The organism is Microbacterium sp. A93 (assembly GCF_051842835.1).
Genome location: NZ_JBPXMT010000020.1, coordinates 55,418 through 96,923, shown reverse-complemented (window position 1 = coordinate 96,923; position 41,506 = coordinate 55,418). Strand labels below are relative to the sequence as shown.

The window sequence follows — 41,506 nt, the reverse complement described above, 5'->3', positions numbered from 1 at the left end:
GCACGACGTCGTCACGGAACTCCTTGGGAAACGCTTTGGGCATGATGCCATCCTTCCAGGCCAGCCTCCGGGCTAGCCAGCTCAGATGTCACCTATCCGTGCAGCAGTCCCAGGCGAAGGGCAAGACGATGATGCACGCCGTGATCGACAGCATCACCAGCGGCGTTCCCCGCGGCGCTCGTCGAGGTCCGCGAGATATCCGCACCCTCAACAATGCGCTTCGGATATCCTCGCGTTCTTCGACCGCCCCGGCACCAGCAACGGCCCCACCGAGGCGATCAACGGACGCCTCAAGCACTTCCGCGGCACCGCCCTCGGCTTCCGCAATCTCAGCCACGACATCGTGAGATCGTTACTCGAAGCTGGAGGGTTCAGACCCCACCTACACCCTGGTTCGTGAAGAGGCTGTCATCAGGCAAGTCCCTATGCCTCGCGTGATAGTGCACCCTCCTCCCTCATCGCCTAGCGGCGCTCGCGTGCGTTCCTATCCTGATGCCTACGGATGGCTTCGTGGTATGCGGCAACGTAGGCGCTTGCAAGTGGCAGCCGGGGTGCAGAGGGGCGCGGTGTCCGCACACACTCGCCAGTGATAGCAGCCGTCATCGCTTCAGCCCAGGCTGCTGGCGATTGGAAGGCTTCGACGGCTACGCTCTCACCTCCATAGAGATCGACTACTTCCGGCAGCCCTCCCGCCTTCGAATAGACGAGCTTGCGCCGCGCGAGGAGAGCCTCTGCCGCCACACGCCCAAAGGGCTCATTCCATTGGGTCGGCACTGCGACTATATCGACGGCAGCGAAGAACTCTGCCGCTGGCATAGGGCCGGTCAGCGTGACAATGGAGTCGGCAAGAAGGTCGGCGTAAGCGGACTCAATCGAGGAGCGGTCGTCGTCGGATATGGGCCCTGCCACCATGAGGCGAGCAGAACCAACGATGCGCTCGTCTCGCATTGACTCGAGAAGGACTCCAATCCCTTTATCGAGGGCGACGCGTCCGATGAAGCCAATCACCACAGAGCTGTCCCTGGTACGTCGCGGTGAGACGTCGATGTCTCCCTCGCCAGGAGCGTTATAAATAGTCTCCACACGACCAAAACGGTCGGCGACTCCTGCACCTTGATAACGACTAGCCGTGTAGCGGCTGACTGCGGTTGCAAGATCTGGCTGGATTGAGCGCAATTTGAATGGCCATTTGAGAATTCTGCATCGCCAAGAAGTCGAGTTGCAGACGCGATCGTCATGCTGTCCGGTCGCAGACGTGCACAGCAGAGCATAATCACGAAGAGTTTGAACAGTTGGAACGTTGCGTGAAACGGACCACGCCAACCAGCCGAATCCCGCGAGGTTATTAAGGTGGATAATATCCGGTTGGTTTTCTCGAATGACGCGTCGCAATTGCAATGCAGTGCCGAGTCGCAGGAATTCGGTAAAATGCCAGATGCTCTTTCGGACGATGCCACGACCGCCACGGAGTAGCTCTTCGTATGCTCGGCTGGGGATGCGAATAGCATGATTCTCTGATTGAGCTTGCCGGTCGGTTCTTCGGCCCAAAGCAACGGTGAGAACTGCGTGACCCTGTCTCCTGAGCGCAGTTGCTAACTCGTCGATAGAGCGCTCGGCACCGCCCATGATGTCGGGTGCAACCGATGTGTTCACGATTAGCACACGCAGTGGTTGTGAAGCAACTTTTGGCATGTACCCAGCTTATCGCGCTAGAAAAATGCAGCCTGTAATGGATGGAGCTCTAGACTCGGGCGATGAGCTCCCGATGGCATCTCGATCATGGTCTCGGGGCTGGACTAGGTCTGCTGCACGGTCAGGTGACGCTGATGATGGAAGTGTCTCCGTCGCCAGCGCGCGTGACTCTGTATGTGACTGACGGCCGTCGGGTTGTCCTTCAACTGATCCGTCCACGCACCGGCATCGGAGACACTGTCCGATAGATGCCGGACAGTGGCGAGCATGACTTCATATGAGCTTGGTTTGCCCCGTTAACGTCTTCTCTGCCCGTCCCTGCCCGACGCGCCCAATGGTGAAGGAGGCACGGTCCCATGATGACAAGATTTCCCTCGAACAACCATCGACCGTTCGACCTCGACGTGATCGCCAGAGTTGATACGCCTGCCGATCCCCCTCGCGTCGCGGTCCTTAGCAGACGGGTAAACGTCTGTGAGATCAACAGGTTCGTGCGACGGCTGCGGGATACGAAGAGCTGCTGACATTTCGTGCGATCCCTCGGTCCAACCATAATGCGGCACAATGGTGAGGTTCTCTTGAAAGGAACCTTATGTCTCACCAGTCGAAGCGTCATGTGTTGTTCCTCGACCTCGTTCGAGGCGTCGCAGCACAAGCGGTGCTGGTGGGGCACGCGGTCGTAATCGCGTTCCCGGCGCTGATAGGGCACAAGAACTTCTTCTACGTTCAGTCGTGGGCGGTAGTTGTTTTTTTGGCACTGTCGGGCTACCTCATCGCAGGCTCGGTCAAGCGCCGGCTTGCCGCGGGCACGTTCACGTTGGCTGGGTACACGAAGGACCGGTTCGCGCGGATCTTCGTGCCGCTGGTGCCGCTCGTCCCGATCGTGCTGATCGGCGACCGAGTGTTCCTGGGGAACCCGCCCAAGACACCGTTGATCAACAATCTCAACGACGGACCGCTCGCGATCGTCACAAATCTGCTCATGCTGCAAGACAACTGGGTGATCCAGGGCGTGGACCGCGTGCTCGGCACAGACCTGTCCCGACGCTCCCTCGGCTCCGCAGCGCCATGGTGGACCGTCGGGCTCGAGTGGTGGATCTACCTCGCGTTCGGCTGTCTGCTCGCGTTGATTCTCGCGAAGACTAAATACCGATTCGCGTCCGTCCTCGTCGGGCTATTTGCTCTCGCCTCCGTGATCGGAACCACGCTTTCCGGGAACATGCTCATCGGGGCGTGGATCGTCGGTGCGGCGCTGGCATGGTGGGCGCCGCAGCTCTCGTCCCGGGCGTGGACAGCGATAGCTGCCGTCTCGACCGCCGCGGTGATCGGATTCCTCGTCCTTGAACCGGGGAGCGTTTACCGATTCCCTGTTGTCGCCGGAACCAGCGTCGCGATCCTCGCCGCCTACCGTGCCTCCGACTGGAGCGTACTCACTCCCGCGGCGCGACCGATTAAGTTTGTCGCCAATTACTCATACTCGTTGTATCTCATCCACTTCCCTTTGCTGATCTGGACCGCCGCCGCGGCTCCGGGCCTTCTCGGGATCTGGTTCGTCTTAGTCAGCTTCATCGGCGCGAACATCGTGGCCGTGCTTTGCTGGGCGGCATTCGAACAGCAGTTCCCGAAGGTTCGAACATGGATGGACCGATTCCCCGCACCTCGCGGCACTAAGGCGATCGAGCTCCGGTAGACCCCACCCAGATCCAGAGTCCCTCACCAGTAGGTGCGGGTTTTTGAACATGAGCCATCCCGGGAATCATGCCGCTGTTTTTCAGCGGCGTTCTCGGTTGAGAGGCCGATTGTTTGAGCGTAGTGGGTCTGCTCGTATTCCTCGGGCGGGACATTCCCGAGCGCGCTGTGGAGGCGCTCGTTGTTATACCAGTGCACCCAGTCGAGGGTGAGTTCCTCGTCGTCGGTAATCGTCCTCAATGCTCCGGCACGGTAGCGTATCCCTTCTCGACGGCTTCGTTCTTGTAGAGGGCCTTCAGCGTCTCCGCCGCGGTGTTGATGCTTCTCCTAGGAAAAGGGTCAGGTCGTGCCTATGGGTAGCGGGGTCAGGACGGGGTGGAAGCCGAGGGGCTCCATCCGGTGTAGAAGCCGTCGTCTGGCGTGTTCGGGGTTTGTGCGGTCGTAGTGGTCGACGCCGAGTTCTTCGTATGCGATCACCTTTGGTGAGCCTGTTCCATGCTATGACGGGCAGGGTGTTCTCGATCGCGACGGCGGCGCGCATGGCACCGGCGCGGGATTGGATTCGCCGATATTTGACGGCGAGGTAGGTTGTCTTCGAGCGTGAGATCGATAGTGCAGCGATGCCGAGGATAGCTTTCAGGTAGTGGTTTCCGGGCGAGTGTGAGCGGAGGTGACGCGTCCGGCGGACTCGTTTCGTCCAGGACATACTCCTGCCCGGGACACCAGGTGACCAGCGGTGGGGACAGAAGGCGGTCATGTCCCGCCCGGCATCGGCGATGAGAGCGTTCGCGACGTGGTTAGATATCCCGGGAATCGTCATCAATAATTCCCGGGCCGGTGCCTCAAGCGCGGATCCGCTCGACGGTGCCGTCACCAGAATTCGCGATGGGAAGCGAGTCCGGTCCAGAGAGAGTCCGCTGGGCTGCTGCATATGCGTCAATCGGATCAGACTTCCCGTTTCGTCGCTGCGACCGTCGGGCCGCAGGATCTCACGGATCGGGATTTCATGGGTCCTCAGATATCGAGCTAGACCTGCGCCATACGAGGCGGTGCCTTCGATGCCTACGAGTCGAACCCGACCGAGGGATCGCACGAAATGTCAGCAGCTCTTCGTATCCCGCAGCCGTCGCACGAACCTGTTGATCTCACAGACGTTTACCCGTCTGCTAAGGACCGCGACGCGAGGGGGATCGGCATGCGTATCAACTCTGGCGATCACGTCGAGGTCGAACGGTCGATGGTTGTTCGAGGGAAATCTTGTCATCATGGGACCGTGCCTCCTTCCTGACGGAGTCGCAGGTCTGCCGGGGGACACATGGCGGATGCCCTGCGCATGGCCAGTTGCGTGGAGCAGCGAGGGGCACTACGCGCTGGTATTTGAAGTGTCCGCCGATTACGGCGGACGGACGCCGTGGTTGACGCTAGCGGCTGGACGCGTAACCGGTTTCGTGCGGGTAGAGTCGAGTTCATTCAAAAGGACGGAGAACTTGCCGCCGTGATCGTGGTCAACTGTCGATTTCTCTCTCAAGAAGTCACTGGCGTGCAACGCTTTGCAGAGGAGGTCCTTCGAGCGTTGCTGAAACAGCGTACCGATCTCATGTTGATTGCTCCTCCGGGCGTTCTCCGACACCTAGACATTGGAGGCGCACCGGTGCACCAGCTCGGACGCATGGGCGGCCACCTTTGGGAGCAACTGGAGCTACCGCGCTTGATGAAGACGCGCTTTCGCGGAGCGTTGTTGCTGTCGCTAACAAATACTGGTCCGATTTTGATGCGTCGTCAGGTAATCACTCATCACGATGTTACATACGTTCGTCAACCGGCAACGTACTCTTTGAGGTTTCGCCTGTTATATCGCATGCTTTCGGCAGTCGCGCTCAGACGGGCGAAAGCTGTGGTTACAGTCTCCCAATTTTCAAAAACGGAGATTTCGGCCGTGTACAAGATCGCTGGTGAAAAGATATCAGTCGTTCCAAACGCTGCTTCTGTCCAGTTCGAGCAGGTCGCGGCAGAATCAGATCTTACGTACTTCCTCGCAGTGGCTTCACGCCTCCCACACAAGAACTTGGATTTCTTGGTCGAAGCATTTGAGCGGTACATCGATGAGTCGGGATCTTCCACTCGGCTGAGGATCGCGGGCAATCGACCTGCCATGGCGGCTGCTAATGCTCAAGTTGATCAAGATAAGCAAGGGCAAGTGGACTGGCTGGGTCGGGTGACCGATGAGGAGCTTGGACGGCTATACGTCGGAGCGCGCGCTTTGGTATTTCCGTCCTTGTACGAGGGGTTCGGAGTTCCCCCTCTTGAAGCGCAAGCCAGCGGGTGTCCTGTACTTTCCTCTACATCCGCGTCTCTACCGGAAGTCCTCGGCGAGAGCGCCCTGTATTTTGATCCACGAGATCAGTCCGAGTTAGTTCGAGTCCTTCGAGAGACGGACACGAACGCCGAGACTCGGGCGCGGCTGCGGCAACGTGGATTTCAGAATGTTGAACGCTTCTCCTGGGATCTCTCAGCAAGAAAGCTCTCAGCTCTACTCGGAGAAATCGAAGGAGACGCGGGCTAGGCTTGCCGCGCCTCGCCCTTGAGAAGACGGGAGCCTCCTCGCGCATGGACACGACCTCACCCCGGTCACGCGGTCATGAACCGCAGGATCAGTGCACTCGCTTCTGGATGCACAGGAGATGCTGGTGAAGCCGGGTATCGTGGGACGGTCAGGTGTGGGGAAGAGAGCTAGATGCCGGTAGATATTACGCCGATAGGCCTTGCGTTCGCGGTGGCGATCAGTTTCTGCCTGGTCGTCCAGCCTCGCGGCCTTGTGTGGGTGCTGAGTGCGGCGGTACCCTTCTCGCACACCGCGATGATCATCGTTGGAAACAACGGGGTAAGCGCATTCTGGGTCGCCGCTGTCGTGGCTGTATGTCGTCTCATCTATATCTATGTCCAGCGTGGGCGAGCCCGATTCGCGCACATCCAACGAGTCCGGCTACGAGGCGCGACCGTATCACTGCTCCTCTTCGGGGTCTACGGCGTTCTGATTACAGCGATCGGCCCCGCGCTCTTCGCTGGCACCGAAGTCATCTCCCCCCGGGGTGGTCTCGATAGCCAGATCGATAACTTCACAGCGTTGAGCTACACCACCTCGAATTTCGCGCAGCTGGCGTACCTGATCACTGGAATCGGCCTTGTCCTGTACTTCATCGTCGAGCCACCGCGCTCGAAACGGGTGCTTGAAGTTGCAATAGTAATGGGCTTCGCAGTCACGTTGTTCAAGCATTTCTTCATAGACTTCTGGCCGCAGAGTTGGTTCGACTCCAACCCAAGCTACTCGTACCACTGGATCAGCGCGTCTGCCCGAGAACGCGGACCCTTCGCTGAACCTTCGCTGCTCGGCGTGTTTGTCAGTATGAGCCTCGCCTATCTGGTTAGCGCCTTCATCTACGCGACGTGGCGTACACGTATCTTCTACGGCGCACTGATCGCGGTGGGATGTTACATCTATTCGATCTCTCACACAGGGACCGCGCTCGTGGCCCTCGGAGCCGTTGCGATATTGGGCGTTGTCGCGGCCACCATAGTTATCGTTCGTCGTGCGTCGAAGGTTGCCCGCCTTATATTCGCTTTGACTTGCGCTGTGGGCGCCATCATCATCGTCGTCTTCTGGGATCTTGTCTACCGGTACACGCTAGCGATTGCTCTCGAAAAGCTCACTACCGATTCGTTCACCAACCGAAACGCGAGCAACGAGAACTCCATCCGCGTTTTGCTTGAGTCGTTCGGGCTGGGCGTCGGTCTCGGAAGTGATCGTCCCTCGAGCCTGTTTTTCATGCTCCTCTCGAGTGTCGGTGTCATTGGCACACTCCTGCTCCTGCGTGTGGTCGGCGGCTTTATTGTGGTCGGCCTCCGAAACCGGCTGTCCCAACCTTTGGCTTGGGGTCTCATAGCTCAGGTGATCGCGATGGTTGTTGCTAAGCCCGATCTTTCTACGCCCTCCATTTGGTTCTTGCTAGCATCGCTGGGCGTGTCCTACAACGGATGGGTGGCCCAGCAACGAGGTGCAGAGTCAAGGGATTGGATCGCCGCCGCCAAATCCATCGCCACCTGGGTCCCTATCGAGGCTGGCAGAAGTGTTTCCGAGCCGGCCAGCTTGTCCCGAGACGTACACGCTGTGGTTTCTCGGCGGTTGCGTCGACAAACACACGAGGCGCCAGCGATTGCAAAACGAACCAGGCTTCTGGCGATCGTCGGTATCTCATCCGGTGTCGCCTTCTTCGGACTACTTGCTTATGGCGGTCACGTTGAGCGCGCAACTGCGACGAGCGCTCTGTCCGCAACCCGCGTCTCAATCGTCGATAAACTTGAGCAGCACCAGAGCAGTTGGGAGGCTCTTGAAGAACAACGACGAGGCGTAGAAGCGCAGGTCGTGCTCTTCAATGAAGTTGCTGCCTTGGTGCCGAACGAATTCGTGACGTTGCCGACAGATCTGGCGAATTACGGTGAAGCAATTGCTGCATTTAAGACCGTGTCGATGGCATCGGGGTTGGATATTAGTACGCCTGAGCAGCTAGCAGATCTTGCAAGTTACACACCCCCGGCTGCCGGACTTGATGCACGCGAAGACGAGAAGTCAATCGACGACTACGAGCGGCGCATGCAATCAATCGCGTTGGCGAATCAATCGGTCAATGATGCTCGCGACGCCATCGAATCCTCCTTCGAAGAGGTGAAGATCGCCTTACTACGAGTAATCAAGGGAATGATTGATTCCTCTACGCATCTCGATCTGTCAAGTATCGAGACCTCATCAGCCGAGGCTTTCGTTGGCGCGGTGGAGTCTGCGCATGCCCTCACATCAATAGCGTCACTACAGGAACTTCACGACGGCGCGCTCGCGATTTTTCACACGCGGAATGCGCTTGTAGTTGCGCTTGGAGATGCCCATGATCCAGGACCGGTGCCCGCTCCTGGGCCAAATCCCGCGCCAATCCCTGCCCCTTCAACCCCGACAGAACCAGTACCGGAACCTGAACCAGCCCCGGAACCGGAACCAGCCCCTGAACCGGAACCAGCCCCTGAACCGGAACCAGCCCCTGAACCGGAACCAGCCCCTGAACCGGAACCAGCCCCTGAACCGGCGCCGGATCCGCAGCCAGAGCCCACAACCGTCCCAGAAGCTATACCTGGCACTGAGTCTTCAAGCGCGCCTTAGCAGGCCTGGCTGATGCGTATATCGGCGCGGCGTTTGAACCTTGAACCTTGCGGGACTGTCTCGATGATGGTGTTCCGGCGGTTTTCATTTAGAAGGTCTCGGCGGCCGGCCAGTGGCCTTGGAAGGTGATGGCGAAGGTGTTGAGAGCAGGCTTCCATCGCATCGTCCATCGTGTGCGGCCTCGCCCTCTGTGGGGTCGAGGCTACGGGTGGCAAGATACAGACACCTCAGCGCGGCTTGTTCGGTGGGGGAATGATACCTGCCTCTGACAGCGCGGCGGTATCGGGCGTTGAGGTAGCCTTTCACGCACGCCGCGCCGCATTCACGGGCGGCGGCGGGAGCTTCGACATCCGACTAGACGGTCCGTTCTGGCTCCAACCGTCGAGCAAAACTTGAGCTCGCGGATGGGAGGCGCCGCGTGTCACGTCATCAAGAAAGCGTCGTACCTTTGAGACCGCTAGCTCACCATCAGTCTCGCACCAGGAAAGCGCCTCCGCTCGCAGTCGGTCACGGTCGATCTTGCCTGGAGCAGACGCACTCACGAACTCTCGAATCTCCTCGGCAGAGCCTATCGAAGGGAAAACAGCAGAATCCTCCAAAAATGGATACGTTATCGGACGGTCATCCATGCGTAGCGTCGCAGTCGGAACGCCCAGCACTGCTGACTCCCACGCGACACCGCTCGAGGGCTGAATAAGGAATCGCGGCCCTGAGTGCAGCAGGTCGATGGTACGCGTGCCTTCGTATATGCGCCAGCCCGTTGGCAGAATCTCCTTGAGTTCTGATCTATTTGAGCGAGGATGAGGAGCGACGATCAGATCGTTAATCCCACTCGCGCTGACCATTTCGAATATGCGTTTTATCACGCCGATTGGGTGTCCGGATAGCGCCAACAGCCCTGGTGAATCCTTATGTATGGCCGGCATAGCACTGGAGATGATGTTGCTAGCAGGATTTCCGACGACGTCTAGGAGATCACTCTCTACGCCAAACTTGTCGGAATAATATTGAACTTCTTTCACTCCACGTAGTCCCGCAAATGTTACCGGCAAATCACTATATTGAGGATTATTTCCGACTGGCGCATGGGGGACATATACCACAGGAAGCCCCACTTGGTGGGCAATCAAAATAAGTGGGCGAATAGATCTCTCATGCTGTGAAGCGACGAGTACAGAAGAGAATCGATTTAGGTCCATCCCACTATAAAGGTCAAGCAAAAATGCGGCTTGAGCAACCGCATTGCGCCAGAGCGGGATTCCGTCCGCTTGACCCGCATCGTGGAGAATAGATTCGCCCCAACGGCGAATTGTTCGTGCCTCGGAGCTGCGGGGGACGGCTCCGCGTATCCATCGGCTCGCGACGTTCGTCGAAACAGGACTTGAGTACCCTGCGATAACAGGGTCGAGAGTGCGTCGTTGATTGGTGGTTGTTGTCGCTACGAGACTGCTCCCGAAGCTACGGAGCGACGGGAGACGAAATGGGCGAACAACAGATGGCGCTAAGCGCTGTTTTGGCGAGCTCGCTCCCCAGAGGTGGGACGAGTCAATAAAAGGGCCTAAGCACCAGAACAGTTGTTCGGTCCTCTCTTGGGAGCTAAAGCTCATCATTGAGTCCATTCACCATTCGAATTCGTATCCGCAGGTAACTGCACTGCGCGGTCGCGCCGCAGTAGCTTTATCTCGACCAGGCCCAATACCAAGAAAACGAGTGCAAGAGTCCCCCATCCGAGCCAGATGGGCGGCGTAGCAAAGCTCCAGATGGTGAGGATGATTAGGGCTGTGACCAGATACGGCAACGACGGCCCGAATAGGACTGCGGGATGACCGCTTCTCTGCCGTAGCCAGAAACTGGCCGCGCAGATGCAAGCGTAAAACAGCGCTATACCGATTGTGATTGCGGCAAGACGGTAATTGAAGGCGTGGACCATCACGAAAACCGCCACGAGCGCGGCGACAGCAGCGAGCGGGGTTGTAATGCCCAGTAAAGCCGTCCTCCCTGACAGGAAGACTAGGTGAATGTTGCCTAGATACATCGTCATGAACACGAGACCGATTGCAGCCGCGGCCGCCGCGTGTAAGAACTCGGCTGACGCAATCTCAGGGCCCGCAACGAAATCCGCGACGGGCGGTAGGAGGGCAACGAATCCAGCTGAAATTAGGAGAACTACGGCGGAAATCAACCGTGTGGAGTCCCTGAGTATCCGCGGTCGCGCCGCGTCAGACGCACGGTAGATCATTGGGGTCCATCCCATGTTCAAGGCGCTCAGTACGATCATTGGCGCGGTGCCAAGTAGTAGCGCAATTTGCACCATCCCTGATGCGTCTTGACCAATCGCCACTGCCGCGAAAGTCACTAGTGCAGCTGTCATGAAGGATGAGGTGAGTTGGTGGGGCAGAGTTGGCAGGGAAATGCGATAAGCGCGAATAACCTCCGCTTTCACCCACCGGGGACGGGCAATAATGGTGGCTCGCACGATAGCGCCGATGCCAGTTACGAGATGACCAGTCGCAAGCGCCCAAAGGTAGGTGCCCGCTCCCGCTCCGAAGATCCAAATCGCGACGATCCCGAGGATTGGTGATAGAAGGGAAGAAGCGTACGAAAAGAGGACGTAGTCGGCTACACGATCGAGAGCGCGGAAAAGCGCCTGTGACAGCAGCAGCATCGCCAGTCCGACCGACGAAATTACAGGCGGTAGTAGCAATGATGCTGCGTGGCCGTCAACAAAATACCCTGCCCACAGAGGAACCGTCGTTGCAACCAGTCCGCCGACCACAACCGCGACGACGGATCCCGTAAGAACTAGGGCTGTCGCGCCGTGGGCTCGGGTTCGTTCAACGATCGCGCTACGGGTGACCGCATTTGGAAGCCCGAGCGTGAATAACGAACCGCCGAACCGAAACAATGAGATGGCGATTGCCACCACTCCGTACTCATTGAGTCCGAGCGTGCGGATCAACACTGGAGTTACGGCCAAAGTGACCACAACTGGTGCGATCGTAGCAATCGTGTAGACACTCCCGCGCCCAACAATCGCTCGACGGATGCTTTCTGCCGCACCCTCTTGCTTGGATTTCTGGTTCACTTAGCCCCTAAACTTCGCCATCCCATAGTAATTTCCGCATCCTCGGCATGGCTCTGTCGCGCGGAGCGTACGGGTGCTGAGACAGCTAGGACGCTGGAACTCGCGGGTTATCTCACGAGCCACGGCTGGCTACCCGACAACTATAGTGGATTTCATTGGATCATCAGCAGCTTAGAGAGATCCTGTTTCCGGGCGACGTCCGGCTGTGTGGTGGCGTCTTTAGACACCGGGCGGGATCAGCTTCTGTGATTATGCCGCGTAGAGTTCGGGGTGGCCACCTCCTGGTGCGTCGCGGTCAGAAGGTGCATGGAGCGCTCCGAGAGTAGCGGCGGTTGGTGCCGTCCCATTCTCGTCATCCTGCTCGATCAGGACGTGCCCTGACTGGCGCAGGAGTGCGCGGGGTTCGGGAACATGCCGGGGACATCCATGCGGCGGTTAGTCTCGTTATCAGCTACCGCGGCGTACTGAGCGCCGCATCATCGCGGTGCGTGTCACCCGACGGTTGGCCCCGCGCCGCATCGCGTATCACCTGAGATTGCACCGCTCGACGGTCGGCCGCGTTCTCTCGCGATGCATGATGCCATTGCTGGCTTATGTTGTTCGATCCACGGGCTAACCTGTGCGCAAGCCCAAGCCGCGGCGCTATGAAGTCGCGGCTCCCGGCCATCTCGTGCACGTGGACATCAAGAAGCAGGGCCGCATCCTGGACAGTGGCAAGTGGCGGGTCCATCACCGTGGATCACGCAAGACCGAAAGGCGGGCGTCGCTCGCGGTGCCGCAAGGTACTTGAGTACTTAGCCGATGATGTGAATTCCTTCGGGCTCGATCAGGTCGCGCAGATAAACCACAAGTGGAGTCTTGCTGCAGAACAGGGCGATGGCCACTTATACGCACAACCTGATCGAATTAGCATGCACGCACATCCACATTCTTGAGGACACCCGAACGCCGGAGACGCCAAGGCTTGTCGCAGCAACTCAACAGCTATGCGGAGAGCGCCGACGAGTCCAGCTCGTGAAGCGCCGGGACGCCGCGTGCGGCCAACTGCATCGATTGCGTACTTCGATCCACAATCCGCGAAGATACCGTGAGCGATACCCTGATGAATGATTAGCGTCGCGTTCCAACTGCCGTTCGGTGCGCCGAGTAGTCGGCGCGAAACAAGTTCGGCGCCGCCTTGATCATTCGTGCGATCGACATGTGCGACGTGCGGGTCTTTGGAGTGGTCAGCGAAGTCACGCTCTCAGCGTAGACGGGTGGCTCGTGTAGCGAGTTGGTCAGCTTGCATCGGTACAGTTGAGCGTCGGAACAGGAAGCGGGGGCGCGAGATGCGACTTTCAGTTGTTGGGTGCGGTTACCTGGGTGCAGTGCACGCAGCAGCGATGGCATCGATAGGGCACGAAGTTGTCGGAATCGACGTTGATGAGCGAAAGATCGCGCAGCTCGCGAGCGGCGTAGCGCCGTTCTTCGAGCCGGATCTGCAGGATCTGTTAGTCGAAGGGCTCGAGTCTGGTCGGCTCACATTCTCGACTGACATCGCTGCTGCAGTCGGCGCTAGCGTGCACTTCGTCGGTGTCGGCACCCCGCAGCAGAAGGGTGGCCACGCTGCCGACCTGACGTATGTCGACGCAGCCGTTGACTCGCTACTCACCATACTGAAGCCCGGCGATCTTATCGCCGGCAAGTCGACAGTCCCAGTTGGCACCGCCGCGCGTCTGGCTGAACGCATCGACGGCAGCGGCGCGACGTTGGTATGGAACCCCGAGTTCCTGCGTGAAGGCTGGGCCGTCAAGGACACCATCGAGCCAGACCGTCTCGTTGTCGGAGTGCCCGTCTCAGACGGTGCGGACGGTTCCGCGCAGGGCGCACCATCTGTCGAGGGAGCGCGTGCCGCCGACATTCTGCGCGAGGTGTACGCACCGGCGGTTGCTACTGGCACCCCATTCATCGTGACCGACTACGCCACCGCCGAGCTGGTCAAGGTTGCAGCAAACGCATTTCTGGCGACCAAGATCTCATTCATCAACGCGATGGCCGAGATTTCTGAAGTTGTCGGTGCCGATGTCACTCAACTTGCGGACGCGATTGGATACGACGCGCGGATCGGACGTCGTTTCCTCGGTGCCGGCATCGGGTTCGGTGGCGGATGCCTACCGAAGGACATTCGTGCATTCGCCGCTCGAGCTGAGGAACTCGGCAAGGGCGAATCGGTCGGCTTTCTTCGCGAAGTCGACGCGATTAATCTGCGTCGTCGTGATCGAGCTGTCGCGCTGGTCGTCGCTGCCGCAGGCGGTTCGGTTTTCGAGAAGAAGATCGCCGTGCTGGGAGCAGCATTCAAACCACACTCGGATGACATCCGTGATTCGCCTGCACTGGACGTCGCGGTGCGTCTGCACGGACTCGGTGCGAATGTTGTCGTGACCGATCCGGCCGCGATCGAAAATGCGCGTCGTGATCACCCGCAGCTCGAGTACTCGGCCGATTTGGATGAAGCTCTTCGGGGTGCAGAGGCTGTGGTCGTCGTTACCGAGTGGGACGAGTACCGCCGCCAGCTCGCGCCGGAGCGCGCTGCCGCGCTCGTCAATGCGACGGTCGTCGTCGATGGGCGTAACTGCCTGGACGCCACGACGTGGCGCGCTGCCGGATGGACCTACTATGGCATGGGACGGCCCTGACCTCGATCCTTCATTGGTTGCTCGACGCCCAACTCGCCGCAGAGTGGCGCTGTTCAGAGACCTTCCACGAACCGACCGTCGGGCGCATGTTAGTCGCGAAGTGCTACCACGGTCTCACGGTCTTCGACTTGGACCAGTCGGATTCTCTTATAGAGGAGCGATGCGAATGGTTGGGAAATCCCGCGTCTCTGCGCTGCGCCAGCGCTTAACTGCAGCGAGTATTGATAACGTGCCGCTAGATGATCGCAAAGCCGCTCCCTCGGAAGGAACCCACGTGTTGCTGAAAGTGCGTAAGATCTGGCGGAACACGCGAGCGCTATTTATTTCGTGGAAAGCGATCCGAAGCGTTGGTTCGCACGGCTCAATATGCGTGTGAATGGCCGTCGTGGCTTCACTCTATGAACTCATCTGGGCAGCAACACACGCTTTAATGACATGTCCATTCGAGGTGTCCGACGTGTCGATATCGAAGATAACTTCATTCGGGGACAGAATGCATGATTCTGAGTGAAATTCACAATCATTCAGGTGACGGTGATGCACATACCCCTATGTCACGAAACTAATCGAACGGCCTGTCAAGATCGGGCGTAACGTTTGGCTTGCGTCCGCGTCATTATTTTTGATGGCGTGATGATTGGTGATGGTGCCATCATTCAGGCCGGGAGTATCGTGGAATACGCCATTCCACCGCTCGCGATCGCCTTGGGCATCCTGCGAGAGAGTTTACCCGGCGGGATGAAGAGCACTATAAAGCTCTCGATGCTGCGGGGAAATACACGTAGTGTACGAACGACGGGCAGCGGCACGATGACGGCGTTTCGATCCGATTAGCGGCGCGTTGCACCGACTCGGTGAACTCCGCATCATTGCATTCGGACACTGGACACATAGCTGCGCACGACTTACGCCACCATTGAGTCTGACGAGACCTAGCAAGTCGAGGTGTTCGGCGCGGAGGGTGACTGTCAACGACGGGTTAATGCTGACCCCTCCGAGGTCCTTGGTGGTGTTTCAACGGCATATTGGCCGGAGATCCGCCGTTCGCAAAAGACCGAGGGCATGCCGATCAAAGCGATCGTCAAGGCTCTCGGAGTAGCGCGGGACACGGCGCGCGCGGCGTTGGCGTCGGACACCCGGCCGGCGTAACAACGGCCGTCGAGGGGTTCGTTGGTCGACGCGGTCGAGCCGGAGGTTCGGAACCTGCTGCGGGGGATGCGAAGATTCCGGCGACTGTGATCGCGGAACAGCTCGGGTGGGCGCACTCGATCACGATCCTCAAGGATCGTCTGCGGATGATTGGTCCCGAGTACGCCGGAGGGATCCTGCGTACCGGCTGGTGCATGAGCCGGGCCAGTCAGCGCAGTTTGCTGATCCCGTTCATCGCCGTTTTGACTCTCATCGTGCGGTGGCTGAGCTAACGATTCTTCGGGACGCCGATGGTGAAGTTAGGTCGCTCGCTGCCCGCCGGGAAGACCCCTGCGGTCGTTCCGGCGCGGTCAGAGTGAACCCAAACAATTGGCAACTCTGCCCCCGTGGAACGTCAGGTCGACAACGCGGCGCCGCCTTGCTGGTTTAGCCGAGGATACCCTCGGACGTTGGGCCGAAGTGCACATAGTCGGCGACCAACTGCGCGGCGATGCCGACCGGTCGCGCCCGGACGCCGATCTTCACGATCCTCTACTTGGATTCCAGCAATATTCTGAGAGCCTCACCAGACGGTGAGTCCGCCGTCGACGATCAAGTTCTGCCCGCTGATGTAGGTCGCTCGATCAGAGGCAAGGAACGCGACGGCATCGGCAATCTCGTTCGGCTGTGCCATGCGTCCCAACGGCACTCGCGCTGAGTAACGCTCTACGAAGGTGTCGTTCTGCCCGCTGAAGACCCCACCTGGCGTCACCGCGTTCACTCGGACATTCTGAGCACCCCAGTAGGACGAGAGATACTTGGTCAATCCCCAGAGAGCGGCTTTGGACGCGCTGTAGATTGCCGGGGTGTTGATCGCGCGCCCTAGATACTCAGACCCTTCGTAGATTCGCTGATCCGGTGCGACGATGCCGTAGATCGACAGGATGTTGATGATGCTTCCGTTGCCGCGGTCGGCCATTGGCTTCCCGAAAACCTGTGAGCAGACCATTGCACTGTTCACGTTGATATTCATTACCTCGTTCCAGTCACTCAGCGGGAACGTCTCAAACGGCTCGAAGAAGTTCTCGGACTTCCCTGCTGCCGCATTGATCAGCACGTCAACTTGACCGAGTTCAGCCTCAATACGCTCGCGGATGGACTGCACCTCTGACGGCGACGTCACATCGGCTTGGTACCCCTTTAAAGTTCCCAGCGAACCAAGCCTGTCGACCGTTTCCTTCAGGAGATCCGGGTTGCGATCGATGATCGCCAGCGTATGACCTTCAGTAAGAAGCCGCTCGGACATACGCGAGCCGAGGATGCCTGCGCCGCCGGTCAAGACGGTGGTTGATGTACTGTTCATGACTGCTCCGAATCTGAAACACGATTGCGCAAAATGTTCTCGACGAGCACCCAGTCCATTTCATGGTCTATATCGATAGAGCGTTCCCTGGGCATCTCGAGTAAACGCACGTTGCCAGTCCACAGCCCCTTCGAGAGGGTGTTTCTCCACCAGCAATAGATGGACGCGTTCATAGCGAAAACTGGAGGCGCTGCCTGCCGTCCGGCAACGGTGGTGGCGGGAGCGCAGACGAGTCCAAACTTTCCATCACCCTTGTCTTCAACCATGTTGAAGTAAGGGTTCTTGTCCGAAAGATAGCCGGTAATAACTACATCTGTGGTGTCGTTGAGGAGCGCGGCGGCATCCACGATGTCCGACACGGACCGCAACGGTGACGTTGGATCGAGATCAATGATGCGATCGACTGATACGCCGGATTCTTCAACCGAGTTGACCAGGTGCTCGATCACCGGAATCTTCGGAGCGGTGTCGGTCGCTAGATAGGCCGGACGCATCCCTAGGACTTTCGCCCCTGCCTGCACCGATGCCTCGGCGATTGCTTCGGAGTCGGTAGAGACGTAGACGTCATCAATGACTGCGGATTGGAGGGCCTGTTCGATCGTGTGGGCGATCAACGGTCGTCCTAGCAGCAGCCGAGCGTTCTTCCCTGGAACGCCCTTTGAACCGCCGCGTGCGCAGATGGTGGCGATGGTGTTCATCTGTTGGCCTCTTTCACGCGCACAGCAAGATCCATGGTACGAAGTCCCTCTTCCAAAGATTGGTCAGTGTCGGTGCCGGTCTGGATTGCGCGCACAAGTTCTGACATCGCACGAACGTAAGTCGATGCCACATCAAAGTCCTCGGGACCGGCGCCAAGTTCATGGCTGCCGTGCGCATCTGTGTGGGTGAGCGTTGCACGTCGCATGTCCCACGTGAGTGTTCCATCATCGCCGACGAATGAATACCGTCGGACTACGGTTCGGGACACATAATCGAGACTGATCACGGCAAGCGGACCTCCGCGGCGAGACAGGAGAATACCTGCGGTGTCCTCTGAATCGATCTCCAGCCCTGAGCGGGTGCCCAGATCAGCCTGAACACGATCGAAGTCCCCGAGTAACCAGCGGGCCGCGTCGATCTCGTGAATAAGGTCGAGCACGACACCCCCGCCCAGGGTGCTCTGTGCACTGTAACTTGTCCGGTAATCACGGCCGGGCCGCCAATCTGGCAGCCACTGACCGGCCTCGAACTGCGCGCGTGCGACTGTACCGATAAGACCTGTTTGCAACGCTGCGCGCGTCTTCTCGAGGGACGGGAGAAAACGAAGATTGCAACCAACCATTGAGGGGGCGCGGTATTGAGTTTTAGATACCAAATCACGAACCCGTGCCAGCTCCTCGGCCGTCGCTACGACGGGCTTCTCGAGGTACATTGGCGTCTGCGCAGCCATCAGCTCAGGGAGCACGGCGATGTGGTCGGAAGTCGCTGAAGCGACGATCGCAATATCGATCCCCTGTGCGATGGCTTCAGCGGGTGAGTCGACGAACTCAGCGATCTCGGGGGCAACGTCTGACGCGTGACTGCGCGGGCGCTGCATGATGAACTGCGCGTCGGGTACAACGGCGGCGAGATTGCGAATGTGACGTTGGGCAATTGACCCGTGGCCGACAATATAGGCGCGCACGTGCGGGTTCCGTCCTTTTCGGCTTGTGTCGCCGACCGGCGGCGATCCTATGTTCAGTACCATTATCCCTGTGTCTATACCCACATCTGCCCGCGGACGTCATTACGTTGTGCTCGGCGCCGGCGGGCATGCTGCGAGTGTGCACGACGTCATCGACAGTGCGGGCGGGCAGGTATTGGCGTTTGTCGCTCATGAGACGGTAGGCCGGATGCGGGCCGCGGTCGTGACGGAGACGGAGTACAGCGCGTCGGACGCGCTGGCACTCGCTAAGGCTGTCGTTGCGATCGGTGACAACAGGCTCAGACTTCGAGTGCAGAGCACGATTGAAACTTCTAGGATCGCGGAAGCGGTGATTGCCTCCTCCGCATCGGTGGCCTCCGATGTGGAGATCGGGGCGGGAACAGTGGTGCATCATCATGCGCACGTCGGTCCGCGCTCCTCAGTCGGGACCAGCGTGATCATCAACACCGCTGCCATCGTCGAGCATGATTGTGTTGTGGAGGATGGCGTGCACATCGCCCCGGGCGCAACGTTGCTCGGTGCGGCGCATATTGAAAGAGCGGCATTTATTGGCTCTGGCGCCCGGATTCTGCCTGGTGTCCGCGTCGGCGAAGATGCAGTCGTCGGTGCAGGTGCTGTTGTGACACGAGATGTTCCCCCCAAGACCACGGTGACGGGCATACCTGCTCACACCAAACACCACGAAGCGGAGCATGATGGCTGACCTCAAGCTGGCAGTGAACGATGGCGACGATGTGATCGTCATTGCAGAAGCGGGAGTGAATCACAACGGTGACCCCGAGCTCGCACACCAACTCATCGAGATTGCGGCCGACACCGGAGCGGACTTCGTCAAGTTCCAGACGTTCGATCCCAGTCGACTCGTCGCTCCGGATACGGACGCGACGCCGTATCAGCGCGCGCGCGGCGCCACCAACCAGAGCGACCTTCTTGCTGCTCTGGCGCTGCCGCGCACCGTCTGGGTGGAGCTGCGCGATCACGCTGCAAAGCTTGGTATTGGCTTCCTCAGCACCCCGTTCGATCTCGGCAGCGCTGAACTGCTCATCGACCTCGGAGTAGATGCCCTCAAGGTGTCATCTGGCGAACTCACCAACTTGCCGTTCCTCAGTGAGCTCTCCTCGTTCGATGTCTCGATGCTTGTGTCAACCGGCATGGGCAGCGAAGAAGAGGTCATCGCGGCGGCCAACGCGTGCGCGGACGCCCCGTTCCTGGCAATGTTCCACTGCGTGTCGGCCTACCCCGCGCCGGTCGAGCAGTGCAACCTCCGGGCCATTCCCGCGCTCGCAGAACGGTTGGGAGTTCCGGTTGGCTGGTCCGACCACACGACGGGAATTGAATCCGCGCTCGTTGCTGCGGCGCTTGGCGCAAGGCTGTTCGAGAAGCATTTCACGATCGACCGCACCATGGAAGGCCCTGATCACGTCGCGAGCCTTGAGCCGCGTGAACTGGCGGACTATGTGGGCGGGCTCAAGCGCATTCCGTCTCTCCTCGGCGACGGCAAGAAGCGGCGGATGCCAGCCGAGGAAGAGAACGCAGGACTCGTACGCCGTTCCTGGCACGCCGCATCCGACCTCCCGGCAGGGCACACGCTGACCTCGGAAGACCTTGTCGCATTGCGACCGGAGAGCGGAATCTCGCCGATCGTTGACATCGTCGGCCGACGGCTGGAGTACTCGGTCCCTGCGGGAACCTCGGTCACCGAGGGCAGCCTGTCTCGATGAAGGTCGCGGTATTCGTCGGCACTCGCGCAGATCTGGGACCCCTGGACCCGGTGATCGAGGCGCTCGATCGCGCGCCCGACATCGACGTGGATGTGTTGTGCGGAGTCGCATATGGTGCGAGCGATCTTGAAGCGCATCTGGCGAACGTCGAGTATCAGGGGGAGGTGCGCGAGCTCGCAACGCCGATGACGGCGATCACCGCGGACTCCATGTTGCAACAGGGAGCGCGGGTGACGGAAGGGTGCCAGAAGCTCTTCGAAGCGGCCGGATACGACACCCTCGTTGTGTTGGGCGATAGATGGGAGCTGCTCTACATCGCTCCGGCAGCATTGCTGTACGGCATCAAGATTGTGCACATTCACGGTGGCGAAGTGACTGAAGGGGCGATAGATGAGCGTGTGCGGCACGCCGTCACCAAGCTCGCTGATGTTCACTGCGTCGCGTCTATCGACGCCGCTAACCGCGTGCGACAGATGGGCGAGCCCGACGATCGCATCCATGTGACGGGCGCCCCCGGGCTTGACCGTCTGGTCTCCGTAGCCCCGTACAGCGAACTGGAGCTCGAGGCAGTGCTCGGGCGAGAGATCCAGCGCCCACTCGGTCTGTTCACGTATCACCCGCCGACGGCAGTCGCCGGGGTGTCGCTGGGTACATGGGTCGCCGATGCGCTGGCGGCATCTCTTGAGCATTTCGGGACGCTCATCGTGACTGACCCAGGAATTGATGAAGGGCGAGAGATCATTCTCGACACCCTGGACAAGGCGGCCCAGAGCGATAAACGCATCGTGCGCGTGCAGTCGTTGGGACGGCATTACCCTCGCGTTCTCGCGGCGGTGGATGCAGTCGTGGGTAACTCGTCATCAGGCGTAATCGAAGCTGCCACAGTGCGTGTGCCAGCAGTCGACATCGGCAGCAGACAGGAGGGGCGTCTGCGAGCAAGTAGTGTTTTACATGCTGACGATTCGTTTGCCAGCGTCGACGCCACCGTGCGGTCGGCCCTCGCGCAGAACCTGCGAGAGGTTGATGTTGTGAATCCATACGGTACCGGAGACGCTGCGCTTCGAATCGTTGACGCGATTCGGGATTCGCAACGAATGCCGTTCGGCAAGAAGTTTCAAAACCAGGGGGATTACGATGGTTGACGCAGTCGAAGCATTTTGCGCACCAGCTGACGCAACGATCCTTGAGGCACTGGCAGTCATCGACCAGAGCCGCGGCGAATTGTGTTGCCTTGTCGACGGCGAAGCCAGGCTCGTCGCGGTATTCACGGACGGCGACGCTCGACGAGCCTTGCTGGGAGGTGCCGCGCTGACCGATGGTGCTCGCGCCCACGGGAGTTCGAAGCCTCGTGTCGTGCCGCCAGGAACCGACCGAGCGCACGTGCTCGATCTGATGAAGTCCCTGCGCCTGTCGTCGATACCCGAAGTCAGCGACGATCGCCGCATTGTCGCCATACACACGCTCTCAGACATCGTGGGGGCACCGCGTCTCTTGAACCGGGCCGTCATTATGGCGGGCGGAAGGGGTACTCGACTTGGCGCGCTCACCAAAGACACCCCCAAGCCATTGATGACTGTGGCTGGTCGCCCGATCATCGAGTGGATCATTCTTAGGCTCGTCGGCGCCGGCATCACGCGAATCTCAGTAAGCGTGAACCACATGGCAGACCAGATCATCGAGCGGCTCGGCGATGGTCACGCGCTCGGATGCACGATTTCCTATCTGCAGGAGGACGTCTCGAACCCTCTCGGAACGGCCGGATCATTGACTCTGCTGCCGGAGGTTGAGACGGCCGTCGATGCGCCGCCAATCATCGTGCTTAATGGTGACCTGATGGTGGAGTTCGATGCGCACGCACTGTTGCAGCGCCATGAGTCCAGCGGCGCGGCGATGACGATGGGCACCAAGACCTACCAGCATTCGGTTCCATTCGGAGTGGTGGAGGTCGACGAGGAACGCCGCGTCACCGAGATCGTGGAGAAGCCCGATCTGACAGTTGAAGTGAACGCCGCCGTCTACTGCATAGATTCGGGACTGGTTCGTCAGCTGCCTCACCGACAGCCGAGCACGATGCCGGAGCTAGCGCAGAAATGTCTGGACAACGGATCGACCGTCGGCGCGTGGCCGATTGCGTCGGAATGGATTGATGTCGGCACGCCGGGTGATCTGGCGCGTGCAAAAGGAGAGGTATGAACATGGTGAGTCCTGAGACTGATCTCGCAGGCAAGAAGGTACTGGTCACCGGAGCGGACGGATTCATCGGCTCGCATGTGGTGGAACGGCTGCTCGGTTACGGTGCAGAGGTTACGGCCTTCTGCATGTACAACTCGTTCGGTGCACACGGTTGGCTGGACGAGTCGGACGCGTTCAAAACCGCGATTCGCGCGGAGCAGGCACACGCCGTCTTGGGCGACATTCGAGATGCCGAGCATGTTTCGAGCACCGTTGAGGGTCACGACATCGTCTTGCACCTGGCTGCACTAATCGCCATTCCTTACTCGTATTCCGCCCCGCGCTCCTACGTCGAGACGAACATTGGCGGAACGCTCAATGTTCTCGAGGCAGTGCGCAAGCACGGCGTGCAGCGCATGGTGAACACATCCACATCCGAGGTATATGGAACGCCGGATTCTGTGCCGATCACCGAATCTCACACCCTGAAGGGCCAGTCTCCGTACTCGGCCTCGAAAATCGGCGCGGACAAGATGGCCGAGTCGTATGCGCGTTCATTCGAAACGCCAGTCATCACTCTCCGGCCGTTCAACACGTTCGGCCCACGCCAGTCGGCACGCGCTGTCATCACCACGGTGCTCTCACAACTGCTCGCGGGAACGAAGACACTGAGGTTGGGTGCTCTCAGCCCGAAGCGCGACTTCACCTTCGCCACAGACACCGCTGAGGGGTTCGCCCGAGCAGCGATCGCTGATCTCGCGCCTGGCTCGGTCGTGCAGCTCGGAACGGGGCGCACCGTATCCATCGGCGAGTTGGTTGACCTGTGTAAGCAGGTCACCGGCAACGACGCAGTCATCGAAACTGATGAGGATCGCATTCGCCCGGAGGGATCTGAGGTCGAGGTGCTGCTGTCGGACCCTGCAATGGCAAAGGACCTGCTGGGTTGGTCTGCTGGGACATCACTGGAAGATGGTCTCCGCGAGACAGCCGAATGGCTAAACGGTCGTGTCGATGCCGAGGTCGCTGGGCGGTACCACACATGAGTATTCCCCTTTCGGAGCCCAACCTCGGACCTGCCGAGACGGCACACGTTCTCGAAGCGTTGCAGACAGGCTTCGTGTCTTCGGTGGGCGCCGCGGTCGTCAAATTTGAACAAGACTTCGCTAAGCGCGTCGGTCGTAAGCATGCGATTGCGTGCTCGAACGGCACAGCGGCCCTGCACGTGGCTTTGCGTCTAGTGGGCGTTGAAGCGGGCACTGATGTTCTCTGTGCTGACTTCACGTTCGCGGGTTCAGGTAACCCGATCGCGTACCTCGGGGCCAACCCCGTCTTCATCGATTCCGAACGCGAGACATGGAACCTGGATCCAGAGCTCGTCGTTCGCGAAATTGAACGCCGAGCGGCCGCGGGTGAGTCGCAGCCGTCAGCCGTCGAGGTCGTGCACGTGCTCGGGCAACCTGCGCGGATGGAAGAAATCGTAGACGTCTGCGAACGCTACGGAATTCCGATCGTTGAAGATGCGGCCGAAAGCCTGGGGGCGGAATGGTCGACTGGCCGCTACGCCGGCGTGCACACGGGCGCGGTCGGTATCATCGGCTGCTTCTCCTTCAACGGAAACAAGATCGCCACCACAGGCGGTGGTGGCATGCTCGTCACCGACGATGACGAGCTGGCGCGGCGCGCTCGACACCTGACTACCCAAGCCAAGGTTCCCGCGATCGGATACCTCCACGATGAGGTCGGTTACAACTACCGCCTTACCAACCTGGCCGCAGCTCTCGGCAATGCCCAGCTCGGGCGGCTGGACGAGTTCGTCGCATCCAAACGGCGCATCGCCAACGCCTATGACGAAGCATTCGCGAATCTGGATGTCGTGCTGCCGCCTCGGGTCGAGGGACTTGACTCGACGTATTGGCTGTATTCGATCCTCGCCAAGAATGAGGCGGAGCGCGACCGGCTGCTCGCACATTTGGAGGCGAGCGGAGTCGGAGCACGTGCGCTCTGGCGGCCGTTGCATGCTCAGCCTGCGTATGCCGGCTCAGCGCACATCGGAACAGGAGTGGGGATGGAGCTGTTCGAACGAGGTGTCTCGCTGCCCAGTTCGACTCACCTGACTGTGGACGATCAGGAAACGGTCATCAAAGCCGTACGAGACTTCTATGACGGAGAGCTGGTCTAGTACAACGCCCGTGCTGCGTCGCTGTTGCGCGGCGGTTGACCACAGCTACGGCGGCTTCGTGTGCTCCTAGCGCACGACTACTCAGCCGAAGAATGATTCTCGACCCCACGGAGGAAGACAAATGCCACGGCGGCTGACAAAGAAAGCTCTTATTCTGCTCATCAGCGGTGCGCTAGTCGTAGTCGGCGGGGGAGTATTCGCGGCTGCAGTCGTGATGAGTCAACCAGTCCCGGAGGAGCCGGCCGAGGTAATGCCGCGTGCCGGGGTGCACGCCGAGTTCCCTGAACGTCCTGTCGAGATACCGCGCGTCGCATCTGCTCGGGCCTCCGTCGACGGTTGGAATCTCGCGGCGCGTACGGTGGTTTCTGCCGTGCTTCCTGAAGTCGGGAATGCTGCGGATGGGGCAGTGTCGTTGCGGATTGATGCCCCCGTAGCCGATCCGGGCGTCATCGCAGCGAGTGCGCCAATCGTGCTCGCTCCCGAAACTGAGTACACGTTGACTGCGTCTGTTCGGCTTCTCGGCGAGTACCGAGGAGCGTCGGGGGTCGAACTGGCGGCTGGGGGGAGCCGATTCCAGCTACCTGACCTGAACGCTGAATGGGAAACGGTCGAGTTCAGCTTTACTACGCCAGTTGAACAGGCCGAAGGAACACTTGATGTAATCCTCACGACCGTCGCGCGGGGCTTCGGACTCGACAACATCGTGATCTCGGCCGCAGGTGGTGACAACCTCGTAGCAAACCCCTCTTTCGAGCAAGTTCAGGCGCCCCAAGGCATCGTGAACGACTCGCTGATCCTGTCGACGGAGACCGCGTCGCTTGCTGTCGTGGTTGCTGAAGGCACTTCGACTTGGTCCGCGACATCATCGTCAGGCGGGGATCCGATCACCGGAAGCGCGGTCCTCAGCGGAGGGCTCGCCGCAGTTCCGCTTGATGGCCTTCCGCAGGGGCATTACGCGCTGACATTTACTGACTCGGTCGGGTTCGCTATATCGACGAATATCGCAGTACTGGACAACGATGGGCTGTATGTTCCGCAGGACGCGCGTTTCGGCGTTGCGACACACGTTGAGCGTGTCGGGTTCGATGGAGCAGGTGTCATGGCCTCGAGCCTTGGCTTCAGCGAAGCCCGCAATGACGTGACATGGTCCGCGGCTGAAACAGCCGCTGGGGAGTATGACTGGAGCAATACGAAGTATCCGGCCGCATTCGCGGAGCTGCACTCAAACGGAGTTAAGCTCCTAGCGCTCGTGGTTTACGGTAACAAGCTTTACGGGAGTCAACGCACACCATCGACGCCAGCGGCTGTCGAAGCGTATGGACGCTATGCGCTAGAAATCGCACGCACTTATGACGTCGTGGGCCTGGAAGTATTTAACGAGTTCAATCATCGCGACAGCGACGCATCATGCGGCAAATCAGCAACGTGTTATCTGCCGTTGCTAGAGTCGGTGCACCGACAGGTCGATGTAGAATTCCCGGATCTCCCGATCGTCGCGGGTTCCACCGCCTATTACGATCGCGATTGGTTCATCAGCCTGTGGCAGAACGGCGGGCTGGAATACACCGATGTCGTCAGCTACCACCCGTACGAGGCCTGGCGTGATCGTGCCCCCGACAGCCTCGGCCCGATCATCCAACAATCCCACGCCGACATGCAAGAGCAGGGCGGGGCGGACAAGCCAGTGTGGATCACCGAATTCGGCTACCCCACGCACAACCCCGGTGGCGTCGGCATCATGGAACAGGGGCCATGGCTGATCCGGACCGAGGTGACTTCGATCGCCGCGGGCACCGAGAAGTTCTTCTGGTACGACCTCGTCAATGATAAGAACGAGCCGGCCGCGGGCGAGGCAAACTTCGGTCTGTTCGAACACAATCCGCGATCAAATGTGCTCGCTCGCTCGCCCAAGCCTGCAGCATTCGCTCAGGCACTAGTGATCTCGCAGATCAGCGGACTTGCTTTCACCGCTGATGAGTCTGACGAGGCTTCGACAGTTAAGGTGTTCGGCGACGGGGATGAAGAAACTCGCGTCGCGTGGGCTCCTGGGGGTGGCGCCGAACGCGTTGTGACCAGTGATGTGCCTTTGAGCGTCGTCTCGATGAGTGGCGCGACGCAGGTCATCGAGTCGATCGACGGCCAGGTCACGGTGCCACTGAGTGATCTCCCTGTATTTATTAAGAAGATGGGTGAGCTTCCCGAGCTGGAGTGACATAGCGGGATCCACGTCAGGTGAGGCTCAGGGCACAATCGGTACAATTCATCCATGCCCCACCATTCCCGAAGAGAAGCGCGTGAAGCCGCGGCTCTTCAGAACGACGCGTCCGACGTCTCTCGTCGAAAATCTCGAGGGAAACGAGGCCGCACGACATGGCTGATCGTCGGCATCGTCCTCATCGTGTTGCTGCTCGCAGCATGCTGGGTAGGGTTCCGTGCTCTGACCGTGAAGAACGAGCTCGAAGACAGTCAGCAACTCATCAGCGACCTGCAAGAAGGCGCTGACGTTTCCGCGACGATCGAGGCATTAGGCGGACACGCCGAATCCGCGGCATCCGCAGCATCTGACCCGGTCTGGGCCGTGCTCGAATGGGTTCCGTTCGCCGGCGATAATCTGCGCGCCGTACGCCTGGCCGCACAGTCGCTCGACGTACTCGTGAACGACGTTGCCAAGCCGGTTCTCGGCGCAGCTGACGGACAGCTCATCCCAGAGCTCCTTTCGGTGGCTCAGGCGCAGAGCGAACGGGTCGGCAAGCTGGCGGACGAGACGGCGGCCGTTCAGAAGTCGCCCGCACTCATAGGACTGGTCAAGGATGGAGTCATCCAGGTCGCCGACGTCACCGCGGCCGCGGCGCCGGCAATGGAACTGCTGCCGACGCTTCTCGGCGCTGACGGGCCGCGCAACTACCTGCTCGTCTTCCAGAACAACGCCGAGTCGCTTGCTCTCGGTGGTAGCGCAGCATCTCAGACCATCGTGCACGTCGACAACGGCCAGATCTCGATGGGAGCACAAGGCAACAGCGGCGGCTACAAGAACGGCACCGCCGTCGACGTCGAGGTTCCGCAGAGCGCGACCGACCTGTACACGAGCTACCTGGTCGACCACATCAACACCAGCATGAGCCGCCCCGACTTTCCGACGGCAGCGCAGATCATGCGCGCCTGGTGGCAGCGCGATATCGCGCCAGACCAGATCGACGGCGTCATCTCCATCGACCCGCTCGCGCTGTCGCGCATCCTCGTTGCAACCGGACCGATCGAACTGCCGACGGGTGACACACTCAGTTCTGACAACGCGGTGTCGCTGCTGCTGAACGAGGTCTACAAGCGGTGGGACAGTTACAAGCATCCTGAACTCGTCGACGGCTTCTTCGCCGCGGCAGCCGGCGCCGTCTTCGACAAGGTTGCAACGGGCAGCTTCAACATCAAAGATATGGTGTGGGCGATCAGCGAAAGCGCCTCGCAGGGAAGCATCCTCGTCTGGAGCGACGAGGCAGCCGTCACCGAGGCGATCGCGGGCTCGCGGGTCAGCGGCATCCTGCCGACGGACAATGTCGACAGCACTACGGTCGGTGTGTTCTTCAACAACAGCAACGGCTCGAAGATCGACTATTACACCGAGACGGCTGTGTCGGCGGGGGCAGTCTGTGAAGCTGACAACGCTACCTTCAGGGTGGACGCGTCGATTTCGCTGCCGATCTCGCAGCAGCAGGCAGACGACTTGCCCCGATATGTGCAGAGCATGACCTATGGTACGACCTTCCGCGACTGGATCTTCGTCTACGGTCCTCCAGGAACCACGCTCGTCGACGCCACCGTGAACGGCGAGAAAGCCTCAGTGATGGCCCGCGATATCGACGATCTCGGGCGTCCGGTTGTGGGGTTCGAAGCGTGGTTCGACCCCGGCCAGCAGGTGAGTGTGAACGCGACGTTCACCGGTCAGGGCGAGTTCGGTCCACTCGCGGTGCAGACGAATCCGATGATTCGCGGAGCCGCTCCGGTGGTTACGGACGGCTGCGCCAACTGAATCGGGCAGGCGTGCCCATCTCTGGGTAGATACCGAGTGGGTTAGAATAACTCCGGTTCTGTGTCGACGCTGGGGAATTTCCAGTGCGACCAGAGGCGATCGGACGAGGGGGTGATCTGCATAGTTGTAGATACTGTGCAGACGCACGCAGCGGGGGCTGAACGGGTGGAGAATTCGGCAGGGATGCCAGCCGTTCGACCACGACGCGGCGTGTGGCCGCGACGCTACGCGAGTCGGCTCTTCTACAGTGACCTCCTCGTGCTGGTCATCACCCTGGTAGGGGGATGGCTGCTCGTGAGCCCCGGAATCTACTCCGCCGTCACCTGGTCAGGCGGGCCCAGGCTCTCCTACGGTGCCGCGCTGGTGATCATCGGCGTGATCTGGTTGCTCGGCCTCGACGCGACCGACAGCCGCGATCGTCACATGGTCGGCCAGGGCATCCTCGAATACCGCCGCATCGCCGACGCTACGGTCGCCGTCTTCGCGATCACCGTCGCTCTCGCGTTCTTCCTCGGGATGAATCTCTCCCGTGTGCTCGTCGCCGTGATCTTCCCGGTTGGACTGCTGCTGCTCGTCCTCTCGCGCTGGCTCTGGCGTCAGTGGCTACGGGGCAAGCAGAAGAAGGGACTCTATCTGCATCGGGCCGTGCTCATTGGCGAGCCCTCGAAGGTGAAGCATGTCGCCAAGCAGATCAGGCGAACCTCGGGCAGCGGCTACCAGATCGTCGGCGTCATTACCAACGGAGTGCCGTCAGAGGGCATCCCCGATCTGAATGTGCTCGGCGACATTGCCCATGCCGAGACAGCCTTGGATGACGCGAACATTGATGCGCTCATCATCGTCGGCTCCGATGACCTCGACCCAGACACGATGCGTCGCCTCGGCTACGCGGTCTCTGATCGCGATATCCAGCTCATCATGGCGCCGGCGCTCACTGACATCGCCGGCCCCCGTCTGCACAACACTCCGGTCGCGGGGCTGCCTCTCGTACACGTCGACTTCCCTCGCATGGAGGGAGCCAAGCGCTTCCTCAAGCGCACATTCGACATCGTCGGCTCCTCGCTTTTGCTGCTGCTGCTATCGCCGGCGTTCCTCGCCACAGCGATCGCAATTCGCGTTGACGGGCCGGGCAAGATCTTCTACCACCAGGAGCGCATCGGCCGCGGTGGTCGCCCCTTCGGGATGCGCAAGTTCCGCTCGATGGTGGCCAACGCCGACGACCAGCTCGCCAGCCTGCTCGACCTGCAGGGCAACAGTGACACGCCGCTGTTCAAAGTGAACGACGACCCCCGCATCACCAAGGTCGGACGCTTCCTGCGCAAGCACTCCGTTGACGAGCTGCCTCAGCTCATCAACGTGCTCCGCGGTGAGATGAGCCTGGTCGGGCCGCGCCCGCAGCGCGACTCCGAAGTGGCGCTCTATGACGACATCGCCTACCGGCGCCTGCTCGTGAAGCCTGGTATGAGTGGCCTCTGGCAGGTGAGCGGCCGCTCCTCCCTGTCGTGGGAGGAGACGATCCGGCTTGACCTTTACTACGTCGAGAACTGGTCGCTCACGCAGGACATCATCATTCTGTTCCGCACCGTGCGCGCAGTCGTCGCGCCGGGCGCATCCGCGCACTGACTCCTATAGCGACCGGTAGCCGAGGCGCTTCTTTGCTTGAGCGACCAGCTCATCTGCGAGGGTGTCGCTGAGTAGCGCGCTGAAGCTCACCCGAGAAGGGAACGACGCTACTTGCTCTGCGCGCCGGAACAGTGTCACGAGCGGCTCATTATTGATGGATGAGCGGTGGTAGAGCCCGTCAAGATCATCCCCGTGGCGCTCGTCGATCGCGCGAGCCCACGCCTGGGTCGTGTGCTTGTCGTCCATCATCATCGACGCAGCCGCGCCATCGAGCACCGGCCAGTTTGTGGTGAGATCCAGTAGTACCAGCGGCCGCGACGGGATCCACGCGACAACCGTCGCACCACCCACCGAGCGGTCAATGACGCGGGTCGTTTGATACACCTCACCGAGAGCAGTGTGTGGCGTCGTTGCGGCGTACAGCACTCCGATGTCGGCATGCACGTCAGTCGGCGGCGGGTGCGGGTCGAAGCGCATGGCTGGAACAGGTCCGTATCGACGCAGCTCGTTCCAGGCAAGAGCATGAGAGCCTTCTGTGCGGAACACTCGCCACAGTGCACTCTGGAAGCTGCGCCGGTGCGCTGTCTCAAAAACGAATGCGGCTGGGGGAGTATCGGGAAGCTTCACGATTGCAAGAAGCTGTCCAGGACGCCGACCACCATCTTGATGTCGCCACCTTTCAGGAGCCACTCAATGGGGGTTACAGCAACTGAGCTTGAACCGCTATCCATGCGGAGGTCCTCTTGTGGTGTGGACATGAAGCCTTCCACCGATGCGGGGTGCATACCCTCGGGGATCGCCTCAACGATGGCGGCAAGACCCGGCAGTACCGGCTGCGTGGAGTTGCCGGTGAACTGCCACAGCGGGTAGCGGCGCTTACCTCCGGTCAGGAAGGCATACAGCAGTCCTTTGGATTGGCGGTGCCGCACGCGCGAATCGTCGATGCCGAGCATTTGCGCGACCTCGGTGGCACTGCTGGTATCCAGTAGCGAAGCCAACTGGGCCTCGCGTTCTTCGCGTGCAAGGCCGCCGCCGGCGACGTGGGTCTCTGTGTCGACGAACTCCGCGGAGGTGAACGCCCCCGACGTGATCAGGAAGTTGACCTGTTCCTGTGAGAGTGCACCGCCGCGAGGCTGACGCTTCGTCAATAGTTCAGCAGACTCATTGATGAGCATTGCCACGTCGTTATCGCGACCGCGAGCTCGGGCGGCCGTCACGAGTGCTTTGACGCTCCGAAGAATATGCACATCGTAGACGTCCGCGTCCCCGACAGTGTTGATGGTCATACTGACTCCTTCAGTGGAACCCTAAGGGCTCCGCGCACTTGACATCTTAGTTCAGATAATGCGTGCGCTCAAGGCGTGATTCGGAGGCCTATGCAGCGTGACTCTTCCGCTCCGGCGGAGAGAGAGGCAGAATAAAGATGCCGGCAGAAGCCGCCGGTGCTACGACCACTTGTGAGGGGACCCGACATGGGAATCGAAGACATCGTCAACAAGGGCAAAGACCTGTTCGAGCAGAACAAGGACAAGATCGAAGAGGTCGTCAAGAGCGAGCAGGCCGAGGACGTCAGCGACAAGGTTCTCGACGGTGTCGCCGACTTCGCCAAGAAGATCGCTCCGGGAGCCGCCGACAAGATCGACGAGATTCGCGACGGTGCCGACAAGGCCGTCGGCAACGAGTAATAGTTTCGCGAAAGGCGGCACACCTTCGGGTGTGCCGCCTTTTTTTGTGCCTGGCCATGTGATCAATTCGGTAGGTCGCGCCCGCGGAGAAATTTATGAAAGGATTAAACGATCGTTTCTAAACGATCCGTCTGGCTGTGCGGATGTGATTTCGCGTTGCGTTCTGCGCGCCGGATGAAACATACAAAGGGGCAAGGCGTGAGCTTGAAGGCGATGTACGGGTCTAAATGGCGCAAGCTCGGAGCAGGGATCGCCGCAATCGCGGTCGTCACCACAGGTCTGGTACTGCCAGCAGCAGCGTACGCCGCTGATCCGACAGCGTTGCTTGACATTCGCAAGGCGGCCAGTACCTCCGAGGTCTTGCCCGGTGACACCTTCGACTACACGATCGATGTGTCGTGCTCGAGCATCACCGACCTCGGCTGCATCAACGCGCAGCTCACCGACCCCGTCCCCGCCGAGTTCGAGATCCTCGACGTCACGGTTGAGAATGCTCCGCACGGCGCGCCTGTAATCGACGGGCAGAACGTCACAGTCCCGTTCAACGAAGACCTGGGCGGGGGAGTGCTGGGTCTGAAGGACAACACCACCGCCACGGTCACCATCTCGGTCCGCGTGCGCGCAGACCTTCCCTACGAGCTCAGCGGCGTCGAGATCCCCAACACCGCGACCGTATCGGCCGACAATGCCGCACCTAAGCCCGCCACCGCGCCGGTCGTCCCCACGATTCCGCTTGAGCTGAGCACCACGGCAGAGAAGTCGTTCGCCCCTGACCTCGCGCAGGCGGCTCCCGGAACCGAAACCACGCTCACCCTGATCGGCACGAACACGTCGAACGCCGGTGTGGATGCCCTCACCCTGACCGACCCGGTCGATCCGAGCGCCGCCGGCAGCCCCTTCGATTACCTGGCCATCACGGCCGTCGCAGAGGTCGTCTGGCCTGACGGTGCCGAGAACGTCGTGCTCGAGCACTGGGACGGAAGCACCTGGATCGAATCGGGAACCGCGACTCGCCCCGGCGCTCCTAACGCCCCGCCGAGCAGCGCAACAGGCATCCGCGTGACCTTCACCGGCGCCGATGGCGCCACGATCCCCACCGGCGCATCCGGCGGCATCATCCTCACACTCGAGCAGCGTGACAGCGTCGTCGATCTCACCTCCAGCCTCACCGTGTCGAACACGCTGCAGAGCCAGGTCGCCCTCGGCGACCAGACCGCCACAGGCACCGCTGACGCCACGTATCGCATTGTCACCGAACCCATCACTGTCGCAGCCGCGAAATCGTTCACCCCAGATGTCGTGTTCGCAGGCGGTGCCACCTCGGTCAGCCTCACCGGCACAAACGCCGGCGAGACGTCACTCGACACGCACACGATTCGCGAACCCGCTGAGGGCGTATTCGATGCGCGACTCTCATTCGCAGGCTTCACGTCCGCCGTAGTCTTCCCCTCTGGTGCGGAAACCGGCGAACTCACCTTCGTGTACCTCGACGTCACCGGCCTCGAGCGGTCCGTCGTCACGCCGCTGGTCGACGGCGGAGCATTCCCCGAGCTTCCGGCTGACTTCGCCACCTTGCGGCACTTCGAGGTCGCATTCGCAAGCACCGCAGACGGTCCGATCGTCTCGGGCGCAGAATCTTCGATCACGTTCGACGCGAACGTCGCCGAGGGACTCGACGCGGGCACCGTCATCGACAACGTCGTGCGCGTGGGCGGCACATCCGGCACGCAGACCGCACAGGATGACGCTCCCGCCGCTCTCACGATCGATGAGCGCAGCCTCGATGTCGAGACACAAAAACGCATCAGCCCCGGAACGATCTGGGGTTACGCGGGTGAGGTCGCGACACTTCAGCTTCCGACGACCCTGCTGCCCTCATCCACGACAAACGCGCACAGCATCATCGTGAATGACCCTGCCCTCGCCGAAGACGGCACCCCCGCGGCATCCGACTGGTGGGATCACTTCCGACCTACCGCCGTGACCAAGACCGACGTACCGGACGGCGCGACGCTGACCGTGCGCTATTTCGACACCAGGAGCGGCGCATGGGTGACGCTCCCCGGCGCCGACGGCATCGCAGGACCGACGTCGTTCTCGATCGACATCCCCGTCGACATTCGGGACGCGATCGGTGGCCTCCAGTTCGAGTTCATCAACGAAGACCCCGGCTTCTCTCCCGGCGCCATCGTGCAGCCGAACATCACGACGCAGCTGAAGGAAAGCCTGCCTCCGAAGCCTGAGGGCGCAGACATCTCGGTGCAGAACTGTTCCGGTGCCTCCGCCACCGCACCCGGCGCCACCGCCGGGTCGGCGACCGTAGACCCGTGCCCGGCGATCGAGATCCTCGCACCGACCCCGGGGGAGTCCGACCTTCTCGAGAAGGAATGGATCTCTCCCGCCGACGGCCTGGTGACCGCACGCTCCGGAGAGCACGCCACCTCGCGACTGCACTGGTCGACCGGTGGCCGTGGCGGCCTCGAGCAGATGGTCATCGCCGACACCGCGACAGCCGGCGGCGACATCGACGCCGGCCCCGCGGAAGCCGTCGAGGACACCACCTTCCAGGCGTTCAACCTGGTGAAGGTCAAAGCGATCACGCCGACGCTTGACCCGCTCATCGCCTATGACCGCATCACCGCGGTGCAACTGTGGAACGGCACCTCCTGGGTCGGTCTTGCGAACGCGGCCGTTCCCTACAACGGCGCACTGCCTGAGATCTCGTTGACCGCAGCCGAGCAGCAGTCCGCTCTCGGCATCCGTCTGATCGTCGAGGAATACACCGACGCGCGCGCGAACGCGACGGCGCCGGATGCCCCGTCAGCCGGCAGCGGCGTCGCCCGCTCGTTCGAGAACAACCGCGCCATTGACCTCGAATGGCAGATCCGCGACGCCAAGCGCGTGCCGACCGACGGCTCCGAGCCGGTACTCGGCAGTGAGACCTACAACACCGGCGATCAGGGCGATGTGAACAACACCGCCAGCGCGACCGGGTTCGCCGGCGGCGCCGAGCAGACACGCGACGTCGATTCCGACATCATCTCGATCCTCGACCGCCCGCTGAACGTCACGGTCACGAAGGGCTGGACAGGCGGGCCGCTCGGCGTTCCGCCGGAGGGCACACCCACGGACGGGTATCCGACCAGCCGGGTGACGGTCACGGCGAAGAACACGACGGTCGCGAAGGTCGACACCCTCAGCATCACCGATCCCGCTCCTGGCAGCGCGACCGACCCGTTCGACACCTTCGATCTGAAGGACATTCGCTCGATCTCCGTTCCCGCAGGCGCCGTGGCAGCCGAATCGGTCGTCATCCTGAGCCGTGACGGTGGATCCTCCACCACACACACCATCGCGCAGGCGACGGAACTGACGGCGGCCGACCTCGCCGACGTGACCGGCATCCAGATCGAGCACAACGGGCGCATCATCTCCACCGGTGCCTCCACGCTCGTCATGGATCTGCGTCTGCGCGCGACACACCGCAGCGATGACAGCCCGGTCACACTCGTGGACTCGCCCATCGCGAACGAGACCGAAGCCAAGGTCGTCGACCCGGGCGGCGTCAATGGCGTGCACGAGGTGACCGCCCTCGACGAGGCGCAGATCCCGCTCGCCAACCTGAACATCGATGTCGTCACGACGAAGCTGTTCAGCCCCGACACGCAGTTCGAGATCTACCTCCCGGAAGAGGACGCATACGCGACCGAGCCGTGGGACCCGATCAGGATGAACCTCACCGCGCAGCCGAGCGGCTCTGCCCGCACCGCCGTGATGACGGTCACCGACGAGACGCCGACCTTCTGGAACACGTACCGATTCGTCGGGTTCCCGTCCGTCTTCGCCCTGAAAGCGCCGATCGAGCAGGTGCGCGTCGACGCCCTTGTCGGCGGCACGTTCGAGGTGGCAGCCGACGGCTCGCTCGCCCTGAACGGCGCAAGCTGGCAAGAAGGCGCGTTCGGCGCGGCCCCGGCACTGCCGGCCGGCGTCGACGCAGATGACGTCCGCGGTCTGCGGTTCACGTTCCAGCGCGCCGACGGCTCGCAGTGGGAGAACCCGGCGAACCCGCTGCAGTCGATCCCGATCGACGTCAAGCGTCGGGCATACCAGGTGATCGACCCCTCCATGCCCGTCCCATCGAGTGCAGCCGTGAACGCGGCGGCACCTGGCGAAGAAGGCGACGAAGGCGGTGTGTTCACGAACACCGTGCAGGCGCACGTCATCAGCGCAGTCAACGGCGCGGGAGCAACCCCTCTGACGGCTGATCACGATGCCACCGCCCAGGCGTTCTACGTCGCCGGTGGTATCGAGGTCGTCACGCGCAAGACTCCGGTCGGATCGCAGGCACCGGGCAGGGTGATTCCGTTCCAGCTGACCGTGACGAACTCGGCCCCTGTGGATTCCGGGCTCGAGAAATCGATCCTCAACCCTGTGATCGTCGACACGCTCCCACTGAATGCGGACGGTGAGCCGTGGCTGATCTTCGACGAGGAGAGCACAGAACCGCACTACGCGTATGCGTACACCCAGACGGCAACACCTTCGGGGGAGAACACCCGGATGCCGATCGACCCGACGCTGATCACCCTCGAAGAGGTGGCCAACGCATCCGGCGAGATCATAGAAATGCGTTTCAGCTTCCCTGATGGCACCGTGCTGATGCCAGCCGAGACGTACGTCATCACCATCAACATGATGTTCCGCCCGGGCATCACCGCCGGCACTCAGGTGACCAACGGATTCGGCATCAGCTCAGACGAACCCTTCGAAGCCTGCAACGGTGTCGAGGGTGAAGTCGACGTCTGCGGCACCGACACGACCGTCTACCCGACGGCGACCGGCGCACTGCGCGGACAGAAGTTCGTCAAGTCCGACGACACTGAGCTCGGTGTGAACGACGTCACCAACGCGGCAAACGTCTGCGAGCCCGCGCTCGACGACTTCTACGCGGGCAACTGTGTTCCGGTCACGAAGCCTCTCGGCACCGAGACCTGGCGCGAGCGTGTCACGAACACCGGAACGCTCGAGATGGACAAGGTCGTCACGATCGACCGCCTGCCGACGCCCGGCGACCGCGGCGCGTACGTTGCGCTGCCGCGCGGTAGCGAGTGGCAGCCGATGTGGGTCGGCGCTCTGACGCCGGTGACGGATGCCGGATACCGCACGCCCGAGTCGATCGAGTACTACTATTCCTCGGCAGACAACCCGTGCACGGCGGATCTCACGCCCGGTGCGGCGTGCCCGACCGACGCGTGGCTGCCGCTGACCGACGACGTGGATCCGACGCAGGTCAAGCACATCAAGACGGTGTTCGGCTTCGAGGGGAACCACTTCCTGCCGGGCGACGTGCTCGGCTACACATTCCAGACGCGGACGCCGGCGGTTTCACCGGTGGCCAACAAAGACACGGTCGCCTGGAACACGATCGCCATTGGCGCGCAGACTGTGAACGCAGACGGCGACCGGATCGGCGACCTGTTGCCGACCGAGGGTCGACGCGTGGGAGTCGCACTGGCGACCGGACCTGTGTGGGTCGAGAAGACCACGAACGGTGAGGGTGTCTCGTTCGCGCCGGAAGTATTCCAAGTGCAGCTGCAGTGCGTCGTCGGCGCCGGCACGGACCTCGAGACAGTGCTCGACCCGATCGTGGTGACTGTGTCTGCTGACCAGATCACCGACCTGGAGCGGCAGCTTCCCTGGGGTGCGGAGTGCACGCTCGCAGATGTCGCTGGCGCGAACGGTGAGACGTCATCCGAGTCTGGTGACGCCGTCACGATCGGCCGCAACGGCGAGGTCGTTCCGGTTGCGACCGTGGCCAACACGTACTTGCTGTCGAACCTCGAAGTTTCGAAGACCGTTGTCGGCGCAACCGATCAGGACGGTGAGCTGATCGCGTACGGCGCATTCGACTTCAACGTGGTGTGCACGTTCGTCGGCGCGCAGGTCTGGGCCGAAGGCTTCACTGCCTCCCCGATGCAGTTCGAGCTTGCTGCCGGTGAGGACCGCGTTCTCGCGGGACTGCCGTCGGGAGCCGAATGCCTCGTCACCGAGACCAACGCTCAGGGCGCCGTCACGACCAGCGTTGTCGTCGGCGCGGATGGCGAGCCCATCGATGCCGGTGAGGAAGCCGGAGTCACGACGGATGCCGACGCAGACGTGTCGGTGTCGTTCACGAACACGTTCGAGCTTGGTGCGATCGCACTGACCAAGCAGGTCGACGGTGATGCCGCCGAGCTGTTCCCCGACACGACCACGTTCGAATTCGCGGTGCTCTGCGTCTACGGAGGCGTGACGGTCTACGAGACCACTGTCACGCTGACCAAGGCGGATGCCACTGGCGGAAAGATCATCACGATCGATACGCTCCCGGCCGGCGCAGAGTGCGCCGTGACCGAGACGGACGCCGGTGGTGCCAGCTCGACCGTCATCACTCCTGACACCACTGACGCCCCGGTCGCGGTCGGCACGATCGCTGAGCCGGTGCTGTTCACCGCGGCGAACACGTTCGGAACCGGCACGCTGCACGTCACCAAAGAAATCCTCGGTGAAGGTGCATCGCTGTGGGGCACGGGTCAGTTCGAAGTCACGCTTGTGTGCACATTGAACGGCGCGGATGTCATTGTGCCGGACGGTGCCACTCGCACCTTCTCGGCCGCGGACGGGCTCGAAGCCGACTACAGCTTGCTGCCGATCGGCGCCGAGTGCACGCTGACCGAGTCGAACGACGGTGGGGCTACGACCTCGCAGATCGTGGATGTGGATGGTGTTCCGCTCGAGGGCGCATTCGTCATCACCGACACCGCTGAGCCGCTGCAACTGCGCGTGCAGAACACCTTCGATATCGGCTCCATCGAGTTCTCGAAGGAGATCACCGGTGACGCCGCAGGCTACGCACCGGACGAGTTCGGATTCGACGTGGTCTGCACCGTCAACGGTGCGCAGATCGACCTCGGCGCGAACGCGATTGTGGAGCTGCACTCCGAGAACGGTTACACGCAGCGCATCGACGGCCTCCTGCTCGGCGCATCCTGTGATGTCGCAGAGCAGGGCGAGCTCGGTGAGTTCGGTGAGACCACCCGCTATGGCACTCCGACGACCCTCGTGGTCGCGATGGAGAACTCCCAGGGGGCGATTCCTGAGGAACAGATCGCGGTCATCGAGAACGAGTACGAGTACTCGGGTCTGTCGGTCACGAAGACCGTCGACACCGACGCCAGCGAGGGAGAGTTCGGCCCGTTCGACTTCACCCTCGTGTGCACCTCGGCGCTCGGTGCCCCTGTCACGTTCGACGGCGGCGTCACCGAACTGTCGTTCACGCTCAAGGGCGGCGAGACCTTCACCGCTCCCGAGAACACGATCCCGGCACGCGCTACCTGCGTGATCTCCGAGGTCGACAGTGCGGATGCTGATGGCACCGTCATCGTCGGAGACAACGTCACCGATAACGGCGATGGCACCGCATCGGTGCTCGTGGGCACGACGGTTTCCTCCGTCGAGTTCACGAACGGCTTCGACAGCGGACTGCTGACCGTGAACAAGCTCATCGACGGCGAGGGTGCAGCGCTCTTCGGCGCCGGTCCCTTCGACTTCACGGCTGTCTGCACCTACCGCGGCCAGACGCTGCTGGACACCGAGTTCATGCTCGACCCGAACGCGCAGCGCACGTTCGGCGTCTTCCCGACCGGCACCAACTGCATCGTCGAGGAGACCGCGACCGGCGGCGCCACCAGCACTGCCATCGACCCGACCGACGGGGTGGTCGTGATCAGCGCCGACGTGGATGCCACGAACGCTGTCACCGCGACCAACACGTTCTTGTTGACCTCCATTCAGGTCAACAAGACCGTGACGGGTGCGGCAGCAGGATACGCGGCCGACGAGTTCCTCGTCGACGTGGTCTGCACCGTGCGCGGCATCGATGTTCCCCTCGGAGCGGACGCGGTCGTTTCGCTCAACACGGCGAATGGCTTCTCGTACCGCGTCGACGGCATCCCCACCGGCGCATCCTGTGCGGCGACCGAGCAGGGCGAGGTCGGCGAATTCGGTGAGACCGGACGCACCGGCACCCCGGCGGACATCGCCGTGGACACGGTAGTGGATGCCACCGAGGACGTGCCTGCAGCGCAGACCGCAGAGCTCGTGAATGATTACGCCTTCTCCGGTCTGTCGATCACGAAGCGGGTGGATGCCACGGCCGATGCCACGTACGGCCCGTTCGACTTCACCCTTTCCTGCACGAGTGCCACCGGCATCCCGGTGACCTTCGACGGGGGAGTCACGGAGCTCGGTTTCGCTCTCTCGGGTGACGAGAGCTTCACGGCACCGGAAAACACCATCCCGGCCCGTGCCGACTGCCTCGTCACTGAGGTGGGCAGCACCGCGGATGGCGTGGTGGTCGTGGGTGACAACGTCACCGACAACGGCGACGGCAGTGCCCTGATCCACGTCGGTGTCGAGGCTGCGGCCATCGAGTTCACCAACAGCTTCGACGCGGGTGTGCTCGTCGTGCAGAAGGTCGTCGATGGTGCAGGCGCGAACCTCTACGGCACTGGTGCGTTCACCTTCACCGCGGTGTGCACCTACGAGGGCCAGACGCTGCTGGACGACTCGTTCGAACTCGCAGGTGGCGACCAGCGCTCGTTCGGTCCGTACCCGACGAACACCTCCTGCATCGTCGAGGAGACGGATGCCGGTAACGCCACCACCGCGACCCTCGACCCGAGCGAAGGCATCGTCGCACTCGGCGCGGGTGCGGCAGCGACGGTTACCGCGACCAACACGTTCGAGGTCTCCTCGGTCACCGTGACTAAGAAGGTCACCGGCGATCTGGACGCCGAGGGCGCGCGGGGCGTGTTCACTGTCGAGTTGCAGTGCACCGTGGGCGGCGCTTCGATCGAGATCCCGGGCGGGGAGCAGCGCATGCTGCGCGTCGAGGGCGGCTACGAGGTCACCTTCAGCGATCTGCCGAGCGGCGCGGACTGCATCATCGTCGAGACGGAGACCGGCGGTGCCCTGCGCACCTCGATCGTCGTTGCCGGCGCTGACACGGTCGACGGGACATCTGCTGATGTCACCGCGGTCGGCGATGTGCAGGTCGAGATCACGAACGAGTTCGTGAAGGATCTGCCGAAGACCGGTCTCTCGATCCCGCCGCTGCTGTGGGCGGCCATCCCGCTGACACTGTTCGCGGGGATCGCGCTGCTGCTGATCGGAACGCGACGCCGTCGCGAAGAGGTCTAATCGACTGAGCGAGTATAGGGCGGGTGCGAGTTTCTCGCATCCGCCCGTTCCTCTCCCATAAGCGTTGTCGCTTCCCATAGGATGGTCGGAGCCGCCTGGGGATCTTGCGGCCGAGTTCGTCGAAGGGGTTCGGCGAACTGCACTGCACGGCTGGGGTCGTGCTGATTACTGGGGAAACGATTTGGGGATCATCGTGCGTTGTGCGCCGTCTCGGCGCCCGTACTTTGTCGCGCCTGCGCGGCGAGCGATCCACCAAGCCTTCGACGAGGATTCTGGCGTCCCTTCGCGCCCGAATCCTCGTGTTCGGCGCGCCCCCTCGCGCTGAACACATTCCCCAAGG

Annotated in this window: 24 protein-coding genes and 3 pseudogenes; 18 read left to right on the top strand and 9 right to left on the bottom strand. The window is 61.3% G+C overall.

Features of this window, described 5'->3' with window-relative positions:
* Nucleotides 1-131: 131 nt before the first annotated feature.
* Nucleotides 132-400 (top strand): annotated as a pseudogene (locus tag ACSU1G_RS34145) (transposase); the annotation flags it as partial.
* A gap of 62 nt (nucleotides 401-462) precedes the next feature.
* On the opposite strand, the gene ACSU1G_RS34140 reads toward ACSU1G_RS34145, so the two are convergent.
* The gene (locus ACSU1G_RS34140; protein WP_439286036.1) at nucleotides 463-1,692 is read right to left on the bottom strand and encodes a glycosyltransferase; all 1,230 of its coding nucleotides are present in this window, start codon (nucleotides 1,690-1,692) and stop codon (nucleotides 463-465) included.
* 592 nt (nucleotides 1,693-2,284) lie between these two features.
* On the opposite strand from ACSU1G_RS34140, the gene ACSU1G_RS34135 reads away from it, so the two are divergent.
* Nucleotides 2,285-3,382 carry an acyltransferase family protein gene (locus ACSU1G_RS34135; RefSeq protein ID WP_439286034.1) on the top strand — a complete coding sequence of 366 codons (1,098 nt, stop codon included), beginning with the start codon at nucleotides 2,285-2,287 and terminating at the stop codon, nucleotides 3,380-3,382.
* Nucleotides 3,383-3,405: 23 nt separating this feature from the next.
* Here ACSU1G_RS34135 and ACSU1G_RS34130 read toward each other — a convergent pair whose 3' ends face one another.
* Nucleotides 3,406-3,621 carry an integrase core domain-containing protein gene (locus tag ACSU1G_RS34130; RefSeq protein WP_439286033.1) on the bottom strand — a complete coding sequence of 72 codons (216 nt, stop codon included), beginning with the start codon at nucleotides 3,619-3,621 and terminating at the stop codon, nucleotides 3,406-3,408.
* Nucleotides 3,622-4,792: 1,171 nt separating this feature from the next.
* Here ACSU1G_RS34130 and ACSU1G_RS34125 point away from each other — a divergent pair.
* Nucleotides 4,793-5,944: a glycosyltransferase family 4 protein gene (locus ACSU1G_RS34125; RefSeq protein ID WP_439286031.1), complete on the top strand. Its 1,152-nt coding sequence runs from the start codon at nucleotides 4,793-4,795 to the stop codon at nucleotides 5,942-5,944.
* 171 nt (nucleotides 5,945-6,115) lie between these two features.
* Nucleotides 6,116-8,587 carry an O-antigen ligase family protein gene (locus ACSU1G_RS34120; RefSeq protein ID WP_439286029.1) on the top strand — a complete coding sequence of 824 codons (2,472 nt, stop codon included), beginning with the start codon at nucleotides 6,116-6,118 and terminating at the stop codon, nucleotides 8,585-8,587.
* A gap of 88 nt (nucleotides 8,588-8,675) precedes the next feature.
* On the opposite strand, the pseudogene ACSU1G_RS34115 reads toward ACSU1G_RS34120, so the two are convergent.
* Together ACSU1G_RS34115 and ACSU1G_RS34110 are read right to left on the bottom strand one after the other, a co-directional pair.
* Nucleotides 8,676-8,881 (bottom strand): annotated as a pseudogene (locus ACSU1G_RS34115) (IS256 family transposase); the annotation flags it as partial.
* A 1,312-nt stretch (nucleotides 8,882-10,193) separates the two neighbouring features.
* Complete coding sequence (locus ACSU1G_RS34110; protein ID WP_439286027.1) at nucleotides 10,194-11,672, bottom strand: lipopolysaccharide biosynthesis protein; 1,479 nt, start codon at nucleotides 11,670-11,672, stop codon at nucleotides 10,194-10,196.
* A 448-nt stretch (nucleotides 11,673-12,120) separates the two neighbouring features.
* Between ACSU1G_RS34110 and ACSU1G_RS34105 the strand changes: the two are divergent.
* The 3 genes and pseudogenes from ACSU1G_RS34105 to ACSU1G_RS34095 form a co-directional block, all read left to right on the top strand.
* Nucleotides 12,121-12,420 (top strand): annotated as a pseudogene (locus tag ACSU1G_RS34105) (IS481 family transposase); the annotation flags it as partial.
* Between the two features lie 580 nt (nucleotides 12,421-13,000).
* Complete coding sequence (locus tag ACSU1G_RS34100; RefSeq protein ID WP_439286025.1) at nucleotides 13,001-14,347, top strand: UDP-glucose dehydrogenase family protein; 1,347 nt, start codon at nucleotides 13,001-13,003, stop codon at nucleotides 14,345-14,347.
* Between the two features lie 1,235 nt (nucleotides 14,348-15,582).
* A complete protein-coding gene (locus ACSU1G_RS34095; protein ID WP_439286023.1) occupies nucleotides 15,583-15,768 on the top strand; it encodes a hypothetical protein in 186 nt (61 codons plus the stop codon).
* 290 nt (nucleotides 15,769-16,058) lie between these two features.
* On the opposite strand, the gene ACSU1G_RS34090 is transcribed toward ACSU1G_RS34095, so the two are convergent.
* Genes ACSU1G_RS34090 through ACSU1G_RS34080 form a run of 3 tightly spaced genes read right to left on the bottom strand, consistent with a single transcriptional unit; the run spans nucleotide 16,059 to nucleotide 18,501 of the window.
* Complete coding sequence (locus ACSU1G_RS34090) at nucleotides 16,059-16,838, bottom strand: SDR family oxidoreductase (protein ID WP_439286021.1); 780 nt, start codon at nucleotides 16,836-16,838, stop codon at nucleotides 16,059-16,061.
* Nucleotides 16,835-17,536, bottom strand: a complete 702-nt coding sequence (locus tag ACSU1G_RS34085) for an acylneuraminate cytidylyltransferase family protein (protein WP_439286019.1) — start codon at nucleotides 17,534-17,536, stop codon at nucleotides 16,835-16,837. The genes ACSU1G_RS34090 and ACSU1G_RS34085 overlap by 4 nt, the downstream gene beginning before the upstream one ends.
* Nucleotides 17,533-18,501: a Gfo/Idh/MocA family protein gene (locus ACSU1G_RS34080; RefSeq protein ID WP_439286017.1), complete on the bottom strand. Its 969-nt coding sequence runs from the start codon at nucleotides 18,499-18,501 to the stop codon at nucleotides 17,533-17,535. Before ACSU1G_RS34080 ends, ACSU1G_RS34085 begins: the two co-directional genes overlap by 4 nt.
* 49 nt (nucleotides 18,502-18,550) lie before the next feature.
* Here ACSU1G_RS34080 and ACSU1G_RS34075 point away from each other — a divergent pair, with 49 nt between their 5' ends.
* From ACSU1G_RS34075 to ACSU1G_RS34035, 9 genes are all read left to right on the top strand, one after another.
* Entirely contained in the window at nucleotides 18,551-19,225 is a 675-nt protein-coding gene (locus ACSU1G_RS34075) for an acetyltransferase (protein ID WP_439286015.1), read from the top strand.
* Complete coding sequence (locus tag ACSU1G_RS34070) at nucleotides 19,215-20,243, top strand: N-acetylneuraminate synthase family protein (RefSeq protein ID WP_439286013.1); 1,029 nt, start codon at nucleotides 19,215-19,217, stop codon at nucleotides 20,241-20,243. The genes ACSU1G_RS34075 and ACSU1G_RS34070 overlap by 11 nt, the downstream gene beginning before the upstream one ends.
* Entirely contained in the window at nucleotides 20,240-21,385 is a 1,146-nt protein-coding gene (gene neuC, locus ACSU1G_RS34065; RefSeq protein ID WP_439286011.1) for a UDP-N-acetylglucosamine 2-epimerase, read from the top strand. Before ACSU1G_RS34070 ends, neuC begins: the two co-directional genes overlap by 4 nt.
* The gene (locus ACSU1G_RS34060) at nucleotides 21,378-22,436 is read left to right on the top strand and encodes a sugar phosphate nucleotidyltransferase (protein WP_439286009.1); all 1,059 of its coding nucleotides are present in this window, start codon (nucleotides 21,378-21,380) and stop codon (nucleotides 22,434-22,436) included. Before neuC ends, ACSU1G_RS34060 begins: the two co-directional genes overlap by 8 nt.
* A 2-nt stretch (nucleotides 22,437-22,438) precedes the next feature.
* Nucleotides 22,439-23,458 (top strand): SDR family NAD(P)-dependent oxidoreductase, encoded by a 1,020-nt coding sequence (locus tag ACSU1G_RS34055; RefSeq protein WP_439286007.1) that lies wholly within the window; start codon nucleotides 22,439-22,441, stop codon nucleotides 23,456-23,458.
* Nucleotides 23,407-24,594 (top strand): DegT/DnrJ/EryC1/StrS family aminotransferase, encoded by a 1,188-nt coding sequence (locus tag ACSU1G_RS34050; protein WP_439286005.1) that lies wholly within the window; start codon nucleotides 23,407-23,409, stop codon nucleotides 24,592-24,594. Before ACSU1G_RS34055 ends, ACSU1G_RS34050 begins: the two co-directional genes overlap by 52 nt.
* A 121-nt stretch (nucleotides 24,595-24,715) precedes the next feature.
* On the top strand, nucleotides 24,716-26,806 hold the full coding sequence (locus ACSU1G_RS34045) for a cellulase family glycosylhydrolase (RefSeq protein ID WP_439286003.1): 2,091 nt from the start codon (nucleotides 24,716-24,718) through the stop codon (nucleotides 26,804-26,806).
* A gap of 54 nt (nucleotides 26,807-26,860) precedes the next feature.
* Nucleotides 26,861-28,618: a DUF4012 domain-containing protein gene (locus tag ACSU1G_RS34040; RefSeq protein ID WP_439286001.1), complete on the top strand. Its 1,758-nt coding sequence runs from the start codon at nucleotides 26,861-26,863 to the stop codon at nucleotides 28,616-28,618.
* 258 nt (nucleotides 28,619-28,876) lie between these two features.
* The gene (locus ACSU1G_RS34035) at nucleotides 28,877-30,241 is read left to right on the top strand and encodes a sugar transferase (RefSeq protein ID WP_439285999.1); all 1,365 of its coding nucleotides are present in this window, start codon (nucleotides 28,877-28,879) and stop codon (nucleotides 30,239-30,241) included.
* Between the two features lie 3 nt (nucleotides 30,242-30,244).
* On the opposite strand, the gene ACSU1G_RS34030 is transcribed toward ACSU1G_RS34035, so the two are convergent.
* Both ACSU1G_RS34030 and ACSU1G_RS34025 read right to left on the bottom strand, forming a co-directional pair.
* Complete coding sequence (locus ACSU1G_RS34030; protein ID WP_439285997.1) at nucleotides 30,245-30,787, bottom strand: RES family NAD+ phosphorylase; 543 nt, start codon at nucleotides 30,785-30,787, stop codon at nucleotides 30,245-30,247.
* A 77-nt stretch (nucleotides 30,788-30,864) separates the two neighbouring features.
* Complete coding sequence (locus tag ACSU1G_RS34025; RefSeq protein WP_439285995.1) at nucleotides 30,865-31,527, bottom strand: hypothetical protein; 663 nt, start codon at nucleotides 31,525-31,527, stop codon at nucleotides 30,865-30,867.
* A 186-nt stretch (nucleotides 31,528-31,713) separates the two neighbouring features.
* On the opposite strand from ACSU1G_RS34025, the gene ACSU1G_RS34020 reads away from it, so the two are divergent.
* On the top strand, nucleotides 31,714-31,926 hold the full coding sequence (locus tag ACSU1G_RS34020; protein WP_439285993.1) for a hypothetical protein: 213 nt from the start codon (nucleotides 31,714-31,716) through the stop codon (nucleotides 31,924-31,926).
* A 198-nt stretch (nucleotides 31,927-32,124) separates the two neighbouring features.
* The gene (locus ACSU1G_RS34015) at nucleotides 32,125-41,166 is read left to right on the top strand and encodes a DUF5979 domain-containing protein (RefSeq protein ID WP_439285991.1); all 9,042 of its coding nucleotides are present in this window, start codon (nucleotides 32,125-32,127) and stop codon (nucleotides 41,164-41,166) included.
* Nucleotides 41,167-41,506: the final 340 nt, after the last annotated feature.

Coding starts and splice junctions, on each gene's coding strand:
- ACSU1G_RS34140 (WP_439286036.1), bottom strand. CDS start 1,692: ATGCCAAAAGTTGCTTCACAACCACTGCGTGTGCTAATCGTGAACACA.
- ACSU1G_RS34135 (WP_439286034.1), top strand. CDS start 2,285: ATGTCTCACCAGTCGAAGCGTCATGTGTTGTTCCTCGACCTCGTTCGA.
- ACSU1G_RS34120 (WP_439286029.1), top strand. CDS start 6,116: ATGCCGGTAGATATTACGCCGATAGGCCTTGCGTTCGCGGTGGCGATC.
- ACSU1G_RS34100 (WP_439286025.1), top strand. CDS start 13,001: ATGCGACTTTCAGTTGTTGGGTGCGGTTACCTGGGTGCAGTGCACGCA.
- ACSU1G_RS34090 (WP_439286021.1), bottom strand. CDS start 16,838: ATGAACAGTACATCAACCACCGTCTTGACCGGCGGCGCAGGCATCCTC.
- ACSU1G_RS34085 (WP_439286019.1), bottom strand. CDS start 17,536: ATGAACACCATCGCCACCATCTGCGCACGCGGCGGTTCAAAGGGCGTT.
- ACSU1G_RS34075 (WP_439286015.1), top strand. CDS start 18,551: ATGTTCAGTACCATTATCCCTGTGTCTATACCCACATCTGCCCGCGGA.
- ACSU1G_RS34070 (WP_439286013.1), top strand. CDS start 19,215: ATGATGGCTGACCTCAAGCTGGCAGTGAACGATGGCGACGATGTGATC.
- neuC (WP_439286011.1), top strand. CDS start 20,240: ATGAAGGTCGCGGTATTCGTCGGCACTCGCGCAGATCTGGGACCCCTG.
- ACSU1G_RS34060 (WP_439286009.1), top strand. CDS start 21,378: ATGGTTGACGCAGTCGAAGCATTTTGCGCACCAGCTGACGCAACGATC.
- ACSU1G_RS34055 (WP_439286007.1), top strand. CDS start 22,439: ATGGTGAGTCCTGAGACTGATCTCGCAGGCAAGAAGGTACTGGTCACC.
- ACSU1G_RS34050 (WP_439286005.1), top strand. CDS start 23,407: ATGGCTAAACGGTCGTGTCGATGCCGAGGTCGCTGGGCGGTACCACAC.
- ACSU1G_RS34045 (WP_439286003.1), top strand. CDS start 24,716: ATGCCACGGCGGCTGACAAAGAAAGCTCTTATTCTGCTCATCAGCGGT.
- ACSU1G_RS34040 (WP_439286001.1), top strand. CDS start 26,861: ATGCCCCACCATTCCCGAAGAGAAGCGCGTGAAGCCGCGGCTCTTCAG.
- ACSU1G_RS34025 (WP_439285995.1), bottom strand. CDS start 31,527: ATGACCATCAACACTGTCGGGGACGCGGACGTCTACGATGTGCATATT.
- ACSU1G_RS34020 (WP_439285993.1), top strand. CDS start 31,714: ATGGGAATCGAAGACATCGTCAACAAGGGCAAAGACCTGTTCGAGCAG.